At 70.4% G+C, this 56291-nt stretch carries 51 protein-coding genes and 1 tRNA gene (1 of these 52 running past the window's edge); 28 read left to right on the plus strand and 24 right to left on the minus strand.

The annotated features are described in order from the left end of the window. Positions 1-11: 11 nt before the first annotated feature. From VFX14_15855 to VFX14_15870, 4 genes are read right to left on the minus strand one after another with little or no spacing between them, the layout of a single operon-like run. On the minus strand, positions 12-1229 hold the full coding sequence (locus tag VFX14_15855) for an MFS transporter (protein HEU5191160.1): 1218 nt from the start codon (positions 1227-1229) through the stop codon (positions 12-14). Between the two features lie 21 nt (positions 1230-1250). After that, positions 1251-2366: an o-succinylbenzoate synthase gene (gene menC, locus VFX14_15860; protein HEU5191161.1), complete on the minus strand. Its 1116-nt coding sequence runs from the start codon at positions 2364-2366 to the stop codon at positions 1251-1253. Between the two features lie 9 nt (positions 2367-2375). Next, positions 2376-3572, minus strand: a complete 1197-nt coding sequence (locus VFX14_15865) for a CoA transferase (protein HEU5191162.1) — start codon at positions 3570-3572, stop codon at positions 2376-2378. 16 nt (positions 3573-3588) lie between these two features. After that, positions 3589-5235 (minus strand): thiamine pyrophosphate-binding protein, encoded by a 1647-nt coding sequence (locus VFX14_15870; GenBank protein ID HEU5191163.1) that lies wholly within the window; start codon positions 5233-5235, stop codon positions 3589-3591. A 123-nt stretch (positions 5236-5358) separates the two neighbouring features. On the opposite strand from VFX14_15870, the gene VFX14_15875 reads away from it, so the two are divergent. After that, a complete protein-coding gene (locus VFX14_15875; protein HEU5191164.1) occupies positions 5359-5751 on the plus strand; it encodes a hotdog domain-containing protein in 393 nt (130 codons plus the stop codon). A gap of 25 nt (positions 5752-5776) precedes the next feature. Here VFX14_15875 and VFX14_15880 read toward each other — a convergent pair whose 3' ends face one another. The 4 genes from VFX14_15880 to VFX14_15895 all read right to left on the minus strand — a co-directional run bounded on the left by VFX14_15880 (position 5777) and on the right by VFX14_15895 (position 11012). Continuing rightward, positions 5777-7120, minus strand: a complete 1344-nt coding sequence (locus VFX14_15880; GenBank protein ID HEU5191165.1) for an adenylate/guanylate cyclase domain-containing protein — start codon at positions 7118-7120, stop codon at positions 5777-5779. Positions 7121-7330: 210 nt separating this feature from the next. After that, positions 7331-8542, minus strand: coding sequence for an aminotransferase class I/II-fold pyridoxal phosphate-dependent enzyme (locus VFX14_15885; protein HEU5191166.1), 1212 nt, complete (start codon positions 8540-8542; stop codon positions 7331-7333). Next, positions 8542-9888 carry a threonine synthase gene (gene thrC, locus VFX14_15890; GenBank protein HEU5191167.1) on the minus strand — a complete coding sequence of 449 codons (1347 nt, stop codon included), beginning with the start codon at positions 9886-9888 and terminating at the stop codon, positions 8542-8544. Before thrC ends, VFX14_15885 begins: the two co-directional genes overlap by 1 nt. Positions 9889-9926: 38 nt before the next feature. Beyond that, on the minus strand, positions 9927-11012 hold the full coding sequence (locus tag VFX14_15895) for a zinc-binding dehydrogenase (GenBank protein ID HEU5191168.1): 1086 nt from the start codon (positions 11010-11012) through the stop codon (positions 9927-9929). Positions 11013-11131: 119 nt separating this feature from the next. Here VFX14_15895 and VFX14_15900 point away from each other — a divergent pair, with 119 nt between their 5' ends. Genes VFX14_15900 through VFX14_15920 form a run of 5 tightly spaced genes read left to right on the plus strand, consistent with a single transcriptional unit; the run spans position 11132 to position 15910 of the window. Then, a complete protein-coding gene (locus VFX14_15900; GenBank protein ID HEU5191169.1) occupies positions 11132-11677 on the plus strand; it encodes a carboxymuconolactone decarboxylase family protein in 546 nt (181 codons plus the stop codon). Positions 11678-11706: 29 nt separating this feature from the next. Further along, a complete protein-coding gene (locus VFX14_15905) occupies positions 11707-13293 on the plus strand; it encodes a hypothetical protein (GenBank protein ID HEU5191170.1) in 1587 nt (528 codons plus the stop codon). A 3-nt stretch (positions 13294-13296) separates the two neighbouring features. After that, complete coding sequence (locus tag VFX14_15910; protein HEU5191171.1) at positions 13297-14490, plus strand: cytochrome P450; 1194 nt, start codon at positions 13297-13299, stop codon at positions 14488-14490. Continuing rightward, entirely contained in the window at positions 14490-15338 is an 849-nt protein-coding gene (locus tag VFX14_15915; GenBank protein HEU5191172.1) for an LLM class F420-dependent oxidoreductase, read from the plus strand. Before VFX14_15910 ends, VFX14_15915 begins: the two co-directional genes overlap by 1 nt. A gap of 17 nt (positions 15339-15355) precedes the next feature. Continuing rightward, entirely contained in the window at positions 15356-15910 is a 555-nt protein-coding gene (locus VFX14_15920) for a VOC family protein (GenBank protein ID HEU5191173.1), read from the plus strand. Here VFX14_15920 and VFX14_15925 read toward each other — a convergent pair. Further along, positions 15907-17121 (minus strand): MFS transporter, encoded by a 1215-nt coding sequence (locus tag VFX14_15925; GenBank protein ID HEU5191174.1) that lies wholly within the window; start codon positions 17119-17121, stop codon positions 15907-15909. The genes VFX14_15920 and VFX14_15925 overlap by 4 nt on opposite strands. Before the next feature lie 70 nt (positions 17122-17191). Here VFX14_15925 and VFX14_15930 point away from each other — a divergent pair, with 70 nt between their 5' ends. After that, positions 17192-18661, plus strand: a complete 1470-nt coding sequence (locus tag VFX14_15930) for a M81 family metallopeptidase (protein HEU5191175.1) — start codon at positions 17192-17194, stop codon at positions 18659-18661. A gap of 7 nt (positions 18662-18668) precedes the next feature. Here the strand turns inward: VFX14_15930 and VFX14_15935 are convergent, their stop codons facing one another. Beyond that, positions 18669-20120: an amidohydrolase family protein gene (locus VFX14_15935; protein HEU5191176.1), complete on the minus strand. Its 1452-nt coding sequence runs from the start codon at positions 20118-20120 to the stop codon at positions 18669-18671. A 7-nt stretch (positions 20121-20127) separates the two neighbouring features. Continuing rightward, complete coding sequence (locus tag VFX14_15940) at positions 20128-21396, minus strand: CinA family nicotinamide mononucleotide deamidase-related protein (GenBank protein ID HEU5191177.1); 1269 nt, start codon at positions 21394-21396, stop codon at positions 20128-20130. Positions 21397-21480: 84 nt separating this feature from the next. On the opposite strand from VFX14_15940, the gene VFX14_15945 reads away from it, so the two are divergent. The 3 genes from VFX14_15945 to VFX14_15955 all read left to right on the plus strand — a co-directional run bounded on the left by VFX14_15945 (position 21481) and on the right by VFX14_15955 (position 23178). Next, a complete protein-coding gene (locus VFX14_15945; protein ID HEU5191178.1) occupies positions 21481-22218 on the plus strand; it encodes an HD domain-containing protein in 738 nt (245 codons plus the stop codon). A gap of 222 nt (positions 22219-22440) precedes the next feature. After that, positions 22441-22734 (plus strand): DUF3175 domain-containing protein, encoded by a 294-nt coding sequence (locus VFX14_15950; protein HEU5191179.1) that lies wholly within the window; start codon positions 22441-22443, stop codon positions 22732-22734. Between the two features lie 24 nt (positions 22735-22758). Further along, positions 22759-23178 carry a CBS domain-containing protein gene (locus VFX14_15955; GenBank protein ID HEU5191180.1) on the plus strand — a complete coding sequence of 140 codons (420 nt, stop codon included), beginning with the start codon at positions 22759-22761 and terminating at the stop codon, positions 23176-23178. 8 nt (positions 23179-23186) lie between these two features. Here VFX14_15955 and VFX14_15960 read toward each other — a convergent pair whose 3' ends face one another. The 4 genes from VFX14_15960 to VFX14_15975 form a co-directional block, all read right to left on the minus strand. Continuing rightward, positions 23187-25394, minus strand: coding sequence for a xanthine dehydrogenase family protein molybdopterin-binding subunit (locus tag VFX14_15960; GenBank protein ID HEU5191181.1), 2208 nt, complete (start codon positions 25392-25394; stop codon positions 23187-23189). Between the two features lie 10 nt (positions 25395-25404). Further along, positions 25405-26397: a xanthine dehydrogenase family protein subunit M gene (locus VFX14_15965; GenBank protein ID HEU5191182.1), complete on the minus strand. Its 993-nt coding sequence runs from the start codon at positions 26395-26397 to the stop codon at positions 25405-25407. Continuing rightward, positions 26394-26969 (minus strand): 2Fe-2S iron-sulfur cluster-binding protein, encoded by a 576-nt coding sequence (locus VFX14_15970; GenBank protein HEU5191183.1) that lies wholly within the window; start codon positions 26967-26969, stop codon positions 26394-26396. The genes VFX14_15965 and VFX14_15970 overlap by 4 nt, the downstream gene beginning before the upstream one ends. Positions 26970-27108: 139 nt before the next feature. Further along, positions 27109-28170, minus strand: coding sequence for an LLM class flavin-dependent oxidoreductase (locus VFX14_15975; protein HEU5191184.1), 1062 nt, complete (start codon positions 28168-28170; stop codon positions 27109-27111). An 87-nt stretch (positions 28171-28257) separates the two neighbouring features. Here VFX14_15975 and VFX14_15980 point away from each other — a divergent pair, with 87 nt between their 5' ends. The 3 genes from VFX14_15980 to VFX14_15990 are packed head-to-tail and all read left to right on the plus strand — an operon-like array spanning position 28258 to position 31157. After that, on the plus strand, positions 28258-28692 hold the full coding sequence (locus VFX14_15980) for a hypothetical protein (GenBank protein HEU5191185.1): 435 nt from the start codon (positions 28258-28260) through the stop codon (positions 28690-28692). Between the two features lie 49 nt (positions 28693-28741). Then, positions 28742-30298, plus strand: a complete 1557-nt coding sequence (locus VFX14_15985) for an ABC transporter substrate-binding protein (protein HEU5191186.1) — start codon at positions 28742-28744, stop codon at positions 30296-30298. Position 30299: 1 nt separating this feature from the next. Further along, a complete protein-coding gene (locus VFX14_15990) occupies positions 30300-31157 on the plus strand; it encodes a universal stress protein (protein HEU5191187.1) in 858 nt (285 codons plus the stop codon). A gap of 259 nt (positions 31158-31416) precedes the next feature. Here the strand turns inward: VFX14_15990 and VFX14_15995 are convergent, their stop codons facing one another. From VFX14_15995 to VFX14_16005, 3 genes are read right to left on the minus strand one after another with little or no spacing between them, the layout of a single operon-like run. Beyond that, positions 31417-32076: a potassium channel family protein gene (locus VFX14_15995; protein HEU5191188.1), complete on the minus strand. Its 660-nt coding sequence runs from the start codon at positions 32074-32076 to the stop codon at positions 31417-31419. Further along, entirely contained in the window at positions 32073-33326 is a 1254-nt protein-coding gene (locus VFX14_16000) for an LL-diaminopimelate aminotransferase (GenBank protein HEU5191189.1), read from the minus strand. Before VFX14_16000 ends, VFX14_15995 begins: the two co-directional genes overlap by 4 nt. Positions 33327-33339: 13 nt before the next feature. Next, on the minus strand, positions 33340-34470 hold the full coding sequence (locus VFX14_16005) for an ATP-binding protein (GenBank protein ID HEU5191190.1): 1131 nt from the start codon (positions 34468-34470) through the stop codon (positions 33340-33342). Between the two features lie 89 nt (positions 34471-34559). Here VFX14_16005 and VFX14_16010 point away from each other — a divergent pair, with 89 nt between their 5' ends. Then, positions 34560-35432, plus strand: coding sequence for an SDR family oxidoreductase (locus VFX14_16010; protein ID HEU5191191.1), 873 nt, complete (start codon positions 34560-34562; stop codon positions 35430-35432). 1 nt (position 35433) lies between these two features. Here VFX14_16010 and VFX14_16015 read toward each other — a convergent pair whose 3' ends face one another. Both VFX14_16015 and VFX14_16020 read right to left on the minus strand, forming a co-directional pair. Next, complete coding sequence (locus tag VFX14_16015; protein ID HEU5191192.1) at positions 35434-36336, minus strand: PAC2 family protein; 903 nt, start codon at positions 36334-36336, stop codon at positions 35434-35436. Positions 36337-36349: 13 nt separating this feature from the next. Beyond that, positions 36350-37417: an LLM class flavin-dependent oxidoreductase gene (locus VFX14_16020; GenBank protein HEU5191193.1), complete on the minus strand. Its 1068-nt coding sequence runs from the start codon at positions 37415-37417 to the stop codon at positions 36350-36352. 69 nt (positions 37418-37486) lie between these two features. Between VFX14_16020 and VFX14_16025 the strand changes: the two genes are divergently transcribed. After that, on the plus strand, positions 37487-38548 hold the full coding sequence (locus VFX14_16025; GenBank protein ID HEU5191194.1) for a DMT family transporter: 1062 nt from the start codon (positions 37487-37489) through the stop codon (positions 38546-38548). Positions 38549-38551: 3 nt separating this feature from the next. On the opposite strand, the gene VFX14_16030 is transcribed toward VFX14_16025, so the two are convergent. Then, complete coding sequence (locus VFX14_16030) at positions 38552-39343, minus strand: SDR family NAD(P)-dependent oxidoreductase (GenBank protein ID HEU5191195.1); 792 nt, start codon at positions 39341-39343, stop codon at positions 38552-38554. 130 nt (positions 39344-39473) lie between these two features. Between VFX14_16030 and glgB the strand changes: the two genes are divergently transcribed. Further along, on the plus strand, positions 39474-41705 hold the full coding sequence (glgB, locus tag VFX14_16035; protein HEU5191196.1) for a 1,4-alpha-glucan branching protein GlgB: 2232 nt from the start codon (positions 39474-39476) through the stop codon (positions 41703-41705). Positions 41706-41709: 4 nt separating this feature from the next. Here the strand turns inward: glgB and glgA are convergent, their stop codons facing one another. Then, entirely contained in the window at positions 41710-42885 is a 1176-nt protein-coding gene (gene glgA / locus VFX14_16040; GenBank protein ID HEU5191197.1) for a glycogen synthase, read from the minus strand. 36 nt (positions 42886-42921) lie between these two features. On the opposite strand from glgA, the gene VFX14_16045 reads away from it, so the two are divergent. Genes VFX14_16045 through VFX14_16070 form a run of 6 tightly spaced genes read left to right on the plus strand, consistent with a single transcriptional unit; the run spans position 42922 to position 51254 of the window. Beyond that, positions 42922-43578 carry a DUF5752 family protein gene (locus VFX14_16045; protein ID HEU5191198.1) on the plus strand — a complete coding sequence of 219 codons (657 nt, stop codon included), beginning with the start codon at positions 42922-42924 and terminating at the stop codon, positions 43576-43578. A 2-nt stretch (positions 43579-43580) separates the two neighbouring features. Continuing rightward, a complete protein-coding gene (locus tag VFX14_16050) occupies positions 43581-44783 on the plus strand; it encodes a glycosyltransferase (protein HEU5191199.1) in 1203 nt (400 codons plus the stop codon). A gap of 10 nt (positions 44784-44793) precedes the next feature. Continuing rightward, positions 44794-46032, plus strand: a complete 1239-nt coding sequence (locus tag VFX14_16055) for a hypothetical protein (protein ID HEU5191200.1) — start codon at positions 44794-44796, stop codon at positions 46030-46032. Beyond that, positions 46029-48011, plus strand: a complete 1983-nt coding sequence (locus tag VFX14_16060; GenBank protein HEU5191201.1) for an alpha-1,4-glucan--maltose-1-phosphate maltosyltransferase — start codon at positions 46029-46031, stop codon at positions 48009-48011. The genes VFX14_16055 and VFX14_16060 overlap by 4 nt, the downstream gene beginning before the upstream one ends. 14 nt (positions 48012-48025) lie before the next feature. After that, positions 48026-49699 carry a maltose alpha-D-glucosyltransferase gene (gene treS / locus VFX14_16065; protein HEU5191202.1) on the plus strand — a complete coding sequence of 558 codons (1674 nt, stop codon included), beginning with the start codon at positions 48026-48028 and terminating at the stop codon, positions 49697-49699. A 4-nt stretch (positions 49700-49703) separates the two neighbouring features. After that, the gene (locus VFX14_16070; protein ID HEU5191203.1) at positions 49704-51254 is read left to right on the plus strand and encodes a phosphotransferase; all 1551 of its coding nucleotides are present in this window, start codon (positions 49704-49706) and stop codon (positions 51252-51254) included. Between the two features lie 273 nt (positions 51255-51527). On the opposite strand, the gene VFX14_16075 is transcribed toward VFX14_16070, so the two are convergent. Both VFX14_16075 and VFX14_16080 read right to left on the minus strand, forming a co-directional pair. Next, positions 51528-51758 (minus strand): helix-hairpin-helix domain-containing protein, encoded by a 231-nt coding sequence (locus tag VFX14_16075; GenBank protein ID HEU5191204.1) that lies wholly within the window; start codon positions 51756-51758, stop codon positions 51528-51530. A gap of 15 nt (positions 51759-51773) precedes the next feature. Next, positions 51774-52091: a TRL-like family protein gene (locus VFX14_16080; protein HEU5191205.1), complete on the minus strand. Its 318-nt coding sequence runs from the start codon at positions 52089-52091 to the stop codon at positions 51774-51776. 190 nt (positions 52092-52281) lie between these two features. Here VFX14_16080 and VFX14_16085 point away from each other — a divergent pair. The 6 genes from VFX14_16085 to selB all read left to right on the plus strand — a co-directional run. Beyond that, positions 52282-52379: transfer RNA gene (locus tag VFX14_16085), tRNA-Sec, on the plus strand. Between the two features lie 11 nt (positions 52380-52390). Then, positions 52391-52984, plus strand: a complete 594-nt coding sequence (locus tag VFX14_16090) for a DUF3105 domain-containing protein (protein ID HEU5191206.1) — start codon at positions 52391-52393, stop codon at positions 52982-52984. A gap of 9 nt (positions 52985-52993) precedes the next feature. Then, complete coding sequence (locus tag VFX14_16095; protein ID HEU5191207.1) at positions 52994-53494, plus strand: hypothetical protein; 501 nt, start codon at positions 52994-52996, stop codon at positions 53492-53494. Between the two features lie 2 nt (positions 53495-53496). Continuing rightward, on the plus strand, positions 53497-53784 hold the full coding sequence (locus tag VFX14_16100) for a hypothetical protein (GenBank protein ID HEU5191208.1): 288 nt from the start codon (positions 53497-53499) through the stop codon (positions 53782-53784). Next, complete coding sequence (gene selA / locus VFX14_16105) at positions 53768-55225, plus strand: L-seryl-tRNA(Sec) selenium transferase (GenBank protein HEU5191209.1); 1458 nt, start codon at positions 53768-53770, stop codon at positions 55223-55225. The genes VFX14_16100 and selA overlap by 17 nt, the downstream gene beginning before the upstream one ends. 10 nt (positions 55226-55235) lie before the next feature. After that, positions 55236-56291, plus strand: the 5' portion of a protein-coding gene (gene selB / locus VFX14_16110; GenBank protein HEU5191210.1) for a selenocysteine-specific translation elongation factor. It continues 855 nt past the right edge of the window; 1056 of the gene's 1911 nt are visible here — the first part of the coding sequence; its start codon is at positions 55236-55238; its stop codon lies beyond the right edge, outside the window.

Here is a 56291-nt window from a genome sequence, read left to right on the forward strand (position 1 = left end):
CTGAAGCGCGCCTAACGGATCGCCCGCAGCCGCGGGGACGCCAGCAGAAGGAGCGCGTTCGCCGCGACCATCCCGCCGCCCACCAGCACCGCGAAGCGCGCGTCGACCAGCGCGGCCAACACACCCGCGAGCAGGCCTCCCAGCGGCATGAGGTTCCAGCAGAGCGAGTAGAGGCTCATCACCCGCCCGCGGAGATGGTCGGGCACGCGCTGCTGGAGATAGGTGCTGGTCTGGGTGAGGTAGAACGTGTTGCAGAAGCCCACCAGCACCAGGAGCGGCCACGCCATGCGGATGTGCGGCGCATAGGCGAAGGCCATGAGGACGAAGCCGAGCGCGGCGGCGCCCGCGAAGAGCCACGGCCCGCGGCGCGTGATACGTTGCGCGACCGTCGCCACCGTGAAGGTGGCGGAGAGCGCGCCGATCCCGTGCGCAGCCTGCAGGAGACCATAGCCGGTGGGCCCCATGCCGAAGTAGGTGTCGGCGAAGATGGGCAGCAGGGTGAGATAGGACATCGCGAACAGGCTGTTGAAGAGTGACAGCCCGATCAAGCTCGCGAAGATCATGTTGCCGGCGACGAAGCTGAGCCCCGCCGCGAACTGGCGCAGCACCCGCTGCCCGTCGGGGGTGCGGGGCGCGACCTCCAGTCTGATGCGGCTGTACAGGGCGAGTGCCGCGAAGGAGCCCGCGGCGGCCATGGCGAAGCCCACCCACCCGCCGAAGGCGGCGATGAGGAGGCCGGTGATGGACGGCCCGATCATGCGCCCGGCCTGCCAGGGGATGGAGCCGAGCGCGATCGCATTCGCCAGCCGAGCGCGGTCGATCAGCGACGGGACCAGGGACATGCGGCTCGGCTCGTCGAAGGCGCGGAAGATGTTGCTCAGCACGGCCAGGGTGAGGAGCGCGCCGAGCCGCGCTCCGCCCAGCACGGTGAGCGCGAGGGCGACGCTCAGCGTGAGGGCGGTGAGGATCTGGGTGACGATGAGCAGCCGGAGGCGATTGACACGGTCGGCCAGGACGCCGCCGAAGAGCTGGAACACGACCAGCGGCACGCCCTGGGCCAGGCCGAGATAGGCGAGCGCGAGCGGATCGCGCGTCACCTCCCAGACGATCCAGGCGAAGGTGACGTACTCCGCCCGGTGGCCGAGCACGTAACAGACGAGCCCGAGCCAGTAGTGGAGGTAGTTTCGCCCGCGCAGCGCGGAGAAGGTGGACGCCCCGGCGGTCGTCACTGACGCGGGCGAGGTCTCGAGCTAGGCGCGATACGTCGCGTGGTCCACCGTCCACCGCGCGAGGAGATCGGGATCCGGCTCCTGCGCGATGCCCGGCACCGTCGAGGTCGCCACCTCGCCCCGCCCGCTCAGCACGATCTCGGGCTTGCCGAGGTCGTTCGTGTAGAAGTACGAGGACGGGAAGATGTCGCCGGGATAGGTGAAGTTCGGCAGGGTCGCCAGCTCCGCACAGATCTGGCCGCCCACGCCGCTCTCCAGCATGCCGCCCACCCAGCAGGGGATGCCGTGCTCGGCGCAGAGGGCCTGGATGTCCCGCGAGGCGGCGAGCCCGCCCACGCGCGCCATCTTGATGTTGATCACACGGCAGGCGCCCAGCGCGATGGCCGCGCGCACGTGGGCGAGGCTCTGCGCGCTCTCGTCCAGGCACACCGGCGTCTCGATCTGCTTCTGGAGCGCGGCGTGGTTGACGAGGCTCGCGCCGTCGTCCTGGAGCGGCTGCTCGATCATGGCGAGGCGGTAACGGTCGAGCGAGCGGAACAGCGGCGCATCTGCGATGGTGTAGGCGGCGTTGCAGTCGATGTGGAAGGTGTGGTCGGGGAAGGTCGCCCGCACCGCGTCCACCATCTTCACGTCCCAGCCCGGGCGGAACTTGAGCTTGATGCGCGGGAAGCCGGCGTCGATCGCGCCCTGGACCTTCGCCATCAGCTCGTCCAGGGTGTCCTGCACGCCGAAGTCCGCGCCCACCTTCACGCGGTCGCCCTTGCCCCCGAGGGCCTCGTGGAGCGGCACGCCCAGGCGCTTGGCCTCCAGCACCCACCAGGCGATCTCGAGCGCGGCGCGCGCGAACTGATTGCCCTTCACGTCCGCGAGGCGCTCGAGCAGGGCCTCCGCGGAGTCCACCTGCTGGCCGATGACCTTGGGCGCCATGAGCTCGCGCACGGTGAGAAAGGCGGCGGCGGTGTACTCGGAGGAGTAGCCGGGGAACCACGGCGGGCAAGACTCGCCCCAGCCGTGGAGGCCGCCGCTCTCCATGCGCGTCAGGATGGTGTCGGTGGCGAGATGATCACCGTACGACGTACGGAAGTTGATCGCGGTGGGGATGCGCACGCGGTAGATGTCGAGGCGGTCTATTCTCATGTGTTTTCCTCAGATGACGCCGTCGCGGCGCAGCGTGTCCAGCTCCGCGGTGTCGAGACCCAGGTGCTTGCCGTAGATCTCCGCGTTGTGCTCGCCGAGCAGCGGCGCCCGTGTCACCTCGGTGGGCGACTCGGACATGCGCACCGGGTTGCCGGGCATGGGGTAGGGGCCGCGGCGCGGGTGCTCGAGGTCGGTGATGAAGCCGCGGGCGCGCAGATGCTTGTCGGCGAGCACCTCGGTGGAGTCGAGCACGGCGCCGCAGGGGATGCCCTGGCCGGCGAGGATCTCGAGCACCTCATGCTTGTTCCGGTCCTTGGTCCACGCCTCGATCATGGCGTCCAGCTCGTCGATGAACGCGACGCGGTCGCGTCGGTCGGCGTAGCGCGGGTCGGAGCCGAGCTCGGGCCGGCCCACGATGCGGCACAAGGTCTTCCACATCTCGACGGTGGCCACGTGGATGAACACATAGTCGTCGGGCCCGCCGCCCTTGCAGCGATAGAGGTTCGACGGCGCGGCGGTGGCCGAGCGGTTCCCCTGACGCCGTGCCGGCTTGCCGCTGGCGTAGGACTCCCGCAGGTGGATGCGCAGGAGGTTCACCACCGCGTCCTGCTGGGCCACCTCGATCTGCTGGCCAACGCCGGTGGCCTGGCGCTGGATGATGGCGGCGAGGATGCCGATGGCGGCGTGGAGACCCGCGCCGGTGTCGGCGAGGCCGCCGATAGCCTTGGTGGGTGGGCCGTCGGGTGAGCCGGTCATACTCATGGCGCCCGCCATCGCCTGGGCGATCCACTCGAAGCTCTTGTAGCTCTCGTAGGGCCCGCCCGCGCCGAAGCCCTTCACGGAGACGCTGATGATGCGGGGATTCAGCTTCCGGAGCGCCTCGTAGCCGAGGCCCAGGCGGTCCATGGAGCCGGGGCCGAGATTCTCCACCACCACGTCGGCGCTCTTGGCCATCTCCTCGAACATGGCGCGGCCGCGGGGCGACTTGAGGTTCAGCGTCACCGCCTTCTTGCACGAGTTCAGCAGCAGGAAGAACCACGCGTCTTCACCACGCTTGTCGGAGAGCGCGGTCCGGCCGGGCTCGCCGTCGGGCGGCTCGATCTTGATGACCTCCGCGCCCAGCCACGCGAGCATCTGGGTGCAGGAGGGGCCCGCCTCGTACTGAGTGAGGTCGAGCACGCGGATCCCGTCGAGGGCTCTGGACATGGCGGGCCTCCGCGCCTTACGTCGTGTACGCCGAGAAGCGCACGGTCTGGGCGCGCGCCTTCGAGTCCGTGATCACGTTGACCACCGCGGGCTTGCCGGAGGCGAAGGCGCGCTCCAGCGCGGGGCGGATGTCGTGGGGCTTCTCGACGAACTCGCCGTGCGCACCCAGCTCCTGCGCCACGCGGTCATAGCGCGTGTGGCCAAGGTTGCGCCCGGGCTTGGGGAGCGGCCGCGTCCACGGCGCGTCCGCCGTCCAGCCGCCGTTGTTGCTGATGACCACCACCACCGGGATCTTGTGGCGCACCGCCGTGTCGATCTCCATGGCGTTGATGCCGTAGGAGCCGTCGCCGTGCAGCACCAGCACCTGGGTGTCGGGCTTGGCCACCTTCGCGCCCACCCCGAAGGGCAGGCCGACGCCCATCGTTCCAAAGGCTCCAGAGTTCAGGCGATGTCCCGCGGTGTAGGTGGGGATGGCCTGACGGCCGTAGTTGAGGATCTCCTGGCCGTCCACCACCAGGAGGCCGTCGCGCCGCATGAAGTCGCGCACCTCCTTGCAGAGGCGCAGGGGGTGAATCGGCGTCTGCTCCACCGACATCGCCTTGTCCTGCTCGGCGCCCTTCTCGGCATCCAGCGTCCGGAGCTTGCCCGTCCAGGCGGCGTAGCGCTTGGGCGAGAGCTTGCCCTCGGCTTCCGCGCCGAGCTGCTCCAGCACCGCCCGGGCGTCGCCCGCGATCGGCACGTCGACGGCGCGGTTGTGGCCGAGCTGCGTGGGGTTGATGTCCACGTGAATGACCTTGAGGTCGGGGCCGAAGCGCGGCGGCCGGCCGAACTGGATCATCCAGTTGAAGCGCGTGCCCACGACCAGCACCACATCCGCCTCGGTGAACGCCTTGCTCCGCGCGTTCAGGAATGCGAGCGCGTGATCCTCGGGGATGAGGCCGCGCGAGATCGGCGTGGTGTAGAAGGGGATGCCGGCCGCCTCCACGAAGGCCTGGAGCGCGGCGGCGCCATCCGACCACCACACCCCGCTGCCCGCGATGACCACCGGGCGCTCGGCCTTGGCCAGGAGCGCCACCGCCTCGCGGATGGCGCCGGGGTCGCCGAGCGTGCGCGGCGCCGGCTTCCATGGGCCGGGATAGCGCATCTGCTCCTCCTCGACCTTCTCGCCGAGGATGTCGCCGGGCATGTCGATGTACACCGGGCCCGGCCGGCCCGTGGTGGCCTGGCGGAAGGCGGTGTCCACGATCTCGGGAATGCGCTTGGCGTCGTAGATGCGCTCCGTCCACTTGGTGATGGGCTTCATGAGCGCGACCTGGTCCACCTCCTGGAAGGCCTCCATCCCGAGGAACACGCGCGGGCTCGAGCCGCCGATGGCGACCAGCGGCGCGCAGTCGGTCCAGGCATTGGCCACGCCGGTCGCGAGGTTGATGGCGCCCGGGCCCGAGCACGCCATGGCCACGCCAGGCCGGCGGGTGACGCGCGTCCACGCGTGCGCGGCCAGGGCGGCCGCCTGCTCGTGGCGCGTGTCGATGGCGCGGATGCCGAGCTTGATGCAGGCGGCCTCGGTCTCCAGCATGGGCCCGCCCATCAGGTAGAACATCGTGTCGACACCCTGCGAGCGCAGGGACTGCGCCAGCACCTCGGATCCCGTGATCGTGGCCATGACCAGTCCTTTCGGGAGGTTGGACGGGCACCGCTCGGACGAGAGCGATTCTACGGGGGCATGCGATGGGGGTCAATGCGCGGGCCGTCCGCATTCGCGTACACTCGGGTGCGGGAGGACGGCATGGAACAGCGCACCCACGAGAAGATCGCCGCGCATCTGTGCGGAACGCCGCTCGCGATTTCGGAGGGCCGGGCCCGCGTGGCCCTGGAGGTGAGCGCCGAGATGGCCGCCGACGGCCGCGGCCTCGCCCACGGCGGCTTCACTTTCGGCCTGGCGGACTACGCGGCGATGCTGGCGGTGAACGAGCCCACCGTGGTGCTGGCCGGCGCCACGCTGAAGTTCCTCGGTCCCGTGGTGGTCGGCGACCGCGTGGAAGCCGAGGCCGTCGTCGATCGGCAGGAAGGTAAGAAGCGCTGGGTGAAGGTGACGGTGCGGCGCGCGGGCCAGCCGGTGCTGGAAGGCGAGCTCTTCGCCGTCGTGCCCGACCGCCACATCCTCGACGGGAAAGGGTAGCCGTCGCCTGCCGCGGCGAGCCTCCTCACTCCGCTCCGAGCGCGAACAGCGGCCACTCGCCGGGAACGCCCTTGAGCGCGTGAAGGCCGCGATCCTGGAAGCGCAGACCCGACCCGATCGCGAGATCCTTCACGGTGCCGGAGACGAGAATCTCGCCCGGCGCCGCTTGCGCCTGGATGCGGGCGCCGATGTGCACGGCGAGCCCCGTGAGCGAGCGCCCCTGCAGCTCGCACTCGCCGGTGTGGACACCGACGCGTACGTCGACTCCGAGACGCTTCACGCTGTCGCGCACGCCACGGGCGCACTCCAGCGCGCGGGCGGGCGAGTCGAAGCGCACGAAGAACCCATCGCCCGCGGTGTCGATCTCGACGCCCTCGCAGCGGAGGATGTGACTCCGCACGTCACTACGATGCTCGGCGAGCAGCGCACGCCAGCGCGCATCGCCCAGATTCGCGGCGCGCTCGGTGGACCCGACGATGTCGGTGAACAGCAGGGTCGCGAGAACGCGTTTGGACTCGGCCGACTTGCGCCGCTGTCGCCGGGACTCGTCGATGATCTGGCCGGTCCCCTGCGCGGAGGCGGCGAGCGCCCCAGCGGCGTCGTAGAGCTGCACGTCGGCGGTCACCAGATTGCGATCGCGGAGCCGCCCGGTGACCTCCGCGCGCAGCCGCCTACCGTCGGCGGGCAGCGCGCGAAATAGGTAGTTCGAATGCGTCAGACCGACGAACGACTGGCCGGGCTGCAGGAGCCTCCAGGCGGTGGTCAGCGTCGCCGTGTTCGCCAGCGCCGCGATCGCCCCCGGCGCGATCGAGCGTGAGAACCCGCACAGCCACTCACTCGCGGGCATGCTCATCGTCAGGCTCTGCTCCGTCTTTGATTCGACGCGGACCCCGATCAGCTCGGAGAAGGGCGGGATCAACCGACCCTCGAGGTAGGCGTCGAGCAGCGCGAGGTTGTCTCGGCCGTCCGTCGACGTGACCTCGCCCTTCACCGCCCTCAGATACGGATCGGGAGTCGCGTAGGCCGCCTCCTCCACCGGGCGGAGCACCTCGGGCGGGGGCGGCGGCGGGGGCTCGACCGCTCGTATCTCGCACTGGCTGCTGCCCTGGGCGACTCGGCGACCCTGCGGATCCTCGATCTCGACTTCCACGGCGATGAAGAACCGGCTTGCGTTCGCCACGCGTGCGCGGACGAGCAGGTTGCCGGGTTGAACACGGGCCGGCCGGAAGTAATTGAGCGCCAGTGTGATGGGCTCCGCGTCCAGTCCGGGCGCCAGCGTGGTCGTGGCGGCGCCGGTGACGGCGGCTTCGGTGAGGATGGAAATCTCCAGCTCCCCCGAGGCCAGCCCCAGCCATCCCGTGGCCGGCATGATCCAGGTTCCGGAGCCCGGTCCCACATGCGCCGGACGGATCCCCAAGAGGCGCGTGAGTGGAGGGGACGGCAGCTGACCGAGGCTGAGGGCGCGAATACGTTCGATCCCCGGCAATGCCCAGAACCACGCCGGGGGAACTTGCCCTCGCGCCGGTTCCTCGATGATCACGGCGGACAGGGTGTGGGCGAGCGTTTCGCCGTCGTGAGGCTAGACGCCCGCGAAGGCGCGGTCGAGGGCCTGCGCGAGGTCGGCGACCAGGTCGTCGGCGTCCTCGATGCCCACGGAGTAGCGGATCAGGTTGTCCTTGATCCCGATCTCCAGGCGCTCCTCGGTGGTGAGCTCGTAGAAGCTCATGATGGCGGGCTGCTCGATGAGCGTCTCCACGCCACCGAGCGACACCGCGAGGTGGGGGATCCGGCAGGCGTCGACCACGCGCGACGCCGCGTCCAGATCGCCCTTCACCTCGAAGGACACCACGCCGCCGTAGCCGCGCATCTGCCGCTTGGCCACCGCGTGCTCGCGGTGGCTGGGCAGGCCGGGGTAGTGGACGGCGGCGACCTTCGGATGCCCGGCGAGGAATTCCGCGACCGTCTGGGCGTTGGCGTTCTGGCGCTCGATGCGCAGCGCGAAGGTCTTGATGCCGCGGACCAGGAGGTAGGCGGCGAAGGGATCGACGATGGCGCCGGTGATGCCCTGCAGCGAGCGCACCGCGCCCACCAGATCCCGCGAGCCCAGGATGGCGCCGGCGAGGAGGTCGTTGTGGCCGCCGAGATACTTGGTGGCCGAGTGCATCACGAGGTCCACGCCCCACTCGAGCGGCCGCACGTTGTATGGCGTGGCGAACGTCGCGTCGATCACCGTCTTGACGCGGTGCTTGCGCCCGATGGCGGCGAAGCGCTCGAGGTCCAGCACGCGGTTGTAGGGATTGGTCGGCGACTCGCTCAGCAGCACCCGGGTCGTCGGGCGGATGGCGTCCTCCAGCGCCTCGTAGTCGCCCGCGGGCACCGTGGACACCTCGATGCCATAGCGCGCGAGCGTCTGGTTGAGGAACTGCCGCGTGCGCCGGTAGCTGTCATCCGTCACCACCGCGTGGGTCCCCCGCGAGAGCATGGCGAAGAGCGCGGTGGTCATGGCGGCCATGCCGCTCGAGAAGAGCAGGCAGTCGCCCGCGCCCTCCAGCGCCGCGAGCTTGGCCTCGGCGATCTTCTGCGTGGGGTTGCCGTAGCGCCCATACTCGACGCGCTCGATCTTGCCGTCGAAGTGGTCCTTCAGCTCCTGGGTGTTGGCGAAGGTGAAGGTGGCGGTCTGGATGATGGGAGTGGCGAGCGAGTTGGCGGGCTTGGGCCGGGGCTCGCCGCCGTGCACGGACAGCGTGCTGGGCCCCAGCGGCTTCTGCGGCGGCTCGACGGGGTCGGGCATCAGGACACCAGCAGCCGCGCCTTCTCGACGTGGCGCGCGATGGCCCGCGCCACCCGCTTGGGATCGGCGGGCAGCTCCACGGGCTTATTCCGGTGGGTAGGCTTGATGCCGGCCAGCTCGCCCATGTGATAGGCGGCCTTCTGGTCGGCGAACTTGAGCCCGTTGGCGGTGGAGATGACGACGACACGCTCGCTGGAGCGGATCACCTTCTTGTCCACCAGCTTGCGGAGCGCCGCGAGGGCCACGCCGGTGTGCGGGCAGTTGAACATGCCGGTGCGGTCAGCGCGCGCCGCCTCATCCGCCAGCTCCTGCTCCGACGCCTGCTCGACCACGCCGTTGAACCGCTGCAGCGTACGGATGGCGCGCTTGACCGAGACCGGGTTGCCGATCTGGATGGCCATGGCCAGCGTGGACTGGGCGGCGATGGGCTCGAACGTCTTGAAGTCGTTCTGGAAGGACCGATAGAGGGGATTGGCGCGCTCGGCCTGGGCGAGGCAGATGCGCGGCAGCTTGTTCACCAGCCCCAGCTCCTGCATCATCACGAACCCCTGGCCCAGCGCGTGCACGTTTCCGAGATTGCCGCCCGGGATGATGATCCAGTCCGGCACCTCCCAGTCGAACTGCTGCACGATCTCGATGGCCACCGTCTTCTGCCCCTCGATGCGGAGGCTGTTCATCGAGTTGGCGAGGTAGATCCGCTTCTCCTTGGTGATCTCCTGAACGATCGTCATGCAACCGTCGAAGTCGGTGTCCAGCGAGAGCACCAGCGAGCCGTTGGCGAGCGGCTGCACGAGCTGGGCGATCGACACCTTGTCCTTGGGGAGCAGCACGACCGAGGGGATCCCGGCGAAGGCGCAGTAGGCGCCGAGCGCGGCGGAGGTGTCGCCGGTGGAGGCGCACGCCACCGCGTCGATGGGCACGCCGCCCGCGATCATCTGCTTCACGACCGAGACGAGCACGGTCATGCCGAGATCCTTGAAGGACCCGGTGTGCGAGTTCCCGCACTGCTTCACCCAGAGGTCTTCGACCCGGAGGCTCTTGCCGTACCGGTCCGCCCACAGGAGGTTCGAGCTGCCCTCGTACATCGACACGATGTTCTCGTTGTCGAGGAAGGGCACCACCCATTCCTTCTTGCCCCACACGCCGGAGCCGTAGGGATAGGCGTTGCGGCGATAGCGGTCGTCGAAGAGCTGGATCCAGGCCGCGGCGGAGCGCGACTTCAGCGCCTCCATGTCGTGCTGCACCTCGAGGAGGTCGCCGCAGGTCGGGCAACGGTAGATAACCTCCCGGAGGTCGTATTCCCCGGGGCAGCCATTGATGCAGGAGAACCACGCGTTGTACGCCATGGGTGCGTCCAGTATAGCGCCTTCCCTTCGGCGGGATGTCAGGCGCGCCAGGGCTCCACGATGATCTTGGCGTGCCGCTCCGGCGAGGCGAGCTCGGCGAAGGCGCCGGCCACACCGTCCAGCCCCACGTGCCCGGTGATGAGCGGTGCGGTGGGGATGGTGCCTGCGGCGATGTGGGCGAGCGTCTGCTCAAACTCGTCCGCGGTGTAGCCCAAGACGAACTGGAAGGCCAGCTCCTTGCTGATGCCGAGCATGGGATGAATGGTGTCGGGCTCCATGCACACGCCCACCACGACGATGCGGGTCCCCTTCGGCGCTGCGCCCATGAGCTGATCGAGCACGCCGGGGACCCCGACGCACTCGAAGACCACCGCGGGCCGCCGCGCGGGGCCGGGGATCCAGGGCGGGAGCACCGGCGCGCGGGCGGGATCGCGCCAGGCGGCCACCTCCGCCCAGCGCGTCCACGGCGTGTCCTTCGCGGGATCCACGACCACATCCGCGCCGAGGGCCTCGGCGAGCGCGCGGCGGCGCGGCGAGAAGTCGGCGGCCACGATGGGCCGCGCCTCGGCGAGGCGCAGCGCCGCGATCACCGCCAGGCCCACCGGGCCGCAGCCGATCACGAGTGGCGCGTCGTCCGGCGTGAGCCTCGCCATGTTCACCGCGTGGAGCCCCACCGCCATGGGCTCGGTGAGCGCCGCGTGGTCCGTCGTCAGGCCCTCGGGCACGGGCAAGAGACGCGACTCGGTGAGGCGCATGTACTGGGCGTAGCCGCCCGGCGTCTCGTTGGAGTAGCCCACCGTGCGGACGCCGTCGGCGCGGATCAGCCCGGGCACGGAGCAGACGCGCGCGCCGAGCGGCAGGCGCTTCTCCGTGTCCGGTCCGAAGGCCACCAGCTCCGCGCAGAACTCGTGCCCCATCACCACGTCACGGCCGAGGTCCATCACGAAGCGGCTGCCGACCCGGCGCGCGTTTTCCACGAACCGATCCGCGTGCTTCAGGGCGTGAAGGTCCGAGCCGCAGATGCCGCAGGCCAGGGTCTTCACCAGCACCTCACCCGGTCCAGGGTCGGGAACGGGGAGGTCGGCCACGAGGATCTTGCGGTCTCGCATGACGGCGGCGCGCATGGCGCTCTCATGGTGCACGGGCCGGCGTGTCTCGTCCAGCCCCTCGCCCCAGAGGCCGAGCCGCCGTGGGATCGAACCCCCCCATTGGCCAGGGACATCGCGACAGGTAGAATGCCGCCATGTCCCGCTTCCCGGACCTTTCCCCCGACCGGATGACGGAGGGCCAGCAGCGCGTGGCGGCGGCCATCGCCTCCGGGCCCCGGGGCGGCGTCCGCGGCCCCTTCGCCGTGCTGCTGCGGAGCCCCGAGCTGGCCGATCGCGTGCAGAAGCTGGGCGAGCACCTGCGCTTTCATTCCTCGCTGCCGGCCCGCCTCAACGAGTTCGCCATCATCATCAACGCCCGCTTCTGGGAGTCGAAGTACGAGTGGTTCGCCCACCGGCCCCTCGCGGTGAAGGCCGGCCTCGCCGAGGCCATCGCGGACGCGGTGGCGAAGGGCCAGCGGCCGGACGGCATGAAAGAGGACGAGGCGCTGGTCTACGACTTCTGCACGACCCTGCATCGCCGGCACTTCGTGGATGATGCGTTGTTCGAGCGCGCGAGAACGTTGCTGGGCGAACAGGGCGTGGTGGATTTGATCGGCGTGAGCGGCTACTACACGCTGGTCTCGATGGTGCTGAACGTGGCGGAGATCCCGCTGCCCGCGGGAACGCCGCCGCCGTGGTAGTGACCCGGTAGCGAAGGAGGATCCGACCCATGGCCGTGATTGCGAAGGATGCCGCGCTGTACGCCAAGCTCGAGGAGCGCATCCTCGCCCGCGATCAGGTCGGGGCCAGCCAGGTCTTCTACGATCTCGTGCGCGCGGAGCGGCCCCTCACCGAGATCGTCCGCGAGACGGTTCGCATCCACGCCCCCTACACGCACGTGCCGTATCACCAGCGTATCGACAACGGGTTCGTGCGTTTCGTCAACAACGACCACTGCCTGCTCAGCTCGCGCACCAGCGTGCGCCTGCCCGCCTATCTGCCCGCGTCGCACCGCTACCTGCCCATGGCGCAGACGATCTGGTACGTGCCCACGGGACTCGACCCCTGGAATCAGCTCCTGGGACGCGCGCCCGGTCACTACGGGCGCCGCGCCTACAAGCCCGATCCGAACCGCCCGGTGGTGGCGCCCGAGCGGCACTGGGCCGACCAGGAGCCGCTCCGGCTCGAGGGCCCGTTCGCCGAACGGCTCAATCACTGGCTCACGCTCGTGCAGCGGGGCGAGGTGCTGACGGCGTATCGCGTGTTCCTCGGGCTCTTCGAGGAGCGCGAGCGCCGGCGCGAGTTGCTCGCCCACCTCGTCTTCGCGGGACTCATCGATGTGCAGGACCGCGTGTTCCTGAACCGGTCGTACACCACCGGCCACAAGTCCTATCGCGCCCGCGCCACTGTGGAGCTGGGCGACTCCGTCGGCTGGGACGATGCCCACGACGTGCTCTATGCGGGCGTGCCCGACATGGCGGTGGGTCCGCGCTGGCACTCCGCCTACGAGATGGCCTGCCAGGTCGCGTGGACGCAGCTGGCCGAGCCCGAGGCGCGGCCCAAGTCGTCGATGGAGCCGTCGCCGGGCCGCGTGGTGGAGCAGCGTTTGCTGGCCAACGACGCGCCCCTTTCGCCCGCCGAGTCCGAGGAGCTGATTGCCGCCGTCATGGGGCCGTCGGAGAAGGCCTGGATCGAGACGCTCACCGCGCTGCTCCTCGCCGGCAAGGCGCCGCGGCACATCCTCGACACCATCCAGATCGCCTCCGCGCGGGTCATCCTGACCGCCGGGCTGCCCGACAATTTCTCGATGCCGCAACACAGCTACGAGTACGTGAACACGATGGGGTGGTTCTTCGACACCTTCGAGCATCCGCATCGCACCAAGCTGCTCTACGTGGCGGGCTCGTTCGTCCATCAGGCCGCGGGCTGGGTGCGCGACACGCCGGGCAATGCCCCGAACGACGCGCCGGCGCCGGCGGGCGCGGGCGCGCTGGCGGCGGCGCAGATCCTCGAGCGTCTGGACGCAGCGCAGATGGCGCTCAAGACGGACGAGAGCGTGGCATGGACGCGCGCCTACCTCGCGGCCGGCCACGACCGCGGGCCGCTGGTCCAGACCCTCGCCCTCGCCGCGGTCAAGGAAGGCAATGACCCGCACAACCAGGAGATCGGCCTCTGCCTCCTGGAGGACTACGGCCATACGCGCGCGCACGACAAGGACACGCTGCTCCTCGCCTGCGCGCATCACACCGCCGGGCACGTGAAGTTCGGCGATCCTCTCGAACCCTACAAGCGCTTCGCGGAGGCCTTCGGCGTCTAGCGTATGAGTGATTTCGCGTTCAACCCCATGGCCCCGGAGTTCGTGGAGGATCCATATCCGACTTACCGCCGTCTGCGCGAGGAGGACCCGGTGCACCAGAGCCCGCTGGGCTTCTGGGTGCTCACGCGCTACGAGGACGTCGTCAGTTCGCTGAGGGATCCCCGCATGGTCAAGGAGCCCATCGCCGCCTTCGTGGCCGCGCGCTTCGGGCTGCCGGCGCCGCCCACGGGGATGGGCCTTTCCATGCTGGACCGCGATCCGCCCGACCACACGCGCCTGCGCGGGCTCGTGAGCAAGGCGTTCACGCCCCGGGTCATCGAGCAGCTCCGCCCGCACATCCAGGGCATCGTGAACCGCCTCCTGGACAAGGTCGAGGGCGAGCCGGGCATGGACCTGATCGAGCAGTTCGCCTATCCGCTGCCCGTCATCGTGATCTGCGAGATGCTGGGCGTGCCGGTGGCGGACCACGAGCGCTTCAAGGGCTGGGGCCTCGACATCGCGCGCGGCCTCGACGCCATCCTGCTGCCGACGGACTCGCCGGTGGCGGAGCGGAGCATGCACGCGCGGCACGCCCTCGCGGCCTACTTCCGCGAGCTGATCGCCGAGCGCCGCGCCGCCCCCCGGGACGACATGCTGTCGGGGCTCATCGCCGCGGAGGAAGCGGGCGACAAGCTCACCGAGGACGAGCTGCTCGCCACCTGCATCCTCCTCCTGGTGGCCGGGCACGAGACCACGGTGAACCTGATCGGCAACGGCACGCTGGCTCTCCTGCGTCACCCCGAGCAGCGGAAGCGGCTCCAGGAGGATCCGGGCCTCATCACCACCGCGGTCGAGGAGCTGCTGCGCTTCGACGGGCCGGTGCAGCGCACGGCGCGCATCCCCAGCGAGGACGTCACCTTCGGCGGCAAGACCATCGGCAAGGGCGAGATGGTGATGCCCTTCATCGGCGCCGCCGACCGCGACCCCAGGCAGTTCCCCGACCCGGACCGGCTCGACCTCGGGCGCACCGATAACCGGCACATCGCGTTCGGCTGGGGCATCCACTTCTGCATCGGCGCCCCGCTGGCCCGCGTCGAGGGGCAGATCGCCATCAATACCTTGCTCAAGCGGCAGCCGAAGCTCGCGCTGGCCGCGCTACCTCAGCACCGGCAGAGCCTGACCCTGCGCGGGCTCACCACGCTGCCCGTGGCGTTCTGATGAACATCGGCGTCTCGGTTCCGCTCCCGGCGTATCTCGTCGACGTGGGCGCCATGGCGGCCAAGGCCGAGGCCCTCGGCTTCGAGTCGTTCTGGTGCGCGGAGCACCCGTTCATCCCCGTGCACGCGAAGAGCCGCTTCCCCGGCTCCCCCGACGGCGTGATCCCCGAGACCTACTCCCACTTCGTGGATCCCTTCGTGGCCCTGGCGCGCGCCTCGGGAGCGACCACGCGCATCAAGCTCGGCACCAGCATCGTGCTCGTGCCCGAGCGTCACCCGTTGCTGCTCGCCAAGGAAGTCTCGACGCTCGATCACTTCAGCGGCGGCCGCTTCCTCTTCGGCATCGGGGCGGGATGGCTGCGCGAAGAGACCGAGATCATGGGCGGCGACTTCGACCATCGCTGGACCCAGACGCGCGAGTCGGTCCTGGCGATGAAGGAGCTCTGGATCAAGCCGGAGGCCGAGTTCCACGGCAAGTACTACGACTTCCCTCGGGTGCGCTCCTATCCCAAGCCCGCGCAGAAGCCGCATCCGCCCGTCATTCTGGGTGGCGGCGCCGCCAACGTGTTCAAGAGGGTCGTGGCGTGGGGTGACGGCTGGCTGCCGACGGCGGTGGGGCCCGACATCGTGCGCGCGGGTCGCGCGGAGCTCGATCGGCTCGCGCGCGACGCGGGGCGCGACCCAGCGTCGATCACCATCACCGCGCACGGCCAGCCCGCCGATCGTGACCTGGTGCGACGGCACTTCGAGGCCGGCGCGTCGCGCGTGGTCATCCGGCCGGCCACCCAGAAGACCGACGCCGACATGGCGGCGGAGCTCACGCGCATCGCCGAGATCGTCCTGCGTTGACTGAGGGGGAGTAGTCCATGGCGTCGCCCAGCAAGTTCGCCCACGTCGTCTTCAACACGCACCGGTACGAGGAGATGATCGCCTGGTACGTGCGGGTCTTCGAAGCGCGCGTGCAGCATCGCGGCGAGCGGCTCGCCTTCCTCACCTACGACGACGAGCATCACCGCTTCGCGTTCGTGAACCTGGGCCCCGCCCCCGCGGACCTGCCGCCCCGCGCGCCCAATCAGGTGGGCGTGAATCACCTCGCCTACACGTGGCGGAACCTCGGCGAGCTGATCGACCTCTACAGGCGCCTGAAGGCCGACGGCATCCTGCCCTACCGGCCGATCCGCCACGGGCCGACGCTGTCGCTCTACTACCGCGATCCCGACGGCAATCAGCTCGAGTTCCAGATCGACCTGCTCGCGCCGGAGGCGGCCAACGACTTCCTGCGCGGTGAGGCCTTCAAGGCCAATCCGATCGGCGAGCCCTTCGATCCCGACGCGCTCGTGGCCCGCGTCGAGTCGGGCGCCTCCGCGAGCGAGCTGATCTTCCGCTCGGACCAGCTGCCCGCCGCGCCCGCGTCCCGCTAGCCCTCCGGCCGCTCGCGCCGCCGCATGAGGTCGCGCGCGGCGCCGAGCAGGATGAGGGCGCCCAGCCAGGACAGAGCCCCGTCGAGGAGGTAAGCGCCGCGGATCGTGGCGGCGGCGAGCGCGCCGGTGAGGAGCGGGCTCGCCGCGGTGCCGATCTGCACGCCCATCGCGAGCCAGCCGAAGGCGGCGCCGCGCGCCTCGGGGGCCACGATCATCCCGCCCAGCGCGTAGGCGAGCGTGAGCGCGCCGCCGAGGCAGAGCGCCACCAGCACGCGCAGCACGAGGAGGCTCACCCAGCCGCCGGCCAGCGCCATTGCTGAACAAAAGATTCCACCCGCGAGCAGCTGGATGAACAGGAGCTGCCCTGCCGGCACCGCCGCGGAGAGCCGCGCGGCGAGGCTCGCGGAAATCGTGGCGCCCACCGCGGCGGCGGAGATGATGATGCCGGAGGTGGCGGCGGGCGCGGCGATCTCGGTCATGTGGGTCACCTGCAGCGGGATGACGAGGGCGAGGCCGCGATCGATGAATTGAGCGATCACGAGCAACCCCATCACGGGCAGGAAGTGCGCCTGCCCCAGGAACTCGCGCAGCGGCGCGGAGCGTGGGCGCGCCGCCGCGTCCCCCGTGGGCGCCGCGCGCTGCTCCTGGAAGAGGAAGATCAGCGCGACCAGCGACACCGCGCAGAGGATGGCGGTCACGTAGAACGCGGGGCGGATGCCGAGATGAGTGGCGGCGAACCCCCCGATGGCGGGGCCGACCGCCACGCTCAGGAGCTGGGCGCCCTGCACGCGGGCGATGGCCGTCGCCACCTTCTCGCGCGGCGCCGACACGCTCGCGACCGCCATGGCCATCGGGGTGAAGCCGGCGAAGAGGCCCTGGAGGAAGCGCGCGGCGAAGAGCTGCCACACGGAGGTGACGAGCCCCATCGCCGCGATGATCACGGTGAAGCCGGCGAGCGAGCGGATCAGCATCATCTTGCGGCCGAAGCGGTCGGCGAGACGGCCGAACAGCGGCGCGAGGAGCCCGGACACGGTGGGGGTGACGGCGGCGAGCACGCCCGACCAGAGCGCGATCGCCGAGGGATCGGTGACGCCCAGCTCGCGCACGTAGAGGGGCAGGAACGGCGAGAAGAACTGGAACCCAACGAAGGCGATGAAGACGGACAGCGACAGTGCCCAGACATTGCGCTGCCAGCCGGAGGGCCCCCGCACCCGACGACCATACCCCAACGGCGTGTTCGGGGACCGCGACTTCGTTTACACTCTCGGCGGAGGAGCGCCCATGGCCCGCCGCAAGCTCGTCGTCGCGATGATGATGCACGAGACCAACACCTTCTCGCCGGTGCCCACCCCGCTGTCGTCCTTTCGCCCGCTGGCCGGCGAGGCCGCCATCGCCGAGTTCACCGACACGAACACCCAGCTCGGCGGCTTCCTCGGGGTCGCGCGCAAGGCGGGGGCGGAGATCGTGGTGCCGGTGGCGGCAGGCGCGCACCCCTCCGGCTACGTGGAGAAGGGCGCCTACGAAGACATGGCCGACGCCATCGTGGGCGCCATCCGCGGCGGCTGCGACGCCGCCTTCCTCGCGCTACACGGCGCGATGGTGGCCGAGCACCTGGACGACGGCGAGGGCGAGCTCCTCCGTCGTATCCGGATGGTCGCGCCGCGGCTGCCCATCGCCGTGGGGCTGGACTTCCACGCCCACATGACCGCGCCCATGATCGAGCACGCCACCGTGGTGACGGGCTACCGCACCTATCCCCACGTGGACATGGCGGAGACGGCGGAGCGCGCGGGGCGCACGCTGCTCCGCGCCCTCGACGGCGAGGTGCGCCCGGTGATGGTGTGGGGCACGCGGCCGATGATGACGAGCACGCTCGTCCACGCGCCGTCACGCCTGCCCATGAAGGAGATCATGGACCTCGCCATCGCCGCGGAGACGCGCGGCACCGTCCTGAACGCCTCCGTGTTCGGCGGCTTCCCCCATGCCGACGTCCCGCACATCTCGTGCTCGGGCGTGATGGTGTGCGACGGCCAGGCCGACGCGGGGCGCGTCCTCCTCGACCGCCTGCTCGAGATGGCCTGGGCCAAGCGGAGGGACTTCCTCTACCAGGGCGCCCCGCTCGCCAACCAGATCGCCCACGCGAAGACACTCGGCGAGGGACCCATCATCCTGGTGGACCACGGGGACAACACCGCGTCCGGCGGGACGCAGGACGTGATGAGCGTGATCGCCGAGGTGGAGCGTCAGGGACTGACCGACGTGGCGGCGGGGCCCATCTGCGATCCCGCCGCGGTGGCGCGCATCCTCGCCGCAGGCACCGCGGCGAGCGTGACCCTCCCGCTGGGCGGCAACATCGACATGCCGCAGATCAACCTGCCGGGCAAGCCTCACACCGTCACCGGCAAGGTCGCACGGATCACCGACGGAGAGTTCGTGGTCACCGGGCCCATGGCCACCGGCACGCGCGTGCGCATGGGCCGCACCGCCGTGCTCGACACCGGCGCCCTCCAGATCGTGGTCTCGGAGCGGCGCAGCGAGCCCTTCGACCTCGGGGTGTTCACCCACTGCGGGATCGATCCGCGGCGGAAGCGCTACGTGCTGATCAAGTCCCGCCAGCACTTCCGCGCCGGCTTCGAGCCCATCGCGCGCCACATCGTGCTCTGCGACGGCGACGGCTGCACGTCGAGCGATCTCCGCCTCTTCACGTATCGGAAGCGGCGGCGGCCGCTCTATCCCTTCGAGGACGCCTAGCCGCGCGCTACGTCGCCCGCTTGATCGGGAAGGCGGGGGGAATGATCCGGTCCACGCTGGCGCCGTCCCAGCGCCAGCGCGGCACCTGCTCCCAGTAGTGCCGCGTGGCCTCCCGCGCTTTGGTGAGCACCTGCTCCTCGTCGGCGCGCTTGAGGCGTCCCCCCTCGACGAGCACCTGGCCGTCCACGATCACGGTGTGGATGTCGCGGCCCGTGCCCGCGTCCACCAGCGCCTTGATGGGATCGGCGTAGATCGGGCCGCCGAGACGGTCGAGATCGATGAGGAGGATGTCGGCCTTGGCGCCGGGCGCCAGCCGCCCGAGGTCATTCCTATTGATGAAACGCGTTCCGCCTATTGTGGCCGCGTTGAAGACGTCGCGGGCGAGCCCGACCTGATAGTTCGCGTCGGTGATCTTGGCGAGGATGGATGCCCAGCGAAGCTCCGACACCATGTCCATCGGATAGGTGTCGGTGCCGATCGCGACGGTGACGCCCGCCTCGAGGTAGCGGGGCAGAGAGTGGAGCGTCATCGCCATCTTCGCGTACTTGTACGGGCAGTGGCCGACCGTGGCGCCGGTCTGGGCGAGTGTCTTGAGATCGTCGCCGAAGGGATACGTGGGCCACGGATGCGCGGTGGTGAAGACGGCGTGGCCCAGGAGCGTGCGCTCGTCGAGGAAACCGATGTCGGCGAGGAACTGCACCGGGGTCTTCCGGTGCTCGGCCATGATGCGCTCGAACTCGATCAGGTTGCCGCCGGCGTGGGTGTGGATGGGCGCGTTGAGCTCCCGCGCGGCGTCCTTGCCGGCGCGGAGCAGCGACTCCGTGCAGGTTTCCACCTGGGCCGCGTTGAGCAGCCCCTTGAGCCGGCCGCCCGCGCTGCCGTCGAACTTGCGCACGAAGTCCACCGCCTCCTGCAGCCGCTGCTTCCCGACTGCCACGTCCTCGTCGTAGACGAGGCGGCCCTTGGCATCCATGAAGGTATCGCGGTCGCGGAAGGGCGGGCTCGCGTAGACGCGCAGGCCGAGATCGTCCACCAGCCGCGCGTAGCCGTCCCAGTCGCCGCGGAGGCCGCCCACGTCGATCACCGTGGTGGTGCCCTGCTTGAGCGAGTGGAGGAAGGTGTAGGCGCGGAGCGCGGCCGTCGCCTCGGGGGACGGCGGCTTCATCGCGCCCTTGAGCGGCGCCGCGAAGGCCATGTAGTTGGACGTGCGGTAGTCGTTCTTGGCCATGTCGAGCAGGAGGTAGTCGCCGCCTCCGCCCGCGGTGTGCACGTGCGTGTTGATGAAGCCGGGGGAGACGAGCTGGCCGCGGGCCGAGATGCGCGCGTCCACGGGGCCCGCGTAGGCGGCGCCCGCGTGGACGATCGTGTCCCCCTCGAACAGCACGTGGCCCCCCTCGTGGACCTCGTGGGTGCTCCCGTTCCACGCCACCACCCAGCCGTGCTCGATCAGGGTCTTCATGGCGCCCTCACGTCTTCTCGAAGTCGATGCGCTCGACCACCGGCAGGCTCTGGAGATATCGCCGCAGGCAGTCCATACCGAGCTCGGTGGCCCCGAGCCGCACCCACTCGCGGCCGCCGAGGATGCGGCTACGGCGCGACTTGATGCCGTCCGCACTGGCGATGGCGAGATTGATGGTGCCGCCGAACTCGATGCGGTCGGGCCCGTCGTCGAGGTCCACGAGCACGGCGAGGGCGTGGGTGGCGCCGCAGAGGCGCTGGGCCGCGGCGGCGACCTCCTCGGCGAGGGCGGGCGTGATCTCCGCGGGGGCGGGGCCGTCCAGCCCCACCGCGGCCCGCACCTGGGCGAGGTCGCGGGACACGATGCCGCGGGTGACGATCTTCTCGGCGCCGACCTGAGGCGCGAGGCGGGAGGCGATGAGGCCGCCCGTGAAGGTCTCGACCAGGGCCAAGGTGGCCCCGCGCAAGCCGAGCGCCTCCAGGATCACGCCCTCCATGGTGCGGTCGTCCTCGGCGAGGATGAAGTTGCCGAGGCGCTTGCGGATCTCCCGCTCCACCGGCTCGAGCTTGCGCCGCACGTCGGCCATGTCGGCGCCGCGCACCGTGAGCTTGGTCTCGAGCTGCGGGTAGTGGGCGCGGAAGCCCAGCTTGAGGCTGCCGTCGGGGACCAGCGTCTCCACGCCGGTGAGGAGGCTGTCCACGTGGGATTCGCCGAGCCCGTAGGAGTGGAAGCGCTTGAGGACGATCGTGGTCTGCTCGCCGCTGCGCGCGAGCAGGCGGGGAATGATCTGCTCTTCGAGCATGCGGCGCAGCTCGCGCGGCACGCCGGGCGTGAAGAAGAAGCGCGCCTTGCCGATGTCGAGCGCGAAGCCGCACGCGGTCCCGATGGGGTTGTCGAGGATCTCTGCGGTGGCGGGGAGCATGGCCTGCTTCCGGTTGTTCGGGGGCATCGTGCGGCTGCGCTTCTTGAAGAAGTCTTCCATCTTGACCAGCCACTCCTCGTTCAGGACGAGGGGGACCCCGGCGGCCTGGGCGGCGATCTCCTGGGACAAATCGTCCACGGTGGGGCCCAGCCCGCCGTTGACGAGCACCGCGTCCGCGCGCTCGGCGGCGAGGAGGAAGGCGCGCACGAGGCTCTCCCGGTCGTCGCCCACCGTGGTTTCCCATGTCACGGAGAGGCCCACGTCCTCGAGCTTCTGGCTCATGTAGGAGAAGTTGGTATTGACGATCTTCCCCGTCAGCACCTCGTCGCCGGTGCAGATGATCTCGACTCGCATGGTTCCCCCTGGGGGCTTCGCCCCCGGGGATCATACACCCGGGCAATCTTGACATGCGGCGGAGGGGGGGCGGATGATGAGCGCATGACGACCCTTGAGCGCGCCGAGGCCGCCGAGCACGCCCTCAGTCAGGAGCTGGACAAGATCGCCGTCAAATCGGTCATCTACACCTCGGGCGAGCGCGATCCCCGAGAACCGATGCCGCGGCCCGACGCCAAGGGCCGGCGCTTCCTCATGGGGCACGACGCGCGGCTGCCCAAGATGCCGGACCAGCCCACGCTCATCGATTTCTACCGGCTGCGCTTCGGGCCGTCCATGCACATGCTCCAGAGTGCGCGGCTCGCGATGAAATCGGGGGCGCCCGAGAAGGTCGTCGTCGCGTGCCTCCTCCACGACATCGCCATCACCGGCTTCATCCGGAGTGACCACGGCTACTGGGCCGCCCAGCTCGTGGAGCCCTACGTGGACGAGGAGGTGTCCTGGGCCATCCGCTACCACCAGGCGCTCCGGTTCTACCCGGACGAGTCGGTTGGCTACCAGTACCCCGAGCTCTACAAGACGCTCTTCGGCGAGGACTATCAGCCCGAGCCGCACATCGCCCGGGCCTATCAGGCGGCTCGCGAGCACAAGTGGTACATGACCTCCCGCCTCATCACCGTGAACGACCTCTATTCCTTCGACCCCAACGTCACGGTGCAGCTCGAGGAGTTCACCGACATCATCGGGCGGAACTTCAAGCAGCCCAAGGAAGGCCTGGGCTTCGACGCGAGCTCGTCCGCCCACATGTGGCGGACCATCAACTGGCCGACGCGGTACCTGTAGCCCGCCTCGACGTCGTCCGCCGCGTCAATGTGACGCGGTAGCCGCCGCGCCGGGCGGCGGTCCTACCCGGTCGGAAGCGCCCGTCCTCCAGGCGTCCCCTCGCTCGGGCGCCCTCACGAGCCCCGATTGGCCGCCTGCCGGGAACCATGCGCGGCGCGTATGCGTGGCATGTCGCTTGCCTGACCTCCGAGCATGCGCGAGAGGACCAGGCGCAAGAACACGGTGTCGCGACATCCGCGGCGGACGCCACGGCCCGCGCGGGCCGGCAAGAAGTGGGTGCAGACGGTCAAGACCGTCTCCACCTTCCCGCCCAAAGGCCTCTTCACCAAGGACGCGGCCACCGTCGCCCGCGTCCTCGCCTCGAAGCGCGTGAGCCCCAAGGGCATCAGCTCGGGCTACAAGATGCTCCTCTACTTCATCAATCGCGGCGGGCGCGGGCTCTCCCCGAGCCGCCGGGCCGAGCTCGAGCGCGCCAAGCGCATCATGCGCCGCCGCATGGCCGAGCGACGGCACTGACCAGCCACCCAGCGAGGTGTACCCATGAACGGCGACATCATCCGCGACGTCATGACCCCCGAGCCCGTGACCGTTCCGTCCACGACGACACTCGAGCAGGCGGCGCGCCACATGCGCGACGCCGGCATCGGCAACGTGATCGTGCTGGACGGCGAACAGATCGCCGGCATCCTCACCGACCGTGACATCGTGGTCCGCGCGGTGGCCGAGGGGCGGGATGCCCAGACCCCGATCGGAGAGGTGGCCAGCCGAGACCTCACGACCATCAGCCCCGACGATACGCTCGAGGCCGCGGTCGAGCTGATGCGCGAGCGGTCGATCCGGCGTCTGCCCGTCGTCGAGGCCGGACGCGCCGTCGGGATCGTCTCGCTGGGCGACCTTGCCCTCGAGCGCGACCCCGACTCGGCGCTGGGCGACATCAGCGCGGCGCCGCCCAACGACTGAGTCGGCGGCTAGAGTAGCTTGTCGAGCGTGATCGGCAGATCGCGCACGCGCCGGCCGGTGGCGTGGAAGACGGCGTTGGCGATGGCGGCGGCTGTTCCGGTAATGCCGAGCTCGCCCAGGCCCTTCGCGCCCACGGGGTTGGCGTGCTCGTCCCGCGCGCCGATCCAGGACACGTCGAGGTCCGGCACGTCGGACGCCACCGGCACGTGATAGTCGGCGAGGTTGGCGGTCACGACGCGCCCGAGCCGGCTGTCGATCACCGTGTCCTCGGTGAGCGCCATGCCGATGCCCCACACCATGCCGCCGAGGAGCTGGCTGCGCGCGGTGCGCGCATTGAGGGCGCGGCCGACGTCGAAGACACCGACCATGCGGCTCACGCGAACGGCTCCCAGTTCGGGGTCCACGCGCACCTCGGCGAACTGCGCGCCGAAGGCGTACATGGCGTAGCGCTTCGCCTCGGGCCCCGGCGTGGCCCTCGCGCGCTTTTCCAACTGGTCACGGCCCTGGCGCACCAGCAGGCTTTCCAGGCTCTCCCCCTTGCCGAAGACGCGGGAGTCGAAGATCCGCCCGTCCTCGACGCCGACCGCCTCGCCGGGCACGCCGTGGAGGGGGCTCGCGGGGTCGCTGACGGCCAGGCGCACCAGCTCGGCCCGGAGCGCGCAGACGGCCTCGTGCACGGCGGAGCCCGCGCTGGCCGCCGTCTGCGAGCCGCCGGACATCGGGCTCTCGGGCAGGCGCGTGTCGCCGATGCGCACGAGCACGCGGCCGGGCGAGGTTCCGAGGGCGTCGGCGGCGATCTGGGTGAGGATGGTGTAGGTGCCGGTTCCGAGGTCCTGGCTCCCCGTCTCGACGACGAGGGTGCCGTCGTCGTGAAGGCGCGCCAGCGCGGAGGCCTCGCTGCGGTGCGTGGGGTACACGGAGGTCGCCATGCCCCAGCCAATCCGGCGGCCGCCCTCGCGCCAGACGCCGGGCTGCCGCGCCCGCCGATGCCAGCCGAAGCGCGTGGCGCCGATGTAGTAGCACTCGCGCAGGTGCTTGCTCGACCACGGATGGCCGGTGGCGGGATCCTCGTCGGCGTGATTCCGCAGGCGTAGCTCGATGGGGTCGATGTCGAGCGCCCAGGCGAGCTCGTCCATCGCGCACTCGAGGGCGAACGTGCCCGTCGCCCAGCCCGGCGCGCGGGCGTACGACGGCGTGGCAATGGTGGCGCGCACGAGCCGGTGACTGGTCGCGCTGGTGGCGGAGGCGTAGAGCATCCGCGCGGGCAGGCCGCACGCCTCCATGAAGGCGTCGTAGGTCGAGGTCTCGGCGAGCGTATGGTGCTGGAGGGCGGTCAGGGTGCCGTCGCGCTCGGCGCCGAGCGCCACCGTCTGGCGGGTGCGTCCGCGCCAGCCCACCGGCCCGAACATCTGCCGGCGCTCGAGCACGAGCTTCACGGGCCGGCCCACGTGCTTGGCGGCGAGGGCGGCGATGATCACGTGCGACCAAACGGGCCCCTTGCTTCCGAATCCGCCGCCGAGGTACGGCGACACGACTCGCACCGCGCTTTCGCGGAGCCCGAGAATCTTGGCCACCCGCCTGCGGCAGTCGAAGAGGCCCTGGGTCGCGTCGTAGAGCGTGAGCTGTCGGGGCGCCTCCCACATCGCGATGGTCGCGTGCGGCTCCATGGGATTCTGGGTCTGACGCGCGGTCGTGTAGACGGCCTCCACGCGCACGGGGCTCCGCTCCAGCGCCGTCCTGACGGCGCCGCGCGCGGTGTCCGGCTTCTCGTACACGACGTGCTTCGGCCGGAAGGACCGTCCGCGTACCGGGTCGAGGCCGATCTGCGGCGCCGTCTCCTTGTAGGCGAGGACGACGCGCCGCGCGGCCTCGCGCGCCTGCTCGAGGGTCTCGGCCACCACCACCGCGACAGGCTGATCGGCGTAGCGGATCTCGGCGTCCTGCAGCGCCTGGATCGCGTGATTGTCGTCCGTATCCCGCCCGAGGCGCCCGCGGACGCGCGGCGCGTTCTCGTGCGTGAGCACGGCGAGGACGCCGGGCACCGCCTCGGCGGCTGCGGCATCGATGCCCTCGATGCGTCCCTGCGCGATGGCGCTCGTCACCAGCACCGCGTGGGTCAGGTCCGGAAGCCGATGATCCGCGGTGTACGTCGCCGCGCCGGTGACCTTGGCCGGGCCGTCCACCCGCTCGAGCGGCGTTCCCACCACATCCGGCATGTCGCTCTCCTCAGCCGCGGGCCGCAGTGACGGTCAGCGCACGCACCACGCTCCGCCGGGCCAGCTCGACCTTGAACGCGTTGTCGCGAAGAGGCTCGGCTCCCTCCAGGAGGATGTCGGCCGCCTCGGCGTAGGCCACGGGGTCGGCGCGGCGGCCGATCAGGACCTGCTCCGCCGCCGGCACGCGCCAGGGCTTATGCGCGACGCCGCCGAGGACGAGGCGCGCCGCGCGAATGGTCCCGCTGCCGTCGAGACCGAGGGCCGCGGCCACCGAGACCAGTGCGAAGGCGTAGGCGGCGCGGTCGCGCACCTTCAAATAGTGGGAGCGGCGCGCGAAGGGCGAGGCGGGCAGGCGCACCGCCACGATGAGCTCGCCCGCGCGCAGCTCGGTCTCGACGTGGGGCGTGTCGCCGGGCAGGCGGTGGAAGTCGCCGATGGCGATGGAGCGGTCACCGTCCGGCCCCGTCACCTCGACCACTGCGTCGAGCGCGGCGAGGGCCACCGCCATGTCGCTGGGATGCGTGGCGATGCAGGCGTCACTCGCGCCGAGGATGGCGTGCATGCGCGTGTAGCCGTGCCGCGCGGCGCAGCCCGAGCCCGGGCGCCGCTTGTTGCACTCGGCGAACGCGGGGTCGGTGAAGTACGGGCACCGCGTGCGCTGGAGGAGATTGCCGCCGACGGTGGCCATGTTGCGGAGCTGCGGCGATGCGCCGGAGAGGAGCGCTTCGGCCAGCGCGGGATAGCGCCCGCGGATCAGGGGATGCGCGGCGACGTCGGAGTTTCGGGCGAGGGCGCCCATGGTGACGTCGCCGGCCGGGGCCTCCGCGATCTCGGCCAGGGGCAGGCGATTCACGTCGACGAGCTGCTCGGGCTCCTCCACTCCCTGCTTCATGAGGTCGATGAGATTGGTGCCGCCGGCGAGGAACCGCACGGTAGGGCCTCGGCCGGCCGCACGCACCGCCGCGTGCACGTCCTCGACCCGGCGATAGGCGAAGGGCTTCATCGGGCGCGCCCGTGCGCGGCCTGCCCGCGCGCCGCCGCCCGGACGGCGGCGACAATGTTGGTATAGGCGCCGCAGCGACAAAGATTGCCGCTCATGCGCTCGCGGATCTCGTCGTCCGTGAGCTCGACGTCGGCGATGCGGTCGAGCGCGGGCGTCACCGCGCTGGGCTCGCCCAGGGCGACCTCCTCGAGCAGGCCGGCTGCCGAGCAGAGCTGCCCGGGCGTGCAGTAGCCGCACTGGTAGGCGTCGTGCTCGAGGAACGCAGCCTGCACGGGATGGAGGCGGCCGTCGGGGCCGGCGAGGCCCTCGACCGTCGTCACCTGATCTCCGTCGACGGTCACCGCCAGCGTCAGGCACGCGTTGACCCGGCGTCCGTTCACGAGCACGGTGCAGGCGCCGCACTGCCCATGGTCGCACCCCATCTTGGTCCCCGTCAGACCGAGAGCTTCCCGGAGGAAGTCGAGTAGGGTGACCCGGGGGTCCTCCGGCAGGGGGCGGGAGGCTCCGTTGACCCGGACGTGCGCGACGGCTCGATCGCCTCCGATCGGTTTGGTGAAATCGGGTCCCGACATCGGCGGTCCTCCTCGCCGGCAGAATTTTGCAACGGGAGTGCCACGGGCCGAGCAGCGCGAAGTCGAGGAGTTGGCGGCGGCCAACGGGATCGGCGATCCCGCTGCGCGTCGAGACTGCCGGGTAAAAGACGCGGGCCGCTCAGCGGAAGTGCGGCATGACCTCGCGGGCGAAGAGCTCCATGGAGCGGCGGATCTTGTCCTGGGGCAGGCCGCCGAAGTTCATCCAGCAAAGGACATGGCCCACCCCCATCGCGCGCATCTCCTCGAGCTTGGCGATCACGGTGTCCGGGGAGCCGAAGGCCAGCGTCTCCTCCACCAGGCCTTCCCACGTCACCTTGGCGAAGCGCTCCGCGGCGGCGCGGAATCCGGGCTGGAGGCTCGGATGTGCGTCCTCGATGCGCTCGGGGACCTGGAAGCGTCTGAGCGAGTCCTGGTACCACATCTCCGCGTCCTTGGCCTCGGCGAGGGCCTGCGCGTCGGTGGGCGCCACGTAGATCTGCCGTGACACCCCCCAGTGCTTCATCAGGGCCGTGATCTCGCCCTCCGTCCGGCCGTGCTTGCGGAGGGCGGTGAGATACGAGTCGCGCCGCTTCACGAGCTGGCTGACCGGCCCGGTGAGGATGGAATTCAGCATGGGCCACCCGCGCGCCGCCGAGCTCTCGATGCCGTCATCGCTGCCGCACACCTGGTAGATGGGCGGGTGCGGGCGCTGCCACGGCTTGGGGATGAGGCGCGTCTCGCCGACCGTGAAGAAGCGGCCCTCGAACGAGAAGCGCTCCTCGGTCCACGCGCGCAGCATGATGTCCACCGCCTCGTCGAACCGCTCGCGGTTCTCCTCCTGGGGCACGTGATAGCCGCGGAACTCGGCGGGGCGGTTGCCGCGGCCCACGCCCACGTCGAGCCGGCCCTTGGAGATGATGTCGATCAGCGCGACCTGCTCGGCGAGGCGCAGCGGGTGGTGAAACGGCAGGATGGCCGCGGCGAGGCCGATGCGCACGCGGCGCGTGCGAGACGCGGCGGTGGCGGCGAGGCTGGCCGGATCGACGGCGAGGCCGTAGTCGATGAAGTGATGCTCGGTGAGCCAGATCTGGTCGAAGCCGAGCTCCTCCGTCCATTCCATCTGCTCGAGCTCGCGGTGCACGACCTCGGCATGGCTCAGCCCCGGTGCGGCCTGGAAAAAGAAGAACGTCCCGAAGCGCATGGTCACCTCCGGCCCCCGATACTACACGCCCGGTGGCGGGTGTACGTTGAAGTTGTCGGTATCGGCTGTACGAAGGAGGTCCGCATCATGAAGCATCCGCGTAGCTGGATCTGGCTCGGCTTGATTGTCCAGTGGCTCGGCTTCGCCTACGACATCGTCTGGCACGGATTCATCCGCCCCGATTTCGAGGCCACCACGGTGCGCGGCATGGTCCATCACCTCGGCACCGTTCACGTACCCCTCTACCTCGGCGTCGCCCTCACGTTCCTCGCCGCCGGCTGGGCGCTGATCGACCACGTGCAGCACGGGGCGCATGGCATAGGCATTCCCATTGCCTTCGCCGGGGCCGTCATCCAGGTGATCGGCGAGGGCTGGCACGCCTCGTCCCACCTCCACCTGAGCACGCACGTGGGTCCGCTCGCCTTCTCGCTGTCCTTCCTGGGCATGCTGATCGTGCTGGGCGCCCTGCTCTTCAGTGGCCACGCCGGGAGGGGGGAACCGCGCCTGTTGACTCACTCCTGAGGCGCCCCTAGAGTAGCCGCACTCTCGCGGCACTCAAAGGAGGCCCTCCATGAGCCAGTGGCGCAGCGCGGTCGCGGCCGTCACCCTGTTCCTGGTCCCGGTGGCGGCCGCCGCCGCGCCCGAGGGCAAGGTCGTCATCGCGCAGGGCGTGGATCCAACCACGCTCGACATGATGAACCAGTCCGAGCAGCCGGCGTCCAACGTGGGCGCCCAGATGTTCGACATGCTGGTGGCGCGCGACCAGAGCCTGGCCCTCGTGCCGGAGCTGGCGACCGAGCTGCCCAAGCTCGTGGCCCCGACCGTGTGGGAGATCAAGCTCCGCAAGGGCGTGAAGTTTCACAACGGCGAGACCTTCGACGCGGAGTCGGTGAAGTTCAGCCTCGAGCGGCTCGCCAATCCCGCCAACAAGCTGCGCGGCTCGCCGACGTACGGCCCTATCGACCGCGTCGAGATCGTCGATCCCTACCTCGTCCGCGTCCACACCAAGAAGCCCTGGCCCACGTTCGTGGCCCAGATGGCCCTGCGCCAGGCCTCGATGTACCCGCCCAAGGAGTACGCGGGCAAGGACGCGGCGGCCATCTCGAAGAATCCCATCGGCACCGGGCCCTACAAGTTCGTGCGCTGGTCCAAGGACGAGGAGATCGTGATGGAGGCCGTGCCGGATCACTGGCGCGGCCCCGCCCGGATCAAGACCGTCGTGTTCCGCCACATCCCCGACGACGCGGTGCGCGTGGCCGCGCTCCAGAACGGCGAGATCGACGTGGCGGTAAACATCCCGCCGCACCTCGCCGGCATCATCGAAAAGCACCCGAAGCTCTTCCTCAGCACCGCGCCCTCGATCCGCACCATCCAGCTCATGATCTACACGCACCAGATGGACGCGACGACCCACAAGGCCACCGGCCCGTATCCGGGGCCCACCGCGGACAAGCGGGTGCGCCAGGCCATGGTGTCCGCGGTCGATGCCGACGAGATCATTCGCGGTGTGATGGACGGCAAGGCGGTGCGCATGGCCACCATGCTGACCAGCATGCATTTCGGCTTCGATCCCGCCCTCAAGCCGGTCAAGCAGGATCTCGCCCGCACCAAGAAGCTCCTCGCCGAGGCCGGCTTCCCCAACGGCATCGACATCGTGCTCAACGGCCCGCAGGGGCGCTACGTGCGTGACCGCGAGGTCGCGGAAGCGGTCAGCGGCCAGCTCACCAAGGCAGGGATCCGCACCACGCTCCGCACGCACGAGTTCGTGGCCTACCTCAACAACATGGTCTACGTGCACAAGGCGGGGCCGGTATGGCTCATCGGCTGGGGCCATCCGGCGATGGACGCCGAGGCCATCTACGTGCCGCTGTTCAAGTCGCCGGGCATCTTCGTGAACTGGGACAATGGCGACTTCAACGGCATGGTGGAGGCGGCGCAGAGCGAGATGGACGAGAAGAAGCGGCTGGCCCTCTACCACCGGATCAACAAGCTCTGGATCGAGGAGGCGCCCGCGGTGCCGCTCTACCAGCAGATCGACCTCTATGGCGCCAGCAAGCGGCTCGCCTGGAAGGCGCGTAGCGACGAGCTGATCCGCGCCTACGACATGGCGCTCAAGCCCGGGTCATGAGATGAGCTGGCGCTTCCTGCACCCCACGGATTTCTCCGAGGCCAGCGAGCTGGCCTTCGCGCACGCGCTCAAGCTCACCTTGCTCACCGGCGGCGAGCTCCGTATCCTCCACGTGGCCCCCGACGCCGGATTGGGAGGCTGGAAGCACTTCCCGGGCGTGCGCGAGGCGCTCGAGCGCTGGGGGGTGCTGCCGCCCGGCAGCGCGCCCTCGGCGGTGGCGGAGCTCGGCGTCGAGATCGAGAAGGTTCAGACCGCCGGCGCCGATCCGGTGGCGCACACCGCCGAGTTCCTCCGCCACCATCCCGCCGACGTCATCGTCATGGCCACGCACCCCCGCGACGGGTTCGCGGCCTGGCGTCAACCCAGCGTGGCCGCGGCCATCAGCCAGCACGCGGGCGAGATCGCGCTGTTCGTGCCCGAAGGCTCGAGGAGCTTCGTGTCGCCGGACACGGGCGCGCTCAACCTGCGACGCATTCTCATCCCGGTGGACCACGAGCCCGCGCCGCAGCCCGCGGTCGATGCGGCGATGGCGATCGCCGGCATCGTGGGCGACGACCCCGTGGCCTTTCGCCTGCTGCACGCCGGCGAGGGTCCGTTCCCCATGGTCACGACGCCCGAGCGCGCCGAATGGAGCTGGGAGCGGCAGACCGAGCTGGGCGACGCGGTCGAGCGCCTCGCCGCCGCCATCGAGACATGGCATCCCCAGCTCGTCGTGATGACCACGGCGGGGCGTCACGGCTTCATGGACGCGGTGCGGGGAAGCACGACGGAGCGGGTGCTCCGCGAGGCCCGCTGCCCCCTGCTCGCGGTCTCGGTGAGCGCGCGCGCCCTGCCCCGGCTGCGCGGCGCGGGGCGCTGAGGGGCGGCGCTACCGCGAGCCTTCGGCGCTACCGGGCCTTCTGGCGGTAGCGCTCGATCTCCTCCACCGTGAGGAGCGCGTCCCCGTCCGTGTCGGCGGCTTCGAAGTCCTTGAAGAGCGCGTTGACGTACTCATCGAGGGAGATGCGGGCACTGTCCTTGTGCTTGACGGCGCGTAGCGCCTCGGGGCTCGCTTCCGTGAGCTCGGAGATCGCCAGCTAGCCGTCCTTGTCCTTGTCCCGGAGGAAGATCGTATACCCTCAGCGGCCTGGAGGGTCACCTACTGTCTGGAGTCGCGCGCCCACCAAGCGCGCGATCATCGCAGCCACGTAAAGCTGGCCGCCGACGGCCTCGAAGATCACGATGCCCCGCGCCACCTCGGTCTTCGGAGCGACGTCGCCGTAGCCGAGCGTCGCGAGCGTCACGAAGCTGAAGTAGATCGCGGTGGACAGCGAGAAGTGCGTCGAGACGCCGCCGCCTTCGCTGAACGAGCCGGGCCAGTTGCTCTCGATGCTCCAGTGCAGGACTCCGAACGAGAACCCGGCGAGGAGATAGGCGCTCAGCGCGGCATAGACGTGCTCGGCGTAGACGTCCTTCGCGGTCATCGCGAATCGGACGGCGCTGGCGGTCGCGATGACCGCGACGGCGACGACCAGCAGGACGGCCCATCTCGCGAGCCCGCGGCCGAGCGCCAGGGTCGGGGCCGCGTATAGCCCGACTGCGACGGCGGCCACCAGGATCAGCAGCATCCGCCAGCGCTGCCCTTGGACGTTGAGCACCGCGGCGAGCAGGCTGAACGCCAGGAGGATCTGCAGCGTGTTCGTGCTGAAGCCCAGCGCCGCCAGGAGCGGCGCGATGCCCAGCGTGACGAGCAGCGTGTAGAAGAGGAGGGCGTACCGATGGTGGTGGTAGACGCTCAACGGGAGGCCGAGGGGGCGAGATCGAGTCGGGTGCGGATGCGCGCGACCGCCTCCTCGGCGTCCGCCCGCGAGCCGAAGGCGGTGAGGCGGAAATAGCCCTCGCCGCTGGGGCCGAAGCCGGCGCCGGGGGCGCCCAGCACCTGCGCCTGCTCGAGCAGCCGGTCGAAGAAGTCCCAGGACGGCATGCCGCCCGGCGTGCGGAACCAGATGTAGGGCGCGTTGCGGCCGCCGTACACCTCGAGGCCCGCGGCGCGCAGGCCCTCGGCAATGATGCGGGCGTTCCCCATGTAGCCGTCGATCAGCGCGCGGACCTCCTTCTGCCCCTCCGGCGTGTACACCGCGGCCGCCGCCTTCTGGATGAGATAGGGCGGGCCGTTGGACTTGATGCCGACGCGGCGGGTCCAGAGCTGATTGAGGCTCATCGCGCTGCCGTCGGCCGCGCGCCCGCGCGCGTCCTTGGGCACCACCGTATACGCCAGGCGCATGCCGGTGAAGCCCGCCGTCTTCGAGAAGCTCCGGCACTCGATGGCCACCTCGCGCGCGCCCTCGATCTCGTAGATCGAGCGCGGCACCTCCGGGTCCGCCACGTAGGCCTCATAGGCGGCGTCGAAGAGGATGGTGGCGTCCTCGGCCCGGGCGTAGTCGATCCACCGCCGGAGCGCCTCGCGCGTGGCCACCGCGCCGGTGGGATTGTTCGGGTAGCAGAGGTAGATGAGATCGACGTGCCGGCTCGGCAGCGAAGGCTGAAAGCCGTTCTCAGCGGTGCAGGGGAGATAGACGAAGCCGGGATAGCGCCCGCTCTCGTCGGCAGGACCGGACCGGCCAGCCACTACGTTGCTGTCGGCGTAGACGGGATACACGGGGTCCATCAGCGCCACCACGCACTCGGGCGCGAACAGCTCTTGGAGATTGGCGCTGTCGCTCTTGCCCCCGTCGCTGACGAAGATCTCGTCCACGCCGAGGCGTACGCCGCGCGTCCCGAAGTCGTGCGCCGCGATCTCGCTCAGGAGGAACTCGTAGCCCGCGTAGGGCCCGTAGCCGCGAAAGGTCTCCGCTCTCGCCATCTCGTCGGTAGCCTCGTGGAGGGCCTTGATCACCGCGTCGGGCAGAGGTCGGGTCACGTCGCCGATGCCGAGGTTCACCAGCTGCGCGTCGGGATGCGCGTCGCGGTAGGCCTGCGTGCGCCGGCGGATCTCCGCGAAGAGATAGGCGGCCCGGAGGCTGCGGAAGTGCTCGTTGATCCGGGGCATGGGCGGTGGAGACCTAGGCCGAGGCGAACGGCGGGAGGGTCATCCGGAACGTCGCGCCGCGGCCGCCGTGGTCCTCCGCCCAGATCTGCCCCCCGTGCCACTCCACGATCGAGCGCGCGATCGCGAGCCCGAGGCCGAGCCCGTCCGCCTTCGTCGTGAAGAAGGCGTCGAAGACCTTGGGCAGCCGGTCGGCGGGAATCCCGCGCCCGGTATCGCTCACTGCGATCTCCACCGCGTCGTTTGCGCGGCGGGTCCGGACGGTCACCGTCCGCTCCGCCGGCTCCTCGCGGTCGAGGGCATCCATCGCGTTGAGCAGCAGGTTCAGCATCACCTGCTGCAGCGACACCCGATCCGCCTCCACCGCGGGCAGTTCCTGGCCCAACTCGGCGCTCAGCGTGACCTGGCGGCGGCGCGCGTCGCCCCCCACGAGGCGCAGGGTGTCGAAGGCCACCTCGTTCACGTCGAGCGGCCGCCGCTCGAGCTGGCGCTTGGCGGCGAGCGCGCGGAGTCGCTCGATCACCCCCGCGGCCATGCGGCCCTCGTCGCGGATGTCACTCAGGATGTCGCGCAGCTCGCGCGCGCGCTCCGTTGGCGCCTCGGGCTCGAGCTGGCGCAGCCCCGCCCCGGCGTTGGCGATGATGGAGGTGAGCGGCTGGTTGATCTCATGCGCGATCGACGCCATGAGCTCGCCCACCAGGGCCAGGCGCGAGGCGTGCATGAGGTCCAGGCGCGTGGTCCGGAGCTCTTCCTCCGTGTGCTTGAGGTCGGTGACGTCGCGGCAGGAGTACAGCACGGTGCCGCCCTGGATGTTCACCGCCTTGAGATGGATGAGGAGGTTGCGCCGCTCCCCGCTCTTTGACCGCACCTCCCGCCCGATGTTCCGGATCTCGCCGCGCGCGGTCAGCTCCGCGCGGTCGAAGAGTTCCCCGCCCAGCAGGGCGCTGATCCAGCCCATCGCCCGCACCTCGTCGGGCGCGTAGCCGAAGATCACGTCGACGTTGGGGCAGACGAAGGTGAAGCGGCCGGCGTCGTCGGTGAGGAAGACGGCGTCGGAGATATTCTCCAGGGTGACGCGGTGGAGCTCCTCCGACTCGCGTAGAGCCTGGAAGGCTTCGGCGCGCCCGCCGTTGGTCCCTTCGCTCATGGCTCGCCGGAGATCGTGACCCGGGGAGGGCACCGCCGTCAAGGACCGGTCGCTTGACTGCCTGCGCCCCGCCGGGCAGCATGGCGGCCATGCCCGTCACCCTCGTCACCGGCACCAGCACCGGCATCGGCTTCGCCACCGCGCTCTACCTCGCCCGGCACGGCCATACCGTGGTCGCGACCATGCGGAACCTCGCCAAGGCCGGCCCGCTCGAGGCGGCCGCGCGCGAGCAGGGCGTGCGGCTCGCCGTGCGCGAGCTGGACGTGACCAGCCAGGCCTCCATCGACCGGGCGATGGAGGAGACGCGGGCGCGCGAAGGCGCGGTGGACGTGCTCGTGAACAACGCGGGCATCGGCGGGGCGACGCCGCTCGAGCTCACGCCGGAGGCCGAGCACCGCGCGATGTTCGAGGCCAACTACTGGGGGCCCATTCGGATGATCCAAGCCGTTCTTCCGTCGATGCGCGAGCGGCGCACGGGCTGCATCGTCAACGTCACCTCGATCGCGGGGCGCATCGCCACGCCGAACCAGATCCCGTATTCCGCCTCGAAGCACGCGCTCGCCGCGGCGAGCGAGGCGCTGGCCCACGAGGTGGCGGCCTTCGGCGTGCGCGTGGCCATCATCGAGCCCGGCGTCATCCAGACCGCCATCTTCGAGAACTCGGCGGGCGCCACGCGTTACGACAAGGCCTCGCCCTATCGCCAGATCATGCGGCGCAACGGCAAGCTCTTCGCCGCCGGCTTTCGCAACCCGGGCCAGCCCGACACGGTGGCCGCGGCGATCCTCGAGGCCATCACCACCGACCGGCCGCGGCTGCGCTACCCGGTGGGTGTCGACGCGGAGGGGATCGCAACGGGGCGGGCACGCATCAGCGACGAGGAGTGGGTGGCGATGGGGGGCGAGCTCTCCGACGAGGAGTACAACGCGCGCTTCAAGCGCTACTTCGGGATCGAGCTCCGGTAGATCAGCGGGTCTCCTCGCCGCCTTCGCGCTGCTTGCGCAGGAATTCTTCCAGCTCCCGCATCAGCTGATCCGAGTCGACGCCATCGGGCAGCTCCTGCGGCTTCTGGCCGGCTGCCTCGTCGTAGTCCTTCTCGAGCTGCTGGACGTGCTCGCGCGTCGCCTTGTTCCGCGCCACCGCGCGATCGCACTGGGCGCGGAACTCCTTGATGGCCTCCGGGAAGCTCGACATGTCCAGGCTGAGGTCGAGCAGGCGCGCGACGTGGGTCAGGAGCGCCTCGATCGCCGCGGGATTCTCGGCGTTCTGCAGGTAATGCGGGGCCTGGCCCATGAAGCCCAGGTGCGTGATGCCGCGCTTCTCGGCGGCGTCGAGCAGCACCGTCGAGATGCCGGTCGGACCCTCGTAGGTCGGCGGGCGGTAGATCCCCCAGGCTTCCACCAGGGCGCGCCAGGCGGGGTCCGTGCATCGCGCGGTGACCGGTACCGGACGCGTGTGCGGGGAGCCGGCCAGCAGCGCGCCGATCGACACGATGCGCTTCACGCCGCAGTGCTCGGCGAGGTCGAGGAATGCCTTCGAGTAGGTGCGCCACCGCTGATGCGGTTCCGGGCCGGAAAAGAGGAGCACCCCGTCCGGGCGATCGTTCCGCTGCCACGCGAAGAAGTCGCTGCGGGGCCAGCGGATGTCGCGGGTCTCGTCGGGCCGCATCTTCACCTCGGGCCGCTCCTGCGTGAACACGAAGAAGTCCTCGGGATTGATGGTGGCCACGCGCTCGGCGGGCAGGTCGCGGACGAGATGGCGCAGGGCACCCGTCGCCGCCTGGCCGGCGTCGATCCAGCCACCGAAGGCGATCACCAGCGTGGAGAGGTTCCGCGGCGGCTCGTGGTCGAAGTCGATGTGGTCGATCATCGGGCTGCTCATCTTACACCCGCGCCATCACGCGATCCGCCAGCTCGCGGCTGAAGCGCCACTTGTCCTCCGTTCCCGTCGCCCACATGAGCTCCCTGAGGCCGCCCCGCTCGAGCTCCTGGATGCGCTCGACCAGCTCCTCCGCGCTGCCGACCAGGCAGGTGTCGCGCACGAGCTCCGCGTCGATCAGCTCGGCTTCGCCGGGGTGGAGGTACGTGTAGTGCCCCTCGTGCGTGCGGAAGTGCCGGTGGGCGGCCGGCGTCTCCTCCACCAGGGCGACGTAGCGCTTCCAGATGCGGCGCAGGAAGGCGGGCGGCTCGCCCCCGCGCTCGTGCAGCGTATCGTAGAAGTAGTAGACGCTCGCCATCACGTTCGGCCCCACCGCGCGGAGCACCCGCTCGGAGTTCGGTGGCTCCCCGGGCTCGAGCAGCACGATGTTGGTGAGGGCGGCGAGGTGGAAGTCGCGCGCGAGCTCGCGCCCCTCGCGCTTCGCCCCGATGCGTGCCCGCTCGAGCGCCTCCTGCGGCGGCAGGCCGCGTGGCGGGATGGCGATGACGAGGCCGTCGCCGTACTGGCCGCCCACTTCCATCGCGCGCGGCCCGAAGGCGGACACGTAGAGGGGGATGCGCGGCTCGAGACTCATGTACTTCTTCTCGCGGATCAGCATCTTGATGGGCTGCCGCTTCCCCTCGAAGGCGTAGTCCACCGTCTCGCCACGGAGCAGTCCCCGCAGCACGCGCAGATATTCTGCGTAGTCCGCGATACGCATGGGCGGCTGCCCCATCGTGCGCATGGCGGTGTTCCCCGTGCCCATGCCGAGGTGCACGCGCCCGGGCGCGAGCCGGTTCAGCGTGGCGAGCGCGGCCACGTGCACCGGCGGGATACGCGTGCCGCAGATGGCCACGCCGGGCCCGAGGCGCAGCCGCGACGTCCGCTGCGCAGCCAGCGCCAGCACCGCGTAGCAGTCGGAGAAGAGCATCTGGCTGTCGGCGACCCACGCGGAGTCGTACCCGAGAGACTCCACGTGCGGATAGAAGTCCATCTCGTCGATGTCGGCCATTACGCAGACGCTGAGCCGCATGGAGCGTACGATACCTCAAAGGCTGCACGTTGTGGTGAGCTTGGTCGGGGTGGTCGAGGGGGAGAGGCGATGAGCGCGCTTCCTCGCGGTGTCGGCGCCGCGCTCCTGGCGGCGGCGCTGTTCGGCGCCAGCACACCGCTGGCCAAGCTCCTCCTGCGTGAGGTCGACCCCTGGCTGCTTGCCGGCGTGCTCTATCTCGGATCGGGGCTGGGCCTGCTGGGCCTGGCCGCGATCCTCCGGCGTGCGCGCGGCGCGCCGGCCGAGGCGCCCCTCCAGGGTCCGGACTGGATCTGGCTCGGGCTCGCCATCGCGGCGGGCGGCGGCGTCGGCCCCGTCTTGCTGATGCTGGGCCTGTCGCGCACTGCCGCCACCACCGCCGCGCTGCTCCTCAATCTCGAGGGCGTGCTCACGGCGCTCCTGGCCTGGCTCGTCTTTCGCGAGAATATCGGCCGTCGCATCGCGCTCGGCATGGCCGCCATCGTCGTCGGCGGCATCGTGCTGACTGGAGGAACGCTCGCGCCGTCGGGCGGGATTGCGGGACCACTGGCGATCGTCGCCGCCTGCCTGGCCTGGGCCATCGACAACAACCTGACACGTCGGATCGCCAGTGCCGATCCGCTGCGTATCGCCATGCTGAAGGGGTGCGCGGCGGGCGTGGTGAACGTGGGCATCGCGCTCTCGCTGGGCGCCGCCTGGCCGGCGCCCGCGCCCCTGGTTGCGGGCGCGCTGCTCGGGCTGGGCGGCTACGGGTGGAGCCTCGTCCTCTTCGTCGTGGCGCTCCGGCACGTGGGCGCCGCGCGCACCGGCGCCTATTTCTCTCTGGCGCCGTTCTTCGGAGCGGCGCTCGGCGTGGCGCTCCTGCGCGAGCCGATCACGGGGGTGCTGATCCTCGCCGGCGTGCTCATGGGGTGGGGCGTCTGGCTCCACGTCACGGAGGAGCACTCGCACGAGCACGAGCACCACGCGATGGCGCACGCCCACCGGCACGTGCACGACGAGCACCATCAGCATGTCCACGACGACGCGGCGCCCGCCGGCGAGCCCCATTCGCATTGGCACGTGCACGAGCCGCTGCGCCATCAGCACCCGCACTACCCGGATATCCACCACCGGCACGACCATCCCGGCTGAGCTTCATCCGAGCATCCAGTGCCCGCCGTCGACGCTGATGGTCTGGCCGGTGATCCATCCTGCTTCGTCGGAGGCGAAGAAGACCACTGCGCGCGCGATGTCCTCCGGCGTTCCGAGGCGGCGCAGCGCGATGGACTCGAGCAGCGCCCGCTGGCCGGCCTCGCCCATGGCGTGCCACTGGGCCTCGGACGCGGGGTTCGAGCGCACGAAGCCCGGGGCGATGCAGTTCACGCGGATGCCGTGCGGGCCCAGCTCCCGCGCGGTCTGGCGGGTGAAGCCGATGAGGCCGGCCTTGGCGCTGGCATAGGCCTGGATGCCGGTGAGGCTGTAGGAGCGCCCGGCGCCGGACGAGATGTTCACGATGGCGCCGCCCCCGCCGCGCTTCATCGCGGGCACCACCGCGCGGGTAAAGTGAAACGCGCCGTCCAGGTTGATCCCGAAGATCACCCGCCAGTCCTCGTCGGAGACGTCCTCGATGGGGCGATTCACCTGGCCGGCCACGCCGCCGGCCGTGTTCACCAGCGCGTCGAGACGGCCGGTCTCGGCGACCGCGCGCGCGACGAAGGCCTGCACGGCGGCGGCGTCGCGGACGTCCACGACCTCTGCCCGCCCGGCGCCCGCGCGCGCGCCCTCGATTGCCACGCGGGTGGCCTCGAGCTCGGCGCCGCGGACGTCGCAGGCCCACACCGTGGCCCCCTCGCGCGCGAGCGCCACGCCGATGGCGCGGCCGATGCCGTGGGCGGCGCCGGTGACGATGGCCACGCGGCCGGCCAGTCGGGAGAGGGGAGTCGCCATTGCGCCCCCGGCATAGCACAGCCTCCGCGGACGCGTCAAAATTGCCGCGATACGGTGCCACCAAAGGTGTAACGAACGAGAGGTGGTCGGCGCGCTCGCTCCGGCGCGGAACGAGTAGTACCTTCTTTACATGGCAAAGGGCGACAAGAACGCCAAGCTGAGTCTGGCCCCCGACATCGTCGAGTCCCTCGTGAGCGGTCGTCACGGCGACCCGTTTGCCGTGCTCGGGCCGCACGAGCGAGGCCGAGCGAACGTGGTGGTCCGGACGCTACAGCCCGGCGCCGCAAAGGTCTCCGTCATCTTGGGCGGGGAGCCCGTCGAGGAGCATCCGATGCAGGAGCTCCACCCGGCGGGGCTCTGGGAGACCACGGTGCCGGGACGGAGCGGGCTCGTCTACCGGCTGCGCATCACCGACCCCGAGGGGCGGACTCGCGACGAGGACGACCCGTATCGCTTCCCCTCGACCCTCTCGGACTACGACCTTCACCTCCTCGGAGAAGGCACGCACTATCGCGTCTACGACAAGCTGGGCGCTCATCCCGGCCGGCTCGACGGCGTCGAGGGCACCATCTTCGCGGTCTGGGCTCCCAATGCCCGGCGGGTCAGCGTCGTCGGGGACTGGAACGGCTGGGACGGCCGTCGCCACCCCATGCGCCTCCACCCGGCGAACGGGATCTGGGAGCTCTTCCTTCCCGCGGTCGGACCCGGGGCCCACTACAAGTACGAGATCGTGGGACCAGGCGGCGATCTCCAGGCGCTCAAGGCGGATCCCCTGGCCTTCGCATTCGAGCCCGGTGGCGAGCGCACGGCCGCCGAGGTCGTCGAGCTCGACGGCTACAGCTGGGGCGATCAGGCCTGGATGACCGAGCGCGTCCGCCGGCAATCGCTCGGCGTGCCCGTGAGTATCTACGAGGTGCACCTCGGCTCGTGGCGGCGCGTCCCGGAGGAAGGGCAGCGCTGGCTCTCCTATCCAGAGCTGGCCGAGCAGCTCGGGGACTACGTGAGCGACATGGGATTCACGCACGTCGAGCTCATGCCGGTCATGGAGCATCCGTTCTACGGATCCTGGGGGTACCAAGGCACCGGCTACTACGCCCCCACGCGCCGGTACGGCGACCCCCATGACTTCATGGCCTTCGTCGACCATCTCCATCAGCGCGGCATCGGCGTCATCCTCGACTGGGTGCCCGCGCACTTCCCGCGTGATGCGCACGGCCTCGCGTTCTTCGACGGCACGCATCTCTACGAGCACGACGATCCACGCCGGCGCGAGCATCCCGACTGGGGCACCCGGGTCTTCAACTACGGGCGCCACGAGGTGGCCAACTTCCTCATCGCCAATGCCCTCTTCTGGCTCGAGCGCTATCACCTCGACGGGCTGCGCGTGGATGCCGTGGCGTCCATGCTCTACCTCGACTACTCACGCCGGGCGGGCGAGTGGAGCCCCAATCGCTTCGGTGGTCGCGAGAACCTGGACGCCATCGCCTTTCTCAAGCGGCTGAACGAGGTGGTCTATGGGCTCCACGGCGACGCGATCACGGTGGCCGAGGAGTCCACGTCATGGCCGATGGTGTCGCGGCCGGTGCAGCTGGGTGGACTCGGATTCGGCTACAAGTGGAACATGGGCTGGATGCACGACATCCTCGACTACTTCCGCCAGGATCCGGTGCATCGGAGGTACCACCACGATCGGTTGACCTTCGGGCTGCTCTACGCGTGGACGGAGAACTTCATCCTGCCCCTCTCCCACGACGAGGTCGTCCACGGGAAGGGCTCGCTCAAGGCCAAGATGCCGGGTGACGACTGGCAGCGCTTCGCCAACCTGCGGCTGCTCTACGCGTTCATGTGGGCCTATCCCGGCAAGAAGCTCCTGTTCATGGGCGGAGAGTTCGGCCAGTCGAACGAGTGGTATCACGAGACGAGCCTGCAGTGGCATCTCCTCGATCAGGGGCCGTACCATCGGGGCGTCTCGTCGCTCGTTCGCGACCTGAATCGTCTGTACCGGGAGGAGCGATCGCTCCATCAGCTCGACCACGACCCGGCCGGCTTCGTGTGGATGGACTGCCGCGACAACGAGCAAGGCGTGATCGCCTTCGTCCGGTTCGCGCTCGAGCCCGGACAGATGCTCCTCTGCGCGTGCAGCTTCACGCCCATCCCGCGCCGGGAGTACCGAGTGGGTGTGCCGAGAGCCGGGACGTGGGTGGAGGTGCTGAACACGGACAGCGCGCACTACGGAGGCAGCAACCTCGGCAACAGCGGCGGCGTGCAGAGTGAGCCCGTGCCCTGGCACGGGCAGCCCCAGTCGATCCGCCTCACCCTGCCTCCGCTGGCCGCCGTGTGGCTCCGCTTCGTGGGGGCATGAGCGGTTACTTGGTCGAGGACCCCTCGCGGTGAGCGCGCCGAGCGTCCTCGTAGGTGACGAGCGTGCGCTCTGCGATGCGCTCCCAGGAGAAGCGCTCCTCGACGCGGCGGCGACCCGCGCGTCCCATCCTCGCGCCGCGTTCGGGATCCGCGAGCACGCGCTCCAGTGCGCCGGCCAGCGCGTCGGGGTTGCCGGGTGGGACCAGGTGGCCCGTCTCGCCATCCACGACCACCTCGGGGATGCCGCCCACGGCGCTCGCCACCACGGGAGTCCCGCATGCCATGGCCTCGAGGTTGATGATCCCGAACGGCTCGTAGACGGAAGGACAGACGAAGCACGCGGCGTGGCTGTAGAGCTGGACGACGTCGTCCCGGGGAACCATGGCGTTGATCCAGCGCACGCTGGGGCGGCCGGCGACCTCGGCGGCGAGACGACGCTCGAGCTCGGGCGTGTCGGGGGCGGCCGCGCAGAGGACGAGCTGAACGCCGGCGGGCAGGCGCCGACTGGCCTCGAGCAGATGGAAAATGCCCTTCTGCTCGCTGATGCGGCCCACGAACAGCACGTAGGGCGGCGTCACGCCGAGGCGCGCGAGGGCATCGCGCCGCTCGGTGCGGCGGAAGCTCTCGGCGTCCACGCCGTTGTGGATCACCACGACCGCCTCCGGGGACACCGCGAAGTGCGTGAGGATGTCCGCGCGCATCTGTTCGGACACGGCGATCACCCGCTCCGCCTGCTCCACCGCCAGCCGCTCGAGCCAGGTCGACACGCGATAGCCGGTGCCCAGCTGGTCCTCTTTCCACGGTCGGAGGGGCTCCAGGCTGTGGAGCGTCACCACCAGGGGAATGTCGAAGAGCGCTCGCACGAGCACCCCGCCGAAGGCCGCATACCACGTATGGGTGTGTACGACGTCCGCCTCGACGGGCTCGGCGGCCATGGCCAGGTCCACGGCGAGCGCCTCGAGCACCGGGCGATGGCGGAATGCGGCGGCCGCCCGGACGATCTCGGCCGGGGGCGCGTAGCCGCGCACGCCGAGCGCGGGGCCCGGCGCCTGCTGGTCGCCGAAGCAGCGGACCTCGACCCGGGCGAGGCGAGCCATGGCCCGCGACAGCTCATCGACCACGACGCCCGCGCCCCCGTAGATGTGGGGAGGGTACTCTCGACTCAGCATCAGCACGTTCATGGCATGCTTGTCCTCCCAGTCGAGGAAGTGTAAACGATGACGCTCATGCCGTTCGTGTTCCATGGCTGCCTGGCGGTCCGGGAGCTGGTCGGCCCCGAGGCCTGGGACGCCCGCGCGCTGCTCGAGGGGGTCGGCCAGGCTTCCGACGAGATGCTGTTCACCCACACGGCGGGGACGATGCTGCGGCGCCCGGTGCAGGGCGACGCCTGGCCGAACGACTTCGCCCTGTGGGCGGCGACGGAGCTGGGCGATCAGGCGCTGGCCGAGCGCCTGGCCATGGTCGACGTGTTCGACGCCGGCTCGCTCGATGCGCTCCGCGCCAACCTGGTCGCCGTCCTCGAGGATCACCTGCATCGGGGACCGGTGGCGACGGCTCCCGTCCCGGCCCGCGAGCCCTTCGTCTTCCTGCGATCGCACGTCGTGCCTGTGCCTCTCGGAGTCACCGCCTCCACGCTGCGCGAGTTTCGTGATGGGCTGGCCGTGGTGGATGCGAGCGCGCTCTTCTACCACGTCGTGGAAGTGCGCTACCGGCTCGGGCGCGATCGGGGCGACTTCGCGGAGTGGACCGAGCACGGCCTGGGGCGCGCCGACCTCGCCGAACGGCTGGCCCGCATCGACGCCCACGTGGGTAGCCTCGAGCGCATCCGCGATCGGTGCCTCAGCGTGCTCGAGGACGCGCTGGTGACGAGCTAGCCATGGCCGGCCCGGTGCGCATCACGCTCGATGACTACCGGGCGGTGGCCCCGCGTGGCGCCGTGGATTTCGTCTTGCGGCTGGCGGAGACGGTCCGTGGCCGCCGGCTGGTCCATGTGACGGCGTCGCGCTACGGCGGGGGAATCGCCGCCACCCTCAACCGCGTGCTTCCGGTGGTGAACGCCCTCGGTGTCGAGACTACGTGGGAGATCATCGTGGGCACGGCCGAGTTCGACGCCGGCGCCCGCAGCCTGACGCTGGCGCTCCACGGCACCGAGCAGGTCGTGACCGAGGCCATGCTCGAGCGCTTGCACGCGACGTGCGTGGACAACGCCGCGCGCCTTCCCCTCGACGGGGACCTCGTCATGGTCCACGGCGGCGCGCCCTTTCTTCTGGTGGATCGCCGCCCCGATGCGGGCCGCTGGATCTGGCGCGGCCACGGCGACCTGTCGGCGCCGCAGGCCCAGGTGTGGGCCTTCCTGCGCCGCTTCCTCCCGCGCTACGACGCGGCCGTGCTCTCGCGCCGCTCCTTCGCCCCGCCCTTGCCCATTCCTCGTTTTTTGATTGCCCCGGCCGTCGATCCACTAGACGATCGCAACCGCGACATGTCGCGGCTCGAGCAGGCCCAGCGGCTCGATCGGCTCGGCGTGCCCCGGGACAAGCCCTATCTCGTGCAGGTGGGAGAATTCACCCGCACCCAGGATCCTCAGGGCGTGATCAACGCCTACCGGCTGGTCAAGAAGCGGCACGATGTGCGGCTGGTGCTGGCCGGGCCGGAGCCGACCGACAGCAGCACGGTGCTCGACGAGGTACGCGAGGCGGCCCAGGCCGATGGGGACGTCGTGCCCGTCGTGCTTGGCGGCGCCGCTGACGCCGATCTGAACGCGCTCGAGCGGGGCGCCACCGTCGTGGTGCAGAAGCCGCTGCGGGCGGACTTCGCCCTCGATGTCGCGTGCGCCATGTGGAAGGGCAAACCCGTCATCGGCAGCCCGGTCGGCGGCATCCCGGACCAGATCGTGCCCCACGCCACCGGCTACGTGGTGAGCACGGTGGAGGGCGCGGCGTTCCGCCTCCGCAACCTGCTGAACAGCCCTGAGCTGATCGGCCGCATGGGAGCGGCGGCGCGTGAGACGGTGCGCCACCGCTTCTTGATCACGCGGGACCTGGCCGATCACCTCGGTCTGCTCGCGCACCTGACCAAGTGATCGGACGGGCATGGCGAGACTTCTGAGCGATCCGGCGGTGCAGGCGGAGATGGAGGCCCTGGGGACGGCCGACGTCGTCGTCGGTCTGCCCACGGTCGGCCCAACTCCGTCCGCGGAGGCGGTCGGACGGGCGGCCCTCGAGGGTCCCCTCGGGAGCACGGGCACGGTGGTCGTCCACGTGGATCCCACCGGCTCCGGTGAGGTCATCGAGGCCCTGACCCGCGCCGTCGCGCCCTGTCCGCTCCTCCACCTCGAGGGCTCCGGCCTCAGGCGAGCTCCCGCCGCACCCGAGCGCGACGACGCTTGCGATGCTGTCCGCACCGTCCTCGCCGCGGGCCGACAGCTGCGCGCGCGGGGCATCGTGTTCCTCAATGCCCTGGTGGATCCCGGTGCGCCCGGCCGCGCCGCCGCGCTCGCCGAGCCCGTGCTCAAGGACAGCCATGGCCTCGTGCTGCCGATGTACACGCGGACGCGCTACGAGGGCACGCTCACGCATGCGCTCGTCGTGCCGCTCGTCCGCGCGCTCTGGGGCCGGCGGCTCGCCCATCCGATGGCCGAGGAATTTGCGTGCTCGGGCGAAGCGGCCGGGGCTTTCCTCGACACCGAGGCGTGGGACACGGACCTCGCGCGCCAGGGGATCGAGTTCTGGCTGCCGGTGGCGGCCATCCAATCGGGCCTGGTCGTCAGCCAGGTCCCCGTGGGACAGCGGCGGGTGGCCGCCGAGAGCCGGCCTTCGCCGCTCGGCGCCACCGTGGGACGAGTGGCCGGGGCGCTCTTCGCCCTCGCCGAGCAGACGGAGGGGCACTGGCTGGAGATCCGGGGCTCGGAGGCCGTGCCGGCGAGTGGACCGGAGCCCGCTCCCCGCGAGGGAGGCGGGCCGGTCGATCCCGGCCGCCTCCTGGCCGGCTTCCGTCAGGGGGTGCGGGACCTGCTGGAGATCTGGGTCCGCATCCTCGCGCCGGAGACGCTGGCCGACGTGCTGGCCCTGGGGGAAGCAGACCCCGACGAGTTCCGATTCTCCGATCGGCTCTGGACGCATGTCGTGTACGACTTCCTGCTCGCCTGGCGATTCCGCGTGGCGCACCGAAGCCACGTGGCGCAATCGCTGGCGCCGCTCTACCTCGGACGCACCGCGTCCCTCGTCCAGGAGACACGCGGCAAGCCGGCGGCGGCGATCACCGCCGTGGGCGAGCGGCTGGCTCGCGGATTCGAGGACGAGAAGGCGTACCTGGTGGACCGATGGCGATGACGAAGCCGCGGCAGCCGATCGTGATCGAGCGCGTGGCCCCGGCCGTGGACGACGGCCGGTACCCGGTCAAGCGCGTCGTCGGAGAGCCGCTCGTCGTCTCGGCCGACATCTTCAAGGAGGGCCACGACGTGCTCGCGGCCGCCGTGCGGTACCGGGCGAGGGGAGAAACCGCCTGGCGAGTCACCCCCCTCCTCAAGCGCGAGGGCGACCGCTGGGCCGCCGAGCTGATCCTGGACGAGAACACCCGTTACACGTACGTCCTGGAGGCGTGGACCGATCGCTTCGGCTCCTGGGTGCGCGAGACCGAGCGGCGTGTCGCCGGCGGCCAGAGCGACCTCCGCAGCGAGCTGCTCGAGGGCCGGGCCCTGATCGAGGAGGCGGCCGGGGCCGCCTCCGGTGTCGACGCCGAGCGACTCCGCCACGCCGTCGACGCCCTCGACGCCGCGCCCGATCAGGAGGCGCGCCTGCGGCTGATTCTCGATACCGGGTTGAGGACACTGGTGGCGCGTACGGCATCTCGGCCGGATCTGACGCGCCACGACCGTGAGTACCAGGTGGTGGTGGACCGCCCGCGCGCTCGCTTCGCCGCGTGGTACGAGTGCTTCCCGCGCTCGCAGGGACGCGTGCCCGCCCGCCACGGGACCTTCGAGGACGTGATCGGTCGCCTGCCCGACATCCAGGCCATGGGCTTCGACGTGCTGTACCTGCCTCCCATCCACCCGATCGGGCGCACGCACCGCAAGGGGCGGAACAACTCGCTGGCCGCCGGCCCCGGCGACCCGGGGAGCCCGTGGGCGATCGGCGGTCCCGAAGGCGGCCACGATGCCGTGGAGCCGGGCCTGGGCACGCTCGACGACTTCCGGCGCCTGATCAAGGCGGCCGGCGATCATGGAATGGAGCTCGCCCTCGACCTGGCCATCCAGTGCTCGCCCGATCACCCCTGGGTCCGCGAGCATCCCGAGTGGTTCCATCACCGCCCCGACGGCAGCATCAAGTACGCGGAGAACCCGCCCAAGAAGTACCAGGACATCTATCCGCTGAACTTCGCCGGTCACGCGTGGGGGTCCCTGTGGGACGCCTGGCTACGCATCGTGCTCTTCTGGGTGGAGCAGGGCGTGCGAACGTTTCGAGTGGATAATCCCCACACCAAGCCGCTCGATTTCTGGCGGTGGCTGATCCGCGAGGTCCAGGACCGCCACCCCGACGTGATCTTCCTCTCCGAGGCCTTCACCCGGCCCTCCGTGATGCGGGCGCTGGCCAAGATCGGGTTCTCTCAGTCCTACACGTACTTCACGTGGCGCAACTTCAAGGAGGAACTGACCGAGTACCTCACGGAGCTCACGCAGTCGGACATGGTCGAGTACTACCGGGGGAACTTCTTCGTGAACACCCCCGACATCCTCCCCGAGGTGCTCCAGCGCGGCGGGCCGCCCGCCTTCCGGCTGCGCGCGGTGCTCGGCGCGCTCCTGTCGTCTCTGTGGGGCGTCTACAGCGGCTTCGAGCTGTGCGAGAACGCCGCGGTGCCGGGCACCGAGGAGTACCTCGACTCCGAGAAGTACGAGATCCGCGTGCGCGACTGGAACGCCCCGGGTCACATCAAGGACCTCATCGCACGGCTCAACCGGATCCGCCGGGACAACCCCGCCCTGCACGAGTACCGGAACCTGCGCTTCTACGAGGCGGGGAGCGATCACATCCTCTTCTTCGGCAAGGCCACGGCGGCGCGGGACAACGTCATCCTCGCCGCGGTCAATCTCGACCCCTTCGGGGCCCACGAGGCGCGGCTTGATCTTCCACTGGCCAAGCTCGGGGTCGCGCCCGACGAGGCCTACGAGCTGACCGAGCTCCTCAGCGGGACCAGACGGCTGTGCCGCGGACCCCAGCAGACCGTGGCCCTCGACCCCCAGCATGGGCCCGCCGTCATCTGGCGCCTGGGCCGGTGGCGCCGCCGTGAGCAAGATTTCGACTACTTCGCCTAGGAGCCCTCGCGCGCATGAGTGACCCGCTCTGGTACCAGGACGCCGTGTTCTACGAGCTGCACGTCCGCGCCTTCCAGGACGGCAACGACGACGGCATCGGTGACTTCGTGGGCCTGACCCGTCGGCTCGACTACCTGAAGGAGCTCGGCGTGGACTGCCTGTGGCTGCTCCCGTTCTACCCTTCGCCGCTCCGGGACGACGGCTACGATGTCGCCGACTACCGGACCGTTCATCCCGATTACGGGACGCTGGCCGACTTCGAGCGCTTCCTCGAGGAAGCGCACGCTCGCGGGCTCCGTGTCATCTCCGACCTCGTGGTGAACCACACGTCCGATCAGCACCGCTGGTTCCAGGAGGCCCGCCGGGATCCCGCCTCACCCTTCCGCCAGTACTACGTCTGGAGCGACACCGACCAGCGGTACAAGGACGCGCGCATCATCTTCATCGATACCGAGCGCTCGAACTGGACGTGGGATCCCGAAGCGAGAGCGTACTACTGGCACCGCTTCTTCAGCCATCAGCCGGATCTCAACTTCGACAACCCCCAGGTCCAGGCCGAGCTGCTGGCGGTGATGCAGCACTGGCTCGATCGGGGACTCGACGGCTTCCGCTGCGACGCCGTGCCCTACCTCTTCGAGCGCGAGGGGACGATCTGCGAGAACCTGCCGGAGACCCATCTCTTCCTCCGAGCCCTTCGGGGGGCCATCGATCGGAAGTACGCCGGGCGCATCCTGCTCGCCGAGGCCAATCAGTGGCCGGCGGATGTGCGCCCGTACTTCGGCGAGGGCGACGAGTTCCACATGGCCTTCCACTTCCCGCTGATGCCCCGGATCTTCCTGGCCGTCCGCCACGGCGACCGGCGCCCCATCACGGACATCTACAAGCACACGCCCGAGATTCCCCCCGGCTGTCAGTGGGGCCTCTTCCTGCGGAACCACGACGAGCTGACCCTGGAGATGGTGTCGGGCGACGAGCGCCGCGAGCTCTACTGGGCCTACGGCCAGGACCCGCAGATGCGCCTCAACCTGGGCATCCGCCGCCGCCTCGCGCCGTTGCTGGACAACGACCGGCGCAAGATCGAGCTCCTGACCAGCCTCCTCTTCACCCTGCCCGGCAGTCCCATCCTCTACTACGGGGACGAGCTCGGCATGGGCGACAACATCTACCTCGGCGACCGGAACGGGGTGCGGACGCCCATGCAGTGGTCGGGCGACAAGAACGCCGGCTTCTCCGGCGCCGATCCCGCCCGCCTCTACCTCCCGCTGATCAGCGACCCCGTCTTCGGCTACGGGGCGATCAACGTGCAGGCGCAGGAGCGCCCGCCGTGGTCGCTGCTCAACTGGATGCGGCGCCTCATCGCCACGCGGAAGAAGTCGCGGGCCTTCGGGCGGGGCACGCTCACCTTCCTTCGCGCCAAGAACGACAGCGTGCTGGCGCATCTCCGGGTGTGGGAGGGGGAGACCGTGCTCGCCGTGCACAACCTCTCCCGCGCGGCCGAGCCGGTGGAGATCGACCTTGCCAACTACGCGGGCTGGACGCCCGTCGAGATGCTGAGCGACAGCCGATTCCCGGTCATCGGGACTCAGCCGTACTTCCTGAGCCTGGCGCCGTACGGCTACTACTGGTTCCGGCTCCAGCCACCCGCCACCGAACAGGTGCTCTATGGCATCGAGGACATCTCTCTCTGAGCGGGTGCCCGCGCTCAAGGCGTTCCTCGAAGGAGGGGCAGCGTCCGGCCTGGGCGCCTTCATGGCCCGCCAGCGGTGGTATGGGGCGCGCGGGCGGCGACCCACGCGCCTCGCCGTGCTCGACGCCGCCGTCCTCGACGCGCCCTCCCCCGAATGGCCGGCCGAGCCGCTCGTCGTGCTGTTCCTGGTGGAGACCGACAGCGACCGCTACTACGTCCCGCTGGCGGCTCGCCCGGGAAGCGCGCCGGATTCCGGCGGGGCGGTGGGGACGGTGGACGGCCTTGCCGTCGTCGACGCGCACGGCGAGCCCGAGTTCGGCCGTCGCGTGCTCCATGCCTGCGCGACGGGCCGCGTCCTCGAGGGCATGAGCGGGCGTTTCGTCGGGCACTGGTCGGGCGCGGCGGCAGCGCCCGACTCGGCCGGCTGCCGGGAGACTGCCGTCACCCTGTTCAAGGGCGAGCAGAGCAACACGTCGTTGCTGCTCGGCGGCCAGCTGATCGCCAAGTCCTTCCGCCGCGCTCGGCCAGGGCCCAATCCCGACTTCGAGATCCCCCACTTTCTGACGACCCGCACGGGCTTTCCCCACACGCCCGGGCTGGCGGGCTGGCTGGAGCATCAGAATCGAGGTGGGGAGCCCACGACGATCGCCCTCCTCCAGCCCTTCGTGGAGAACAGCGGCGACGGGTGGAGCCACGCTCTCGCCGGCCTCGAGTCGCTCGCCAGCGCGCTCGCCGGGGAGCCGCCGCCCACGGACGTCGAGGCCGCCGAGCACCGGCTCCGCGCGCTGGGCGGCGATCTCCTGGACGACCTCCGCACACTCGGGACCGTGACCGGCGAGCTGCACGTGGCCCTGGCCACCGCCGGCACGCCGCCCGCCTTCCGGCCGGAGCCGATCAGCGACGCCGACGTGACCGTGTGGAGCGAGCAGGTGGCGGTCGAGTCAGAGGCCATGCTGGCTGAGGCCGCCCGGCGCCTGGATAGCTTGTCCGATTCCGCGCGCGAGCGCGTCGCCGCGCTCGTCGAGCGATGGCCGACGCTGGCCGGCCGCGGGCTCGACCTCTCCCCGCTCGCCAGCGACGGTTGCCACAAGATCCGCATCCACGGCGACTACCACCTGGGCCAGGTGCTTCGCACGCGGACGGGCTACGTCGTGATCGACTTCGAGGGCGAGCCGGCGCGGCCCCTGGCCGAGCGGCGCGCCAAGGGCTCACCGCTGCGCGACGTGGCCGGGATGTTGCGTTCGTTCGACTATGCCGCCCGGACCGTCCTCGCCGGCCGCGACGCCGGCGAGCGGCGCGCGCTCGCGCCGTGGCTGGACGCCTGGGAGCGCCAGGCGCGCGCCGTCTTCCAGCGCGGCTATCTGGAGGCGGCGGAGCGCAGCGCCGTGCCCCTCGTGCCCGCGGCCGGCACGCGGGTGGAGCAGGTCACCTCGGTGTTCGAGCTCGGCAAGGCCGTGTACGAGCTGCGCTACGAGCTATCCCATCGACCCGCCTGGGCCGGCATCCCCGCGGACGGCATCGCGCGTATCCTGGACGAGATGAGGGACCGCCCCTGATCGCTCACGGGCTTCGCGCGGTGAAGAAATCGATAATGGTGGGCACCCTTGCGGTTGGCCTTTTCAGCCTCGCGGCAGGGTGCACGCTCGACACCGCCGCGATCTGTAAGTCCTCGGGCGGCACGCAGACTGGGGGCACCTGCACTCAATACGGTCCGGGCCAGCAGGCGGCGAGGGACCAGTGCAGGGCGAGCGGGGGCATCTACCTGGTCGGCAGCGAGACCTGCGTGCTCGGCAGCGGAGGGCCTTGAAGGCTTACATGTTGCGCTGCCGCTAGGCCCCGGGCGCCTCGGGCGCCGTGTCGTAGGCCGGAGCGAAGTCGGCCCGCTCTCTGATCGTGTCGGTCATCGCCTGGCCGCCCAGGATGGTGGCCAGCTGGGCGCTGTCCCTGATGGGGCCGTGCTCGGCGCGATACCGCACGATGGACGCTACCTGCGAGGGGCCGAGGCCCAGCTCGAGCAGCTCGTCCCCGTTGGCCAAGTTGATGTGCACCTTGGTCGGCATGGTCCCCTCCGATGGCTACTCGCCGTGGACGATGGTCGTGTACTTGGCCCAGATCCCCAGGATGTTCTGGGTCTCGTGGTCAACATGATGAATCTTCGTGATGCCCCCGTTCTGCATCGCGGCCGAGATGCTCGCATCGCCGGTCGAGAACACCAGCACTCCCCACGCCTCCGCCCGGCCGACCTTCGGGCTGGTGGCTGCCGGGCCGGCCGCGACCGGCCCCTTCATGTCGAGCGTGATCGGCGCCATGACGGGCCCGTGGGCGAGGGCGCAGCCGCCGAGCAATGCTACGCACAGAAGGGTAAGGACCAAATGGCTTCCGATTCTGCTCATGATGTCCTCCGGGGCTTGGGGTGGACGCAGCGTCCCGCCGACACGTGATATGCCATTCACCTTGGAGGGCCACGCCACGAGTGTCAACGGGAGGAAATGACTCGCGCCGCGCTCACCTCACCGCTGTCGCCCGCGCCTCGCGCGCGGTGGTACACTCCTCTTCGCTGATTTCTCAGTGAGTTAGCAACCTGGAAGCGTTTGCGGCGCCGGTGCACGCCCCGGACTTCAAATCCGGTGTTCGGCTCTAGACAAGTCGAAGGTGGGTTCGACTCCCACACGCTTCCGCCACCCGGGCGACCATGAAGAGGGAGACCGTGGCGAAGAACACGCGGCAGGACACGAAGGCTCGCAGGGTGGGGGAGAAGCCGGCGCGCGGCCTCTCCCGCGCCGCGCGGCGACGGCGCAACATGACTATCGGCATCGCGGTCGCCGTGGTGGTGGCGGTGGTCGTGGGCTACTTTGCGTATCAGGCCTCGGCGAACCGGCCGGGCGTCGAGTTCGCGGACCAGGGCAATCTCCACATCCAGACGGAGGCCGAGCCGCACGTGCCGTACAACTCCGACCCGCCCACCTCGGGACCGCATCTGCCCTACATCGCGCCCTGGGGCGTCCACAACGTGCCGATCGTGCGCGAGCTGCAGGTGCACAACCTGGAAGACGGGGGCGTGGTGATCCAGTACAACTGCCCCAACGGCTGCGCCGACCTGGTGACCCAGCTCGAGGCCATCGTGAAGGGGTACGACCGGCAGGTGCTGCTCGCCCCCTATCCCGGCATGAAGACGCGCATCGCGCTCACCGCGTGGACGCGACTGGATGCCTTCGACGACTACGACGAGGGGCGCATCGTCCGGTTCATCCGGACCTATCGCGGAATCGACCACCACAAGCGGTAAAATGGCGCCATGATCCGGGCGCTTCGCTTGCGCGCGCTGGGGGTCGTGGCGGCCGGCCTCGCTCTCGCCGGGCTCGGCGCCTGCTCGCGGCCCTTCGTCTCGCCCATCCTGCCGCCGCCGCACCGCGACCAGATCGCCGCGGCCTACGACTCGACGTGGAAGGCCCTCATCCGCGCGCTCGCCTACGAGAACGTATCGCTGCGGGCGGTGGCGAAGGACTCTGGGGTGGTGTCGTCCGACGAGATGGTGTCGCCCATCGGTGTCTTCGCCGACTGCGGCCGCATCGGCGATGACGTCCTGGAGGGCGACGCGGTGGTATCGTTCACGGTGTTCGTGCAGCCCAACGGCTCGGGCGCCACCGACGTGCAGGTCAACTCCAAGATGCGCACGCAGGCATGGCGCCGCGGCGACTCGGGCAAGCTCAAGTCGGAGACGGTGTACGTCTGCGCCTCTACCGGCCGCTGGGAAGCGAACCTGATGGACAGCATCCGCCGACTGGTGAAGGAGTAGCGGTGCCCCCGCGGCTGCCGGAGCTGATCAAGCGCGCCCGCCGCCTGGCGCATGAAAGAGACCGCTTGGTCGACGAGCTGGCGCGCGAGTGGACGGGCGCGCTGCGCGGCCAGGGCTTCTCGCCGAGCGACCTGGACGAGCTGTGGGCCGGGCTCACGGAGGAGGCGGTGCGCCGGCTTCTCAAGAACAGCCCCGAGGGGGCGAGCGTGGAGGCGATACGCCGGGAGGCCAACGAGGTGATCGCGCGGGTGAAGGAACGCGTGGAGACGGGTCTTGCCGCGGGCGGATAAGCGCGCCGGCGCGGGCGTGCCGGCCGGCGCATCCGGCGCGCAGGCGCTGCTCCGCGGGCTGCCCTCGGTGGACGCGGTGCTGATCGCGCTGGAAGGGGAGCCCGCGGTGGCCGCGCTGCCCCACGCCCGGCGGGCCGAGGCGGCGCGCGAGGCCCTCGCCCGCGAGCGCCAGCGCCTGCTCGCGGCGGCGGGCGCCGGCGCGGCCGCGGGCCCGGCGCCCACGCCGAAGGACGCTGCGCGCCTTGCTGCCGAGGTGGCCCAGCGGCTCGGCGGGGCCGGGGCCTTCTCGCTCACGCGGGTCATCAACGCCACCGGCGTGGTGCTCCACACGAATCTCGGCCGCGCGCTCCTGTCGAGGCTGGCGCAGGAGCGCCTGCAGGCCGTCGCTGCCGCCTACTCCAACCTCGAGATGGACGTGGCGCGCAAGGAGCGGGGCTCGCGCTACGCGCACGTGGAGGCCCTCTTGCGGCGGCTCACCGGCGCCGAGGCGGCGCTGGTGGTGAACAACTGCGCCTCCGCGGTGCTGCTGGCGCTGGAGAGCCTCGCGCGCGGCAAGGAGGTCATCGTCTCGCGCGGCGAGCTGATCGAGATCGGCGGCGAGTTCCGCATCCCCGACATCATGCGCCGCTCGGGCGCGGTGCTGCGCGAGGTGGGCGCCACCAACCGCACGCACCTCAAGGACTACGCCAACGCCATCGGGCCCGAGACCGGCCTGCTGCTGAAGGTCCATACCTCGAACTACCGTGTGGTCGGCTTCACCGCGGCCGTGTCCTCCCGCGAGCTGGTGGAGCTGGGCCGGCAGCGCGGCATCCCCGTGATGGAGGACCTGGGCTCGGGGTCACTCCTCGATCTGCGTCCGCACGGCTTCCCCTACGAGCCCACGGTGCCCGAGGTGGTGGCCTCCGGCGTGGATCTCGTGTCGTTCTCGGGCGACAAGCTCCTCGGCGGGCCGCAGTCCGGCATCGTGGTGGGCAAGGCGAGCGCGATCGGGCTGCTCGCGAAGAATCCGCTGAACCGCGCGGTCCGCATCGACAAATTCACGATCGCCGCCCTCGAGGCCACCCTCTACGCCTACGAGGCAGGCGACGCGCTCGAGACCATCCCCACGCTTCGTCTCCTGACCGAGCCGTTGACAACGATTCGTCGCCGGGCGCGCGCGCTGCTGCGCCGGGTGCCCGCGGAGGCGCAGCGCCGGCTGGGCGCCGCGCTCGTCGAGACCACCTCGCAGGTGGGTGGGGGCGCGCTGCCCACGGTGGAGCTGCCCACTGCGGCGATCGCGCTCGGCACGGCGGAGCGCGCCCCGCAGGCGCTCGACGAGGCGCTGCGCGCGGGCCGGCCCCCCGTGCTCGCGCGCCTGGCCGACGATCGGCTGCTGCTTGACCTCCGCACCGTGCTGCCCGCCGATCTGCCCGATCTCGCCCGCATCCTCTCCGCGCTGTAGGGCTCGCGGCATGGCGGATTCCAAGCACGTCGTGATCGGCACCGCCGGCCACATCGACCACGGCAAGACCTCGCTGGTGAAGGCGCTGACCGGGACCGACACGGACCGGCTCCCGGAGGAGAAGGCGCGCGGCATCACCATCGACCTGGGCTTCGCATTCCTGGAGGAGCCCGACGGGCTCACCATCGAGATCGTGGACGTGCCGGGCCACGAGCGCTTCGTGAAGAACATGCTGGCCGGGGTGGGGGGCATCGACCTCGCCATGCTCGTCATCGCCGCCGACGAGAGCGTGATGCCGCAGACACGCGAGCACCTGGCGATCTGCTCGCTGCTCCACATCAAGAGCGGGCTGGTGGCGCTGACCAAGATCGACATGGTCGACGCCGACTGGCTCGAGCTCGTGCGCGACGACGTGGTGCGGCTCCTCGACGGCACGTTCCTCGCCGGGTGCCCCATCGTGCCGGTGTCGTCGAAGACGGGGGAGGGGCTTCCCGAGCTGCGCGCCACGATGGGACGCCTGGCCCGGGCGGTGCCCGCCAAGCCGCTGGACCAGACCGCGCGGCTGCCGGTCGATCGCGTGTTCACGGTGCGCGGGTTCGGCACCGTGGTCACCGGCACGCTCACCACGGGGCGTCTCGCGCTCGATGATCGCGTCGAGATCTATCCGCGGGGCCTCCAGTCCAAGGTGCGCGGGCTCCAGGTGCACGGGCACGGCGTGGAGTCGTCGCGGGCCGGACAGCGCACGGCCGTGAATCTCCAGGGGGTGGAGCGGGCGGCGGTCGAGCGGGGCGATGTGCTGGCGCCGGCGGGCGCGCTGGTGGCGACCACCGCCGTCGATGCGACGGTGGAGCTCCTGGCCGACGCGCCGCGCCCGCTCAGGATGCGCGAGCGCGTGCGCTTCCACGTGGGCACCCAGGAGGTTATGGCGCGGGTCCTCCTCGTCGGCCAGGCCGAGCTGCCGCAGGGCGAGGCCTCGTTCGGGCGCTTCCGCCTCGAGGCGCCGGTGGTGGCGCTGCCGGGCGACCGCTTCGTCATCCGCACGTACTCGCCGATCGTGACCATCGGC

This window comes from Candidatus Methylomirabilota bacterium, from assembly GCA_035764725.1.
Classification (GTDB): Bacteria; Methylomirabilota; Methylomirabilia; order Rokubacteriales; family CSP1-6; genus DASRWT01.

Excerpts from the sequence above, each read along its gene's own strand:
- menC (HEU5191161.1), bottom strand. The coding sequence starts at position 2,366 with ATGAGAATAGACCGCCTCGACATCTACCGCGTGCGCATCCCCACCGCG.
- VFX14_15865 (HEU5191162.1), bottom strand. The coding sequence starts at position 3,572 with ATGTCCAGAGCCCTCGACGGGATCCGCGTGCTCGACCTCACTCAGTAC.
- VFX14_15870 (HEU5191163.1), bottom strand. The coding sequence starts at position 5,235 with ATGGCCACGATCACGGGATCCGAGGTGCTGGCGCAGTCCCTGCGCTCG.
- VFX14_15875 (HEU5191164.1), top strand. The coding sequence starts at position 5,359 with ATGGAACAGCGCACCCACGAGAAGATCGCCGCGCATCTGTGCGGAACG.
- VFX14_15880 (HEU5191165.1), bottom strand. The coding sequence starts at position 7,120 with ATGCCGGCCACGGGATGGCTGGGGCTGGCCTCGGGGGAGCTGGAGATT.
- VFX14_15885 (HEU5191166.1), bottom strand. The coding sequence starts at position 8,542 with ATGCCCGACCCCGTCGAGCCGCCGCAGAAGCCGCTGGGGCCCAGCACG.
- thrC (HEU5191167.1), bottom strand. The coding sequence starts at position 9,888 with ATGGCGTACAACGCGTGGTTCTCCTGCATCAATGGCTGCCCCGGGGAA.
- VFX14_15895 (HEU5191168.1), bottom strand. The coding sequence starts at position 11,012 with ATGCGCGCCGCCGTCATGCGAGACCGCAAGATCCTCGTGGCCGACCTC.
- VFX14_15900 (HEU5191169.1), top strand. The coding sequence starts at position 11,132 with ATGTCCCGCTTCCCGGACCTTTCCCCCGACCGGATGACGGAGGGCCAG.
- VFX14_15905 (HEU5191170.1), top strand. The coding sequence starts at position 11,707 with ATGGCCGTGATTGCGAAGGATGCCGCGCTGTACGCCAAGCTCGAGGAG.
- VFX14_15910 (HEU5191171.1), top strand. The coding sequence starts at position 13,297 with ATGAGTGATTTCGCGTTCAACCCCATGGCCCCGGAGTTCGTGGAGGAT.
- VFX14_15915 (HEU5191172.1), top strand. The coding sequence starts at position 14,490 with ATGAACATCGGCGTCTCGGTTCCGCTCCCGGCGTATCTCGTCGACGTG.
- VFX14_15920 (HEU5191173.1), top strand. The coding sequence starts at position 15,356 with ATGGCGTCGCCCAGCAAGTTCGCCCACGTCGTCTTCAACACGCACCGG.
- VFX14_15930 (HEU5191175.1), top strand. The coding sequence starts at position 17,192 with ATGGCCCGCCGCAAGCTCGTCGTCGCGATGATGATGCACGAGACCAAC.
- VFX14_15935 (HEU5191176.1), bottom strand. The coding sequence starts at position 20,120 with ATGAAGACCCTGATCGAGCACGGCTGGGTGGTGGCGTGGAACGGGAGC.
- VFX14_15940 (HEU5191177.1), bottom strand. The coding sequence starts at position 21,396 with ATGCGAGTCGAGATCATCTGCACCGGCGACGAGGTGCTGACGGGGAAG.
- VFX14_15945 (HEU5191178.1), top strand. The coding sequence starts at position 21,481 with ATGACGACCCTTGAGCGCGCCGAGGCCGCCGAGCACGCCCTCAGTCAG.
- VFX14_15955 (HEU5191180.1), top strand. The coding sequence starts at position 22,759 with ATGAACGGCGACATCATCCGCGACGTCATGACCCCCGAGCCCGTGACC.
- VFX14_15960 (HEU5191181.1), bottom strand. The coding sequence starts at position 25,394 with ATGCCGGATGTGGTGGGAACGCCGCTCGAGCGGGTGGACGGCCCGGCC.
- VFX14_15965 (HEU5191182.1), bottom strand. The coding sequence starts at position 26,397 with ATGAAGCCCTTCGCCTATCGCCGGGTCGAGGACGTGCACGCGGCGGTG.
- VFX14_15970 (HEU5191183.1), bottom strand. The coding sequence starts at position 26,969 with ATGTCGGGACCCGATTTCACCAAACCGATCGGAGGCGATCGAGCCGTC.
- VFX14_15975 (HEU5191184.1), bottom strand. The coding sequence starts at position 28,170 with ATGCGCTTCGGGACGTTCTTCTTTTTCCAGGCCGCACCGGGGCTGAGC.
- VFX14_15980 (HEU5191185.1), top strand. The coding sequence starts at position 28,258 with ATGAAGCATCCGCGTAGCTGGATCTGGCTCGGCTTGATTGTCCAGTGG.
- VFX14_15985 (HEU5191186.1), top strand. The coding sequence starts at position 28,742 with ATGAGCCAGTGGCGCAGCGCGGTCGCGGCCGTCACCCTGTTCCTGGTC.
- VFX14_15990 (HEU5191187.1), top strand. The coding sequence starts at position 30,300 with ATGAGCTGGCGCTTCCTGCACCCCACGGATTTCTCCGAGGCCAGCGAG.
- VFX14_16000 (HEU5191189.1), bottom strand. The coding sequence starts at position 33,326 with ATGCCCCGGATCAACGAGCACTTCCGCAGCCTCCGGGCCGCCTATCTC.
- VFX14_16005 (HEU5191190.1), bottom strand. The coding sequence starts at position 34,470 with ATGAGCGAAGGGACCAACGGCGGGCGCGCCGAAGCCTTCCAGGCTCTA.
- VFX14_16010 (HEU5191191.1), top strand. The coding sequence starts at position 34,560 with ATGCCCGTCACCCTCGTCACCGGCACCAGCACCGGCATCGGCTTCGCC.
- VFX14_16015 (HEU5191192.1), bottom strand. The coding sequence starts at position 36,336 with ATGATCGACCACATCGACTTCGACCACGAGCCGCCGCGGAACCTCTCC.
- VFX14_16020 (HEU5191193.1), bottom strand. The coding sequence starts at position 37,417 with ATGCGGCTCAGCGTCTGCGTAATGGCCGACATCGACGAGATGGACTTC.
- VFX14_16025 (HEU5191194.1), top strand. The coding sequence starts at position 37,487 with ATGAGCGCGCTTCCTCGCGGTGTCGGCGCCGCGCTCCTGGCGGCGGCG.
- VFX14_16030 (HEU5191195.1), bottom strand. The coding sequence starts at position 39,343 with ATGGCGACTCCCCTCTCCCGACTGGCCGGCCGCGTGGCCATCGTCACC.
- glgB (HEU5191196.1), top strand. The coding sequence starts at position 39,474 with ATGGCAAAGGGCGACAAGAACGCCAAGCTGAGTCTGGCCCCCGACATC.
- glgA (HEU5191197.1), bottom strand. The coding sequence starts at position 42,885 with ATGAACGTGCTGATGCTGAGTCGAGAGTACCCTCCCCACATCTACGGG.
- VFX14_16045 (HEU5191198.1), top strand. The coding sequence starts at position 42,922 with ATGACGCTCATGCCGTTCGTGTTCCATGGCTGCCTGGCGGTCCGGGAG.
- VFX14_16050 (HEU5191199.1), top strand. The coding sequence starts at position 43,581 with ATGGCCGGCCCGGTGCGCATCACGCTCGATGACTACCGGGCGGTGGCC.
- VFX14_16055 (HEU5191200.1), top strand. The coding sequence starts at position 44,794 with ATGGCGAGACTTCTGAGCGATCCGGCGGTGCAGGCGGAGATGGAGGCC.
- VFX14_16060 (HEU5191201.1), top strand. The coding sequence starts at position 46,029 with ATGACGAAGCCGCGGCAGCCGATCGTGATCGAGCGCGTGGCCCCGGCC.
- treS (HEU5191202.1), top strand. The coding sequence starts at position 48,026 with ATGAGTGACCCGCTCTGGTACCAGGACGCCGTGTTCTACGAGCTGCAC.
- VFX14_16075 (HEU5191204.1), bottom strand. The coding sequence starts at position 51,758 with ATGCCGACCAAGGTGCACATCAACTTGGCCAACGGGGACGAGCTGCTC.
- VFX14_16080 (HEU5191205.1), bottom strand. The coding sequence starts at position 52,091 with ATGAGCAGAATCGGAAGCCATTTGGTCCTTACCCTTCTGTGCGTAGCA.
- VFX14_16090 (HEU5191206.1), top strand. The coding sequence starts at position 52,391 with ATGAAGAGGGAGACCGTGGCGAAGAACACGCGGCAGGACACGAAGGCT.
- VFX14_16095 (HEU5191207.1), top strand. The coding sequence starts at position 52,994 with ATGATCCGGGCGCTTCGCTTGCGCGCGCTGGGGGTCGTGGCGGCCGGC.